Origin of the sequence: Bradyrhizobium sp. TM233, assembly GCF_036247965.1 — a bacterium.
Classification (GTDB): domain Bacteria; phylum Pseudomonadota; class Alphaproteobacteria; order Rhizobiales; family Xanthobacteraceae; genus Bradyrhizobium; species Bradyrhizobium ottawaense.
The window spans coordinates 454,272-511,686 of the sequence record NZ_BTIG01000007.1; the positions used below are offsets into that span (position 1 = coordinate 454,272).

The following is a 57,415-nucleotide window of genomic DNA, read 5'->3' on the forward strand; positions in this document are numbered from 1 at the left end:
GCCGCCAAGGCTGGCATCGCGCGCGAGAAAATCGTGCTCGATCCCGGCATCGGCTTCGGTAAGACCGCCGAGCAGAGCATGACCGCGCTGGCGCGCTTACGCGAATTCGAGATGTTCGGCCTGCCGATCCTCGTCGGTGCCTCGCGCAAACGCTTCATCGCCTCGGTGTCCCCGTCGGAGCCGAAGGAGCGGCTCGCCGGCTCGATCGCCGCGCATCTGATCGCCGCGCAGCGCGGCGCCAAGATCATCCGGACCCATGACGTCGCCGAGACCCTGCAGGCGCTGCGGGTAGCGAACGCAATCGAGGGCAAGCAATGACCGATACGATCTTCGTCACCGGCCTGTCGATCCATGCCCGCCACGGCGTGATGGATCACGAGACCGAAGTCGGCCAGCGCTTCGTCATCGATCTCGAACTCTATACCGACCTGTCGGAGCCCTCGCGCAGCGACCGGCTCGCCGATACCGTGTCCTACGCCGACGTCGTGGCGACGACGACGGCGGCGTTCAAGAACACCAATTACAAGCTGCTGGAGCGCGCGGCCGGCGCGGTTGCCGACGCCATCCTGTCGCACTTCCCGCGCATCCGCGCCGTGAAGATCACCGTGCACAAGCCGCACGCGCCGATCGCCGCGATCTTCGACGACGTCGGCATCATGCTGACGCGCTCGCGGCACCCCTGATGGCAAGCGTGCTGATCGCACTCGGCGGCAATGTCGGCGATGTCCGCGCGACGTTCGCCAAGGCGATCGCCCATATCTGCGGCATGGCACAAGGCGCGTTGATCGCGCGGTCCTCGGACTATGCGACGCCGCCCTGGGGCGACGAAGAGCAGGCTCCCTTCATCAATGCCTGCATCGAGATCGAGACCGACCTCGATCCGCATGCGCTCTTGTTCGTGCTGCAAAAGGTCGAGCAGAAGTTCGGCCGCACGCGGGACAAGGAGCGGCGCTGGGGCCCGCGCACGCTCGATCTCGACATGATCGCTTATGACGATGTCAGCTTGCAGAAGCCCGACCTGACCTTGCCGCATCCGCGCCTGTTCGAGCGCGCTTTCGTGCTGGTGCCGCTGGCCGAAATCGCGCCCGACCGCGTCATCTCGGGCATTCCAGTGCGCGACGGGCTCGCCAGCGTCTCGACGCAAGGCATTGAGCGGCTTCCGGATACCGGTTAACCAAAAACAACCGTTTGCAGGGACGGCCCGCCGTGGCAATTTCGCCTGCGAATAACGATACGATTGGGAGCCCTTGGCCGCATGACCTCCGTGACTGACGATCTGCCGCTGGCGGCCGATTTTCCCAAGGCGACCGTCGAGGATTGGCGCAAGCTGGTCGACGGCGTGCTGAAGGGCGCGCCGTTCGAGAAGCTGGTCGGCAAGACCTATGACGGACTCAAGATCGAACCGCTCTATCCGCGCGCCAAGGGCGTTGCGCCCGTGATGGGACGGCCGGCGGCGGCGCCGTGGCAGATCATCCAGCGGATCGACCATCCCGACGCGGCGCTCGCGAATGCGCAGGCGCTGCAGGACCTGGAGAACGGCGCGACCGGTCTAGCGCTGGTGTTCGCCGGCGCCAATGGTGCTCGCGGTTTCGGCCTGGAACCGTCGGCCGAGGCCGTCGCAAAGGTGTTGAAGGACATCCATCTCGATGCCGGCATCGGCCTCGAGCTCGAGATCGGTCCGCAATCGCGGATGGCCGCGATCCACGTCGCGGAATATGTGAAGAGCAATGGCCTCGATCCCGCCGCCTGCAACATTCGCTTCGGCCTCGATCCGCTCGCGGCCGGCGCGGTGTGGGGCCACAGTCCCTATACTTGGGACGAGATCGCCCCTGCGATCACCGGCGCCATCAAGGGCCTCACCGCACTCGGCTTCAAGGGACCGTTCGCGTCCGCCGACGGACGCGTGATCCACGATGCCGGCGGCTCCGAGGTGCAGGAGCTCGCCTTCGTGCTCGCCTGCGGCGTCGCTTATCTGCGCGCGATCGAAGAGGCCGGCATTCCGCTCGAGCAGGCGCAGGGCATGGTCTATGCGCGACTCGCTGCTGACGCCGACCAGTTCCTGACCATGGCGAAATTCCGCGCGCTGCGGCTGTTGTGGGCGCGCATCGAAACCGCGTGCGGGCTGACGCCGAAGCCGCTGTTCATTGCCGCCGATACGGCCTGGCGCATGCTGACACAGCGCGACCCCTACGTGAACATGCTGCGCGCGACCATCGCGACATTCGCAGCCGGGCTCGCCGGCGCCAACGCGATCACCGTGCTGCCGCATACGCTGGCGCTCGGGCTGCCCGATCCGTTCGCACGCCGCGTCGCACGCAACACGCAAGCCCTGCTGCTGGAAGAGAGCAACCTCGCCAAGGTCTCCGATCCCGCCGCGGGCGCAGGCGGCATCGAGACGCTGACCGCGCAGCTTTGCGAGGCCGCCTGGACCTTGTTCCATGAGAGCGAGACAGCCGGCGGCGCCTTTGCCGCGCTTCAGCAAGGCGTGTTCCAGAGCAAGGTCGCGGCCGCGCGAAAAGCGCGCGACGCCAACATCGCAAAACGGCGCGACGTGCTGACCGGCGCCAGCGAGTTTCCGAACCTGCACGAGAGCGAAGCCACGGTGCTGAAGGCAACGCCGGTTGCGCTCGCGCCTTACGGGGAACAGAAATACAAGTTCGATCCGCTGCCGCCGATCCGGCTGGCGGAACCGTTCGAGGCGCTGCGCGACAAGTCGGATGCAGCACTCAAGTCGCGTGGTGCGCGGCCAAAAGTGTTCCTGGCCAATCTCGGCACGGCCGCCGATTTCACGGCGCGCGCGACCTTCGCCAAGAGCTTCTTCGAGGCCGGCGGCATCCAGGCTGTCGACAGCGAGGGCTTCGCCGATCCGGCCAAGCTCGCCGCCGCCTTCAAGACTTCGGGCGCCGAGCTTGCCTGTCTTTGTTCCAGCGACAAGGTCTATGCGGAACACGCCGAAGCTGCAGCCAAGGCCCTGCAAACGGCCGGCGGGCGACATATCTATCTGGCGGGTCGTCCGACTGAGGCCGAGGCGGCGCTGCGGGCCGCCGGCGTCACGGGTTTTGTCTTCGCCGCAGGCGATGCGCTTGCGACATTGCAAGACGCCTATCGACGGATGGAACAGAAATGACCGAACCAGGCAAACCAGTTCTCAGCGGCGGCTGCCAATGCGGGGCCGTGCGCTTTGGCGTCACGACCGCGCCAACCAGGATTTCGATCTGCCACTGCCGCATGTGCCAGAAGGCGGCCGGCGCGCCGTTCGCCTCCTTTGCCGACATCAACAAGACGGACTTTGCCTGGACCAGGGGGCAGCCGTCGTTCTTCCGCTCCTCCACCATCGCCGAACGCGGCTTTTGCGCCGGCTGCGGCACGCCGCTGAGCTTCGGCCGCATCGGCGGCGACCGGATCGAGATCATGACCGGCGCGTTCGACCGTCCTGACCAGATCATTCCGACGCGACAGTTCGGCACCGAATCCCGCCTCGGCTGGGTGGTCGGCATCGCCAACCTCCCGAGCCAGACCACGCAGCAGAATTACGGACCGGAGAAGATGGCGACCATCGTCAGCCATCAGCATCCGGATCACGATTGAGCGCCTATGATATGGTTGAAGCCATGAGCCGCATTCCCAATTTCGCAAACGTCGCCTTCGAGCGCGCCCCTACCGCCGCGCCGTCAGGCAGTGCCGAGCCGTGGCTGACGCCTGAGGGCATTCTGGTGAAGCCCGCTTATGGCGAGGCCGATCTTGCCGGCCTCGATTTCCTCGAGACCTATCCGGGCATCGCGCCGTTCCTGCGCGGCCCCTACCCGACTATGTATGTCAACCAGCCCTGGACAGTCAGGCAATATGCCGGCTTCTCCACGGCGGAGGATTCCAACGCGTTCTACCGCCGCAACCTGGCGGCCGGACAGAAGGGCCTCTCGGTCGCCTTCGATCTCGCCACCCATCGCGGCTATGACAGCGACCATCCGCGCGTCGGCGGCGATGTCGGCATGGCCGGTGTCGCCATCGATTCCATCTACGACATGCGCACGCTGTTCGCGGGTATTCCGCTCGACCAGATGAGCGTGTCCATGACCATGAACGGCGCGGTGCTGCCGATCCTCGCGCTCTATGTCGCCGCGGCCGAGGAACAGGGCGTGCCGCCGGAAAAGCTGTCGGGCACCATTCAGAACGACATTCTGAAAGAGTTCATGGTGCGCAACACCTACATCTACCCGCCCGCGCCCTCGATGCGGATCATCTCCGACATCTTCGCCTACACCTCGCAGAAGATGCCGAAATACAATTCGATCTCGATCTCCGGCTATCACATGCAGGAGGCCGGTGCGACGCAGGACCTCGAGCTCGCCTATACGCTGGCCGACGGCGTCGAATATCTTCGCGCCGGCCTTGCCGCCGGCCTCGACGTCGACCGCTTCGCGCCGCGGCTGTCGTTCTTCTGGGCGATCGGCATGAACTTCTTCATGGAGGTCGCGAAGCTGCGCGCCGCGCGCCTGCTCTGGGCGAAGCTTCTGAAGCCGTTTAATCCGAAGGACCCGCGCTCGCTGTCGCTGCGCACGCATTCCCAGACCTCGGGCTGGTCGCTGACCGCGCAGGACGTCTTCAACAATGTGATGCGCACCACCGTCGAGGCGATGGCGGCGACGCAGGGCCACACCCAGTCGCTGCATACCAACGCGCTCGACGAGGCCTTGGCGCTGCCGACCGACTTCTCGGCGCGCATCGCCCGCAACACCCAGCTGTTCCTGCAGCAGGAGAGCGGCACCACCCGCATCATCGATCCCTGGGGCGGCTCGTATTACGTCGAGCGTCTCACGCGCGACCTCGCTGCGAAGGCCTGGGGCCACATCCAGGAGGTCGAGGAGCTCGGCGGCATGGCCAAGGCGATCGAGGCGGGCCTGCCGAAGCTGCGCATCGAGGAGGCCTCGGCCAAGACGCAGGCGCGGATCGATGCCGGCAAGCAGGCGGTGATCGGCGTCAACAAGTACAAGCCGACCGACGAGGAAAGAATCGACATCCTCAAGGTCGACAACACCAATGTCCGACGCCTGCAGATCGACAAGCTGACGCGGCTGAAGAACGAGCGCAGCCAGAAGGACGTCGATGCCGCGCTCGCGGCGATCACGCGTTCGGCCGGAGAAGGCAACGGCAATCTGCTCGCGCTCGCGATCGACGCGGCGCGCGCCAAGGCGACGGTCGGCGAAATTTCGGACGCGATGGAGAAGGTGTTCGGCCGGCACCGCGCCGAGATCAAGTCCATCACCGGCGTCTACAAGCGGGAGGCGTCCAGCATGGGCAACCAGGTCGAGAAGGTTCAGGCGTTGATCGACGCCTTCGAGGAGGCCGAAGGCCGCCGCCCGCGCATCCTGGTCGCCAAGATCGGCCAGGACGGCCACGATCGCGGCCAGAAGGTGATTGCGTCGGCCTTCGCTGATATCGGCTTCGACGTCGACATCGGGCCGCTGTTCGCGACCGCGGATGAGGCGGCGCGCCAGGCGGTCGAGAACGACGTCCACATCCTCGGCGTCTCCTCGCTCGCCGCCGCCCACCTCACCGCCGTGCCGGAGCTGAAGGCCGCGCTGAAGAAGCAGGGCCGCGACGACATCATGATCATCGTCGGCGGCGTGGTGCCGCCGCAGGATTACGACGCGCTCTATGCCGCCGGCGCCGAGGCGATCTTCCCGCCGGGCACCGTGATTGCGGATGCGGCCGAGGAGCTGATCCGCAAGCTCAACGCCCGGCTCGGGCATAGCGAGGCGGCGGAGTAGATGATAGACTGGCTGCCGACCGGCCAGGTGTGTTCATGACGCGTGACGAAATCATCGCGGCGATCCGCAAGAACGCGGATTCCATCAGAGATAAGGGCGTGTCGAAGCTTGCCATCTTCGGCTCGCACGCCGGCGAAGACTACAGCGTCGACAGCGACATCGACATTCTGCTCGAGATCGAACCGGATACCTCTTTTTCACTGCTCAAGCTGATCGATGTCGAACATATCATCGAAGATGCGACCGGCTTGCAAACGCAGGCAACCGTTCGCCGTTCGACGTCTCCCCGCTTTGTGCCGCATAGCGCAGACGACATTGTCGAAATATTCTGACGCTCACGCAGGAGCACTATCCTTGAAATTCATCGCCGGTTTGAGCGCCGTCCTGGCGCTGAGCGCAACATGCGTGTTGTCCGCCCACGCCGCCGACTCCAAACCCGACGCCGCCATCAACACCAAGAGCATCGAGGCCCGCGTCTTCCTCGACGACAAGATCAAGGCGGATGCGGCGCTGGCGGCGGATTGCCTCGCGGAGGGCAAAAAATGGCTCGACAAGAACGCCGCGGAGGCCGCCGCCTCGCGCAAGGCGGACCCGCAGTTCTTCAAGGAAGGCGGCTGGGAGTTCGAGCGCAAATACGAGATCCGCTCGGTGGTCGCCGACCGCTACATCAGCGTCCTCCGCAACGACTACATCAACACCCATGGCGCCCATCCCAATTCGAACGTGGATACGATCCTGTGGGACAAGGCCGACAACAAGCGCATCTCGATCCGCCCGTTCTTCACCGAGACCGCCGACAATGGACCGGCCATGAAGGCGATGGTGAAGGCCGTGATCGCCTCGCTCCGAACCGAGAAGAAAAAGCGCGACGCCAGCGAGACCGCGACCGACGAATGGTTCAAGGGCGTCGCGCCGAACCTGCTCAAGATCGGCGCGGTGACGCTGGCGCCGTCAACTGAAACGGACAAGAGCTCCGGCCTCACCTTCCACTATCCGCCCTACGCCGTCGGTCCCTACGCCGAGGGCGAGTATGTCGCCTTCGTGCCGTGGGAAACACTGAAGCCTTACCTGACCGCGGAAGGCATGCGCATCTTCGGCGGCGCGCGGCCGAAGGGCGATGCGGACGGGCCGTAGGCGATCGCTAACCGGCCCGAGCCAGCGTTCGCGCCAGCGAATCCGTCCAATCGGGAATCCAGGACGCGAACAGGGCCTGCCAGCGATCGGCATCCGCAGGTTCGGTCTCGAGCGCGACCGACCATTCGATGAGGGTACGATCGCCCTCGGTGATCGGGCGCAGATGCATGGTGCCTTGATAGCGCGTCGGCGCCGGCGCCTGGCTTCCGTCATCTTGCGGGTACGGCAGCGCTTCGAGACCGGCATAGGTCAGGGTGTGCTGCCGGTCCGAGTGATCGACCAGGCGCTGGCGGATCCAGTTTCCGAGATAGCAGAAGCGTCTGACGGCGCCGACTTCATCGCCGCGCTTGTCGTCTTCGATCACGCTCTCGCTCACGCCGTCGATATAAGCGGGATAGTTGTTGAAATCGCGGATCAGCGACCAGACGTCGTCCAGCGGGCGGTCCAGCACGGCGCTGTAATAGGCTTGGGTCATCGATGGCTTGCCTTTGGCTTTGGTTACGCGCAGAGGTTGGCGAATTGCGCCGACAAAACCCACCCGATTTCCGAATGCCCATCCGATGGGCATGCTGTTTTCACACAACATGTCGATCTCCTTGGTAGCGCTACCTTGCGGCGGCGCTGCAAAGCCGACTACAATGTCGCCATTGACAAGAGCGCCCGGCATCACGGGCGCCGCTGGGAGGCATTCAATGTCCAAGATTTCGCGCCGCACCTTTGCGGCTTCGACCGCCGCAGTCGCGGCATCCGCCGCTTTCGGCTTCAAGCCCGCGCTCGCACAGGCCTATCCGGCCCGGCCGGTCACCGTGATCGTGCCGTGGGGTGCCGGCGGTGGAACCGATGCGACCGCGCGCATTGTCGCAGCGCTTCTGGAAAAGGATCTCGGCCAGCCCTTCAACGTGGTCAACCGCACCGGCGGCTCCGGCGTGGTCGGCCATAGCGCGATCGCGACCGCACAGCCCGACGGCTACACCATCGGCATGCTCACCGTCGAAATCTCGATGATGCACTGGCAGGGCCTGACCGAGCTGACGCCGAAGAGCTACACGCCGCTTGCGCTGATGAACGAGGATCCCCCGGGCATCCAGGTCTCCTCCTCCTCGCCCTACAAGACGGTCAAGGAGCTCGCCGAGGCGATCAAGGCGGCGCCCCCCGGCAAGTTCAAGGCCTCCGGCACCGGCCAGGGCGGCATCTGGCATCTGGCGCTGGTCGGCTGGATGCAGGCGATGGGCCTGCCCGCCAACCAGGTCGCCTGGGTCCCGTCGAACGGCGCGGCGCCCGCGATGCAGGATCTCGCCGCCGGCGGTCTCGACCTCACCACCTGCTCGGTGCCGGAGGCACGCGCCATCATCGAAGCCGGCAAGGCCAAGAGCCTCGCCATCATGGCCCCCGCGCGCAACCCGATCTTCAAGGACGTGCCGACGCTGAAGGAGGCGATGGGCATCGACTATGCGACCGGCGCCTGGCGCGGCATCGGCGCCCCGAAGAACCTGCCGCCGGAGATCGCAACCAAGCTCACCGCGGCGCTGAAGAAGGTTTACGAGTCCGCCGAGTTCAAGGACTTCATGAGCAATCGCGGCTTCGGCACGGTGTGGGGCGATGCCGGCCAGTTCGCAGGCTTCATGGACAAGGGCGACGCCCAGATGGGCGAAGCGATGAAGGCCGCCGGCCTCAGCAAGGCGTGATCTTTCACCTCTCCCCGCGCTTGTCCGCCGAAGCTTCAGCGAAGGCGGATGCGGGGAGAGGGAGCGCTTCTTTCATAGGACTCCTGCCATGCGTCTTCCCGACTCCGTCACGGGATCGTTTCTCGTCGTGCTTGGTGCTGCGGCCGCCTATGGCGGCTGGATCTTGCCGCCGGTGCCGGGCCAGCCGGTCGGCCCCAACGTGTTTCCACTGGTGATCGGCAGCGGCCTTGCGCTGTGCGGGCTCGCGATCGTGTTCGGGATCGGCCACTCCTTCGAGGAGGAGGAAGAGCTGATCCCGCTGGAGGACGGCCAGGCAGCGGCCGCTCTACCGCCGCAAGGAAAACTCGAAGGCAAGCTCTACGGCCTGCGCGCCTTGCTGCCGCCGGCGCTGCTGCTGTTCTACGTCGCCGCCGCCGACCGGCTCGGCTTCATCATCACTGCCGCAATCATGGTCTACGTGACGTCGACCGCGCTCGGTGCGAAGTGGAAGCTGGCGCTGCCGCTCGCGGCGCTGTCGCCGTTCGCCATCCACCTCATCTTCGGCAAGCTGCTGCGCGTGCCGCTGCCTGCCGGCCTGCTGCCGACGCCCTGGTAATCCCCCATGCTCAAGACCCTGATTGAAGCATTCGCGCTGATCTCCACCTGGGAGGTCATCATCGCAATGTTCGCAGCCTCCGTGTACGGGCTCGTGATCGGCTCGCTGCCCGGCCTGTCGGCGACGATGGCGACCGCCCTGCTCGTCCCCGTCACCTTCTACCTGTCGCCGATCGCGGCGATCGCAACCATCGTCGCGGCGTCCTCGATGGCGATCTTCTCCGGCGACATTCCGGGCGCATTGCTGCGCATTCCCGGCACGCCCGCCTCCGCGGCCTATGCCGACGAGGCCTATGCCATGACGCGCAAGGGCCAGGCCGAGCTCGCACTCGGGGCCGGCGTGTGGTTCTCCGCCGTCGGCGGCATCGCCGGCGTGCTGTCGCTGATGATTTTGGCGCCGCCGCTTGCCGAGATCGCGCTGTCGTTCTCGACCTTCGAATATTTCTGGCTGGCGCTGCTCGGCCTGATGTGTGCCACCTTGGTGGCGCGCTCCTCCCCGGTGAAGGCGATCGCCGGCATGTTCCTCGGCCTGCTGGTGTCCTGCATCGGCATCGAGAATCCCGGCGGCGTGCCGCGCTTCACCTTCGGCCTCACCGATCTCTTCGGCGGCATCGAGCCGATCCCGGCGCTGGTCGGCGTGTTCGCGGTGGCGCAGGTGATGCGCGCGATGCTGACGCCCGAGCCGCCGCCGCTGCCACGCAGAAAATTCGGAAGCATCATGGCCGGCCAGTGGAGGCTGACCAAGAAGTATCACTGGCAGATGACGCGCGGAAACATCGTCGGCATCATCATCGGCGTGCTACCCGGCGCCGGCGCCGACATGGCCGCCTGGGTCTCCTACGCGATGTCGAAGCGCTTCTCCAAGGAGCCGGAAAAATTCGGCACCGGCCACGTCGAAGGCCTGGTCGAGGCCGGCGCCAGCAACAATGCCAGCATCGCTTCGGGCTGGGTGCCCTCGCTGCTGTTCGGCATCCCCGGCGACACCATCGCCGCGATCGCGATCGGCGTGCTCTACATGAAGGGCCTCAATCCGGGCCCGACGCTGTTCACCGAGAAAGCGTCGAGCATGTACGCGATCTATCTGATGTTCATCATCGCGAACATCATGATGATTCCGCTCGGCATCGCCATGATCCGGATCGCGGCCTACATCCTGCTGGCGCCGCGCTCGGCGATCATGCCGGTCATCATGCTGTGCTGCGCGGTCGGCTCGTTCGCGATCGGCAACAACATGTTCGGCGTCGTCACCGTCGCCGCCTTTGGCGTGATCGGCTACGTGATGGAGGCGAACGGCTACCCCGTCGCCGCCATGGTGCTCGGCATCGTCATGGGCACCATGGTCGAACAGGCCTTCGTGACGTCGCTGATCAAGTCCGACGGCAGTATCCTGCCGTTCTTCGAGCGCCCGGTCGCGGCCATCCTTGCCGCGATGGCGATCGGCGCCCTGCTCTGGCCGGTGATGGTCTGGGTCTGGCGCAAGGTGAAACCGGCGCAGACGGCGGTGGCGACAAGCAGGTGATTCCGGGCGAGCGGCCCTCGCCTGCCTCGCCTCGGCGTTGTAAAGCAGGGCATGACTGAGAAGAAGGCCTCGCTAGACATCAAATTCCTCGCCCGCGACTTGCGCGCCGGCAGCCGCGCGGCCCTGGCGCGCGCCATCACGCTGGTGGAGAGCCGGCGCGGCGACCACCAGGCGCTGGCGCGCGAGCTGGTGCAGATGCTGCTGCCCCACACCGGCAAGGCGTTCCGCGTCGGCATCACGGGATCGCCCGGCGTCGGCAAGTCCACCACCATCGATGTGCTCGGGACGCACCTGATCGAACAGGGCCACAAGATCGCGGTGCTCGCGGTCGATCCGTCCTCGGCGCGCAGCGGGGGTTCGATCCTCGGCGACAAGACGCGGATGGCGCGGCTGTCGGCCTCGGACCATGCCTTCATCCGCCCCTCGCCGTCCTCGGGCACGCTCGGCGGCGTCGCGGCGAAAACGCGCGAGGCGATGCTGTTATGCGAGGCCGCCGGCTTCGACGTCGTGCTGGTCGAGACCGTCGGCATCGGCCAATCCGAGACCGCGGTCTGCGACATGACGGATTTCTTCCTCGCACTGATGCTGCCGGGCGGCGGCGACGAACTGCAAGGCATCAAGAAGGGCCTGGTCGAGCTCGCCGACATGATCGCGATCAACAAGGCCGACGGCGACAATCTCAAGCGCGCCAACATCACCGCCGCCGACTATCGCGGCGCGCTGCATATTTTGGCGCCGAGATCCGAACATTGGCATCCACCTGTCATCACCTATTCCGCGTTGGCAGGCACCGGCATCGCCGAGCTCTGGCAGAAGGTTCTGGATCACCGCAAGGCGATGAACGCATCCGGCGATTTCGCCGTGCGGCGGCGCGAGCAGCAGGTGAAATGGATGTGGTCGATGCTGGAGCAGCGCATGCTGGCGCGGCTGCGCAGCGAAGCCTCGGTGCGGAGCAAGGTCCGGAAGATCGAGACTGAAGTCGCCGAAGGCCATCTCACGCCGGCGCTCGCCGCCGAGCAGATCCTGGAGTTGCTGCAATGAGCGATAAGCTCCGCGTTCTCCTCACCGGCTTCGGGCCATTTCCTGGCGCGCCCTATAATCCGACCCAGCCGCTGGTCGCGCGGCTCGCGCAACTACGCCGTCCGGCGCTCGACGATATCGCGATCTCCAGCCATATCTTTCCGGTCACCTATGCCGCGGTCGACCGGCAATTGCCGGAGGTGCTCGCAAAGGTGAAGCCGGATGCACTGTTGATGTTCGGCCTCGCCGCACGCACGCCCTACCTGCGGATCGAGACCCGGGCGCGCAACGCCGTCACCATGCTCTGGCCCGACGCCGCCAACACCCGATCGAGCAAGCGCGGCATCGCCGGCCATGCGGATGCGATGATGTTCGGCCCACACACGGCAAGGCTGCTGCGTGCCGCCCGCCTCACCGGCATCGACGCGCGTGCCTCGCGCGACGCCGGCGCGTATCTCTGCAACTACTTAAGCTGGCGCGCGATCGAGAACGTGAAGGCGGGCGGGCCGCAGCTCGCGGCGTTCATCCACATTCCCCTGCTCGCGCGCGGCGGCGCCGTGCGGCGCAAGGGCGCGCCGCGGATCACGCTGGACGAGCTGGTGGATGCGGGGGAAGCGATGCTGATGGAGATGGTGGGGCTGGCACGGAAGGGGCGGAACGCAGAGGTCTCGTAGGGTGGGCAAAGGCGCTCTTGCGCCGTGCCCACCATCTCGTTCCATTTGCCGTCAAATCGTGGGCACGCTTCCGCCTTCGCTCTGCGAGCTACGGCGGACAAGTCGCTTTGCCCCCTACGGCACCGTCTCTGCGTAAACATTTAACCCTACCGCGAACAATCCTCACGACCCCGGTCGCCCTGCGCTACCTAATCGGCGCGGATGCCCTCCCGCCTCCGCCGGAGGATGCGTCATGGACCTCAATCGCCGTCATCTCATCGGAGCTTCGACCGCAGGCATCGCGGGCGCGCTGGCCATGCCGGCCGACGCCGCGCGCGCGGCGCCGCTGACATCCCTGCTCGGCCGCGACGCCACGCAATACGGCGTGCGGCCCGGCAGCAGCGAAGATCAGACCCGCGCGCTGCAGCGCGCGATCGATGAGGCCGCGCGGGTGCAGATGCCGCTGGCGCTTCCACCCGGAGTCTACCGCAGCGGGATGCTGCGGCTGCCGAACGGCGCACAGCTGATCGGCGTGCGCGGGGCAACGAAATTCGTCTTCACCGGCGGCGCCTCGGCGATCCAGAGCGACGGTGCGGACTCCATCGGCCTCACCGGCATCACCTTCGACGGTGGCAGCATCCCGCTGCCGGCGCGGCGCGGGCTGATCCACGTTCTCGGCGGACGCGACGTCCGCATCGCCGATTGCGAGATCACGAGCTGCGGCGGCAGCGGCATCTGGCTCGAGCAGGTCTCCGGCGACGTCTCGGGCAACATCTTCACCGACATCGCGGTGACGGCGGTGGTCTCGTTCGACGCCAAGGGCCTCAGCGTCTCCCGCAATACGATTCTCGGCACCAACGACAATGGCATCGAGATCCTGCGTAGCGCGATCGGCGACGACGGCACGCTGGTCGCCGACAACCGCATCGAGAACATCAAGGCCGGCCCCGGCGGCTCCGGTCAGTACGGCAACGCCATCAATGCCTTCCGCGCCGGCAACGTGATCGTGCGCGGCAACCGCATCAAGAACTGCGACTACTCCGCGGTGCGCGGCAACTCGGCCTCGAACATCCACATATCAGGCAACAGCGTCAGCGACGTGCGCGAGGTCGCGCTCTATTCGGAGTTTTCGTTCGAGGCCGCGGTGATCGCGAACAATACGGTGGATGGCGCGGCCGTCGGCGTCTCCGTCTGCAATTTCAACGAAGGCGGCCGCATCGCGGTGGTCCAGGGCAACATCATCCGCAATCTCATCCCGAAACGGCCGATCGGCACCGCGCCGGACGACGACGCCGGCGTCGGCATCTACATCGAGGCTGACACCTCGGTGACCGGAAACGTGATCGAGAACGCGCCGTCCTACGGCATCGTCGCCGGCTGGGGCAAATATCTGCGCGACGTCGCAATCACAGGCAACGTGATCCGCAAGGCGCTGGCGGGCGTCGGCGTCTCCGTCGTGCCGGGCGCAGGCATCGCGCTCGTCAACAACAACACGATCTCCGAGACCCCGCGCGGCGCCGTGGTCGGCCTCGATCACGCGCGTGCCGTAACCTCGGATCTGTCAGCCGACGGCGCGCAGCGATTTGCGCAGGTGATGGTCGGCGGGAATGCAGTGCGGCGGTAGGTGTGGCTGGCAGAGGGGCCGTTCATCCTTCGAGGCTCCCCATGGGACGCGTCGCGTCCTATGCCTCGCGCCTCAGGATGACGGGGTGAGAGAGGTGCGATTGCTTCCCCTAGCCACGCTCCGAAGTGCTAGAACGCATTCCTGAGCAGCGGGTACTTGGCTTCCAGGCCGTCGAGGCTGAAGGTGAATTCGACGACGCGCTCGGGGGCTGCGACGATTTCGGCGGCCGGCGGGGCGAACTGCGGCAGGAGCGATGCCATCGCGGCAGGCGCGGTCCTCGGCGGCTTCGCGGCAGACACAGCCAGCGGCGGCCTCACTTCCGGCGGGGTGAATGGCGCCGTTGCGGCAGGCGCGAGAGGTGACCTCACGGCAGGTGCGGTCAGCGATGCCCGCGCAGCGGGAGCCTTGAGCGGCGGCATCTCGGCTGGCGCGATGAACGACGCCATCTTAGCGGACGCTACGGGCGCGGCGAGCGGCGCGATCGGGGCTTCGGTGATCTCAGCCAGAACGTCCGGCTTCGGATCGAGCCTGACCGGTACGGCGGCCTCGGGGGCGATGTGGACGGCCTTTGGCTGCAGGGTCTTGGGCTGCACGATCTGCGGCTGTTGCTCGCGCGGAAACACCCGGGGCATGGTCGCCGGCGACCAGCCGAATGCCGGGGTCACGCTTGCAGCGGCCTCGGCGACATCCGCACCGGTCGCAAGCGCGCGCCAGGTCTGGACGGCGCGCTTGGCTTCCTGGATGTTTTCCAGGAATGCGATCTCGGAGTGATAACGGCGCCAGCGGCCGGTCTCGAACATTTCGGAGAGATGTTGCAGCCGCTGCTCGGCGAGAGCGCACCAGCGCGCCGCGACGTCGCGGCCCGCAACCACGGCACGAGCAGACGCGTAATCGGACGCGCAGTTAGACTCTTGGCGATGTGTCATGAACCAGCCCGTCAGGGGAAAACACGGACGCGGGGGGACGCAACGCACACGAATCAATTTAGACGCGACATGAATATTTTGTGGAAAAGTTTTGACTTGTCCAGCAACGACACGGCATTCGTCGTCAATCACCGTAGTCGTGCGGAGATTTGCTGCGTTTTCGAGTCAAGCTTCGCACAAGCATAGCGGACTTGCGGCGTGCTGCCCGATCGCGGCCGGGCACGCCGCCGCGATCTTTCAACCGCAAGCTGAACGCGCATGAAGCTTCGAAAAATCGGACGCCCAGAGCTTCGGGTCTGATTCAATCAGAACCGAAGCTCCGCTTCTCGTTTTGACGCGTTATCTTCCCGCGAACCGGAATCCACTTCGCTCGAAAGCGCTCTGAAAAGAAAAGACCCGTCCGGGGGGACAACCGGACGGGTCGAGCCATATGGGCGCTTGGGGTGGATGGGCGCTCGCGCCTGATATGACTGATGGGGAGGGATGACCGCTCCCACATAATTTGGTCGTGGCAGCTGGCTGAACGTTCAATGCGGGGTTCGCTTTTTTGAGCTTCGGCCCGCGCGCATCTTTGTCGCAGCCGCTATCGCGTCGCCGGCCTATCCGCCTGAGAAACCGTGGATTTATCGTCCGCGCTCGACAGCGAGGGTTGTTCGATCGCGCGGGTGCCAGGCTCGTCGCGACGCTTCCCGGCATCTTCACGTTTTGTTGTACCGGACGCAGCCGCGACCGGCGTCGCGCCGTCGGCGGGAATAGCCATGACCGCGGCAAACGCATCGGCCTGGCCGTCGCCGAAAAGCTCGTCACGTCCGGGGGAGCCGAGGTCACGCGCGGTCTTCGCCAGCGTCATGCGTAGCGCTTCCGGCTTCAAGGTGTAATTGCGTTCGAGCAGCAACGCCGCGACGCCCGAGACATAGGCGGCCGAGAACGAGGTTCCCGACGTCATCTGGTATTTGCCGTCCGGCGCCGGCAGGAAGATGTCGACCCCGGGCGCTGCGACGGCGATGTAATTGCCGCGGTTGGACGCGGTGAACAGCCTGTCCTGCTGGTCGGTCGCGCTGACCGCGATCACGTTGGGATTGGCGGCCGGATAGAGCGGCGGCGACTTCGCACCGGCATTGCCGGCGGCCGCGATCAGGACGAGGCCGCGCGCGGCAGTCGCCGCGATGGCGCGCTCGATCACCGCGTCCTTTGGACCGGCAAAGCTCATATTGACGATCTGCGCGCCGTGCTCGGCGGCGTAGTTCAACGACCGCAGAATGATGTAGGACGAGCTCTCGGCGCCGCCGTTGGCGCCACCGAAGGCGCGGATCGCGATGATGCGCGCCTCGGGCGCGCTGCCCATCAGCCGGTCATGTGCCACGATGGCGCCGGCGATGCCGGTGCCATGGACGTGCGGCCCCTCCGCGCTGCCGAGCGCATCGAAATTGTCGGCGACGGAATTGGCGAGCTCGGGATGCTTGGTGTCGATGCCGGAATCGATCACGGCGACCGTGACGTTGGCGCCGTGCGCCAGCGTATGCGCCTGCGGCAGGCGGAGCTTCGTCAGTACATATTGCGCAGGATCGCCTTCGCTGGGCGGCGTCGATTTCTGGTCCTGCAGCACGTAGCGGAAGTTCGGCTGGACCGAGCGCACGCTGCCGTCGGCCGCGAATTCGCGGCGCACTGTCTCGTACGGCCGGCCATCCGTGATGCGGAACAGACCGAACGTAGCCCCGATCAGCGGGAAGCTCTCCGACGAGATCCGCGTCAAGCCGTGCCGGCGGGCGAGCGCGTCGGCATCACCGGGCGACAATGCGCCGTCGATCTCCGCCACGAATTCGTTGGCAAAGCTGCGCAGATTGGCGGCGGCCGGCGTGGCGTTGCCGCGGCCCTTGCCGGCGCTCTTCTTGGCGGGTTTGCCCGAGCCACCGCCGCCGGCATTCGGCTGCGCCAGGCATTCGCCGTCGGCATCGCGATAGGGCGCGGTGCAGGCCGGATACAGGTTCGGCGAGTAGCGCGCATAGGGCAGCACCGTCGTCGTCGGCCGCAGGCGCGACGTCGTGGTGTGGGGAATGGTCGCCATCGTCCGCGGGCCGCGGTCGACGGACACCGCCCTGGCCGAGATGGTCGGAGCGATGCGCGGGGCGATGCTGGGAGAGATGGTCGGCGTTCGCGTGGGCACGCTGATCGTCGGCGTGCGCATGATCGCCTGCGCCTGCGCAACCTCGACGCCGAGGCAGGCGGCGATCAGAAGCGCGGCGCCGACCGATGAAGTGTAGGCCCCGGCGCGCACCCTGCTCTCGGACTTGCCTGTCATCGGGTCAGCGGCGCGCTTAGGGCGCCGCGACGGCGAGGTTGACGAACTTCTCGCGCTGCATCTTGCCGAGCAGCGAGGCGAGCTCGTCCTGGCTCATCGCCTTGTCGAACTGGAGGCGGAACATGCCGCCCTTGGCATCGCCGATGATCGAGGCCTGGTAGCTGTCGAGCAGCGCGGTGATGTCGCCGACGCGGGCCTCGGGCGTGAAGCGCACCAGCGCGCGCGCCGGCGGAACAGTCGTGCCGAGTTCGCGTGTGATCGGACCGCTGGTCGAGAGCGAAGCGGTCTGGAAGGTCGCGGGCTGGTTCTTCATCAGCACGGCGCCGATGATTCCGGCCTGCAGCATCAGCGCGATGGCGCCGAGGCTCGCCGACCACGCCAGCGTGCGCGGCGACAGGCTCGCGAAGAAGGTCGAGATGCGCGCCGACAGCGGCAGCGAGCCGCTCGCCCGCGCCGGCTCGGCGTCGATCGCGGCGAACAGCTTCTGCAGCGCGCGCGCCGACGGAGCCCCCAAGCTCTCGTTCAGATGGATGGTCTCTTCGTACTCGCCGCGGATTGCGGCATATTGCCTGGCAAGCTCGGGATCGCGCGCCAGCGCTTCCTCGACCCGGCGCGCATCGCGCGCGTTCAGCGTGCCGGCCGCGTGCCAGGGCAGCAGCAGTTCAATCTCACTGGGCTCTTGCTCCAGCATCTTCTTGCTCAAAGCCATCATGGCCAGCCTCGCTCAACGCCGGCTGCCTTCAGCAGTTCGGCCAGTTTCTTGCGCGCATAGAACAAGCGCGTCTTCACGGTGTTCTCCGGTATCCCGACGATTTCGGCCACCTCTTCCACGGACTTCTCGTGGTAGTAGACGAGATCGACGATTTCCCGATGGTCCGGCGAGAGGCCCGTCAGACACTCCCGCAACGCTTCACTGGTATCCTTCTTCTGCACCACCGTTTCCGGATTGTCGGACGTATCCTCGATCGCGTTGGCTGCGTCTTCGTCCAGTTCAAAATCCTTCCTGCGCCGGAGCGCAGACAGGGCCTTGAAACGGGTGATTGCCAGCAGCCAGGTAGAAACGGCGGATCGGCCCTCGAACTTGCCGGCTTGACGCCAGACGTCGAGAAACACCTCGCTGATGAGGTCTTCCGCCGCCTGCTCGTCCCGCACGAGCCTGAGCCCGAACCTGTAGACCCTGACATGGTGCCGCCCGTACAGCACCTGCATGGCGAGCCGGTCACCTTGGGCGATCCTGGCGATCAGGACCTCGTCCGAAGCCGCCTGTGTCACGCTCAACGCCCGTCTCGCAAAGTTGGTCGGGTCGGCGCGGCGGACGGTTCGATAGGGGGGGCAAAATTGTTCAGGCTACCGCAGTCGTACGGACGCCTGTGTGACCTACCCCACATACGCGGATTTTTCTTGTCCCACCCGCGGCCGGCGGCCGCCTTCATCCAGATCGGTAACATAATACTGCGATACTTCCCTGCGGAATGCCTGTCCGGCACAGGCGGCCCGGCGTCGTCCGGTTCCATAGCAGCCCTGCACGACATATGTCTCGCCAAGCCCGACTTAGGCTCGATCGCATCGCAAAGGATGCCTGATCACCGGCAAAATTTCTCCCGCCGGCCTACCACCTTGTTCCGCGCTGCACGGTTCGGATTCGATTTCAAAGGATACCAAACCTAAAGGCTTGCCACGTAGATTTTTACGCTGACATCACCATTGGCGGGACCATGAGCACGGCCGCGACGTCCTTTCCCGAGAGGAATGCCGCTGAGGTCGCGGATCTCGTGCTCACGCCCGAGGCGGCGGCTTCCGAAGTGCTGGCGCGCCGGGCCCGGCAGCGCCGCCAGATGTATATCGGCCAGGTGGCGAGCTATTCGCTGGGCGCCTCGGTCTTGCTGCTCTACGCCTATGGCGGCGCGGTCTCCATGGCCGTTCCATCGCTGTTCTGGTTCGGCGGCCTCCTGATCATCGGCACGTTCACCGTGCTCTCGGAAGCCGGCTTCGGCGACCGGTTCGAGGATCATTACCTCACCGTCTTCCAAATCTCGGCGCATATGGCGCTGCAGCTGCTGTTCCTGCTCGCAGTGCCGACGGTCGGGGTCGCGTTCATCGCCGTGCTGTTTCTGATCTTCGCGTTTGGCACGCTGCGGATGACCTCGAGCCAGGCGATGGTGACCTGGGGCCTTGCCACCTGCGGGCTCGCCCTGGTCTTCCTGGGCTCGGACCTGCCGATCGGATTGCCGGTCACGACCCGCCTGGAGCGAACCGCCTCGATGCTCTGCTTCGTGCTGGTGATCGGCCAGTGCGCCTTTCTCGGCCTGTTCGGCGCCACCCTGCGCAAGATCCTGTACCGGCGCAGCATCGAGCTGAAGGCCGCCTATCAGCGCATCGAGGAGCTGGCCGAGCTCGACGAACTCACCGGCTCCTACAACCGCCGCTGCATCATGCGGCTGCTCGACGCCGAGATCGAAAAGTCGCGGCAGACATCGATGCCTTGCGCGATCGCACTGATCGATCTCGACTGGTTCAAGCGCATCAACGACGCCCACGGCCATCCCGTCGGCGACGAGGTGCTGCGCACTTTCGCGATCACCATGTTCGCCAACATCCGCCCGGCCGACTGCTTCGGCCGCTACGGCGGCGAGGAATTCCTGCTGCTGCTGCCCGACACGTCGGACGACGCCGCACAGCGCATGCTCGAACGCTTGCGCAGCATCGTCGCCGATCTCGACTGGAGCGCATTCTCCCTGACTATGCGCGTGACCATTTCCGCGGGCGTGGTGACGCTGCGCGACGTCGATACTGCCGACACGTTTCTCGCGCGCGCCGACCGCGCGCTCTATTCCGCCAAGGCGCAAGGGCGCAACCGCATTGCAACGAGCTGACCAATCCATTCTTTCCCGCTGCGACAGAAGCCGCCGCCGGACCGAGCGCTCCAGGACAGGGCCATGAGATCCAGATCCGCAAGAACATCCGAGAATCTGCTCGAGGAACTGCAGGCTGCGCTCTCGCACGGCAACGTCGCGCGCCGGGTCGAGACGCTGCGCCGCGTCACCGATCTGTTCGTGGGCAACGCGGTGGACTATTCCGATGACCACATCCGCGTGTTCGACGACGTGTTCCAGTGCCTGATCGAGCAGATCGAGACGTCGGCCAGGGCGCTGCTCGCCGACCGCCTCGCACCGATCGCGGCCGCGCCGCCGAAGATCATGCGCACGCTCGCGCTCGACGAGGTCATCGAAGTCTCCGGCCCCGTGCTGTCGAAATCGGAACGGCTCGACGAGACGACCTTGATCGAGATCGCGCGCACGAGGGGCCAGGCGCATCTCAAGGCGATCTCGCTGCGGCGGGTCCTGTCGGAAGCGCTGACCGACGTGCTGGTGACGCGCGGCAACGAGGACGTGGTGCAGTCGACCGTCGGCAATCCGGGCGCGCGGCTCTCCGAGGGAAGCCTCACCGATCTCGTCACCCGCGCCGAGCGCGACGACGACCTCGCCACCTGCATCGGCCAGCGGCCGGACCTGCCGCGCCATCACTATTTGAAGCTGGTTGCGAAGGCGTCCTTGAGCGTGCGCAGGAAGCTCGAGGCCGCGCATCCGGAGCTCGTGGACGAGGTGTCGAGCGTGGTGCAGGAAGTGGCCCAGAGGGTCCGCGCTGCCGCCATGACGAAGCAGACCGAGATGGCGCGCGCGCTGGTGAAGTCGCTGCACGAGGACGGCCGCCTCAACGAATTCCAGGTCACCAGTTTCGCCGAGCAGGGCAAGTTCGACGAAACCAATGCGGGGCTCGCGGCGCTCGCCGGCGTCGCGGTCGAGACCGCCGAGACCATGATGATCGAAAGCCGCACCGAGGGTGTGATGATCCTCGCCAAGGTCGCGGGCATGTCCTGGCCGAGCGTGCGCGCCATCATCGCGATGCGCGAGAAGCTCTCCGGCGGCTCGCAGACCGACATGTTGACGCTGCGCGACGTTTACGAGGCGCTGCGCTCATCGACCGCGCAGCAGGTGCTGCGCTTCCACCGCATGCAGCTAGGCACGACGCCGGCGGCGTAAGGCCCGGCGCGTCAGTATCTCAGGACCCTCGCCCCGACCGCCGCGCCGATCGCCGTCACCAGCGCGGTCGCGAGCGTGTACCAGGTCGCGACGAACAGGGGTGAATCGTCGGTGCAGTGCGAGGCGTAGAGCGTCGCGGCAAGGCCGGCCGACACCAGGCCGGCGAGCGCGCCGGTAAGCGCCGGCCGCGACGGCGCGCCATGGCGCAGGCCGAACAGCGCCCCCGCAAGCAGCGGCAGCGACATCGCCGGAATTGCGACCAGGCACACTCTTGAGTTCTTGCCCATCAAGCGCATCGTCATCGGCATGGCCGGCGCCATCATCGCCTCACTGCCGATCGCGACCGCGAGCAGCCCGACGGGAAGCAGCAGCAGCCAGCCCCAGCCACGCAGCAGGGCCTCGGGACGCGACAGATGCAGGCTGACGATGATGGCGGGAATCGCGAGCGACAGCGTCACCGCGAATTTCATGTCGAAGAACGGGTTGCGCATCGCGCTCATCACGTCGTGACGCACGCCGAGGAACGTCGCGAAGATCAGGATCGACAAGGGCGCGGCCACCAGCAGCGCCATGGTCAGCACGGCGCCGACGCGCGGCGCGCGATGGGCGTTGTCGGCTGCGAGCGAGCGGATGAGTTGATCGGTGTCCATGACTAGTGGTCCCGCAGTTTGGTCGTCAGCGCCGCAAGTCCGCGATGCAGCGCGACGCGCACCGCGCCCTCGCTCATCGAAAACTTGGCCGCCGTATCCTTGATCGAGGCGCTCTCGACCGCGATCGACTGCAGCACGTCGCGCTGGCGCTGCGGCAGGGTGTTGAGCTGGGCTGCGACCTCGCCCGCGGAGGCCGTTTCCTCGGGCGCCTCGCCCGGCAGGGTTTCGGCGAAATCGTCGATGTTGACGAAGACGCGCCGGCCGCGCCGGCGCAGCGCGTCGATCAGCTTGTTGCGGCCGATGGCAAACAGCCAGGGCGCGAAGGGGGCTTCGCTGTCCCAAGTGTGCCGCTTCAGATGCACCGCCAACAGAATCTCCTGCACGATATCCTCTGCCTGGTCGGGAGGCTGGCCTGCCCGTGCCAGGCCTCGCCTCGCGGCAGCGCGCAGCACCGGCGTGACCGCCCTCAACAGGCGATGATACGCCGCATCATCGCCAGCCATGGCCGACCGCATCAGGCCGGTCCATTCGTCCTCACGTCCGCGCACGCGCGCCCCTCACCATGCAATTCGGCCGTCCGTTCAATTTGTTACGCGGGTCGGCCCCGATCACGAATTCGTGATAAGCACCTGGCTCGCGAGCGATACGGCCGTCAACGTCTGCGACGGCTCATAACACCGATCGGCGCGTCCCGCACCCGGCGGCTGGCTCCACGGGGGCCGGTCTGCCCCGGTTTTGCCAGGTGTAGCCCGAAGATTCCCATTTTCTGCCCCGCTGTCGTCACGTCCCGGGGTCTCTGTTCGTTTCCGGGACGGGCGGAATTGGGGAGATCATCACCATGATGAAAGCCAGCGGGCGCGCGGCCCTGATTGTTCTGGCCGGCCTTTTGTTGCTGTTCGGCGGCCTTGCACAGGCGGCCCCTAGCTCAGCCGCGAGCAAATCGGACAGTGCGGGCAAGCAGGCCGACGCGGCCAAGCCGAGCAAGCACCGGCGCCACGAGTCACGCCGCACCACCACCAGCGGCAAGACAGCACAGAAATCCGACAACGAGGCCGACAAGACCGCCGCTCCGGCCAAGGCCGACAACAAGGCCGACGAGGCGAAGGCCGACAACAGGGCCGACAACGACGTGCCGGCCTCGAGCCAGATGCCGCCGGCGGTCGCCAACGCCAATGCGCAGCTCGCCGCCGCCGATACACCAACTGCGGCTGCGGCCTCGGCGATGACGGACCGCGCCAACACCAATGTCCAGGCAGCGGCCGATAATACCAACGCGGCGACCGCCGAGAGCCAGGTCGTCGCACCCGATCAGCTCAACGACATCGACCGCGCCGCGCAACAGGACAACCCGCCGGCGCAGAAGGCAGTGATTGCCGCAACCCAGGCGCAGCCCCGGCCGGCACCGGTGATGGCAAGCAGCCAGCAGAGCTCGGCCTGGGACCAGAGCTCCCTGATCGGCAAGATCTTCATCGGCGTCGGCACGCTGCTGACGCTGGCGTCCGCCGCGCGGATGTTCATGGCGTGATCGCTAGCCTGATCCTGGCCTGAATTCCGGGCTCGAAAGACCGCCGCCGGAACGCGCATCTCGCTGCGTGTTCCGGCGGCCTTTAGCCCCTTGAAGCCCACCGCGCCAGCGGGCACATTGCCCGCCCAATCAAAAGCGTGGGTGGAGCATGAGCACGTTCGAACACATCATCGTCGAAAGCAAAGGCGCGGTCGGCATCATCAAGCTGAACCGGCCGAAGCTGCTCAACGCGCTCTCCTTCGGCGTCTTCCGCGAGATTGCCGCCGCCGTCGACGATCTCGAGGCCGATGACGCTATCGGCTGCATCGTCGTGACCGGCAGCGAGAAGGCCTTTGCCGCCGGCGCCGACATCAAGGAGATGCAGCCGAAGGGCTTCATCGACATGTTCTCCGAGGATTTCGCCGCGATCGGCGGCGACCGTATCGCGCGTTGCCGCAAGCCGACGGTTGCGGCGGTTGCCGGTTATGCGCTCGGCGGCGGCTGCGAGCTCGCCATGATGTGCGATTTCATCATCGCCGCCGACACCGCAAAGTTCGGCCAGCCCGAGATCACGCTTGGCACCATTCCCGGCATCGGCGGTACCCAGCGCCTGACGCGCGCGATCGGCAAGTCCAAGGCGATGGACCTGTGCCTCACCGGCCGCATGATGGATGCGGCGGAAGCCGAGCGAAGCGGGCTCGTCAGCCGCATCGTGCCCGCTGACAAGCTGATGGACGAAGTGATGGCGGCGGCCGAGAAGATCGCTTCGATGTCGCGCCCTGCGGCCGCGATGGCCAAGGAAGCGGTGAACCGCGCCTTCGAGACCACGCTCGCGGAGGGCATGAGCGTCGAGCGCAACCTGTTCCACTCGACCTTCGCGCTGGAGGACCGCTCCGAGGGCATGGCGGCGTTCATCGAGAAGCGCAAGCCGGTGAACAAGAACCGGTAACGTCAGCGGACGGGTCAGGCTGGTGTAAGGCTCGGCCGCGTTCCCGCAGAACTCCTGTGACGCACCTGCAACAAGCACGGAATACATGGGGGTTTCCCCCGCGGCAGTTTGCCTGCGGGACCTCGGCTGGCTAAACAGTTAAGAGGCCACCGTCGGCGGGGGCGGACAGCCGAGGTTAAGCGGGATTACATGATTGGGCGTACCGCCAGAGCTGGTCGCGTGATGACGCGGCATCGATCGGGCGTGGGTCCTGTGCTTGCGACATGGACCACGCTGGCGCTGTGCTGCGCCCTGCCCTCCGCCGCCTGGGCCGAAGCCCTGCCGGAGGCGCTCGCCAAGGCCTACCAGACCAATCCTCAGCTCAATGCCGAACGTGCGCGACAACGCGCCACGGACGAGAACGTGCCGCAGGCCCTCGCCGGTTACCGGCCGCAGATCGTGGCGAGCCTCAGCGCCGGCCTGCAATCGGTTCGCAATCTGCTGCCCGACAACACCATCCAGACCGGCAATTTGAAACCATGGATCATCGGCGTCACCGTGACGCAGACCCTGTTCAACGGCTTCCGCACCGCCAACAACGTGCGGGCCGCCGAGCTCCAGGTGCAGTCGGGCCGCGAGGCGCTGCGCAATGTCGGCCAGGGCGTGCTGCTCGACGCGGTCACCGCCTACACCAACGTGCTCGCCAACCAGTCGCTGGTCGAGGCGCAGCGTTCCAACGTCGCCTTCCTGCGCGAGACGCTCTCGGTCACCCAGCGCCGCCTCAACGCCGGCGACGTCACGCCAACCGACAGCGCGCAGGCCGAAGCGCGCCTCAACCGTGGCCTGGCCGATCTCAACGCCGCCGAGGTCGCGCTTGCCATCAGCCAGGCGACCTATGCGCAAGTGATCGGCAATGCGCCGTCGCAGCTTCGGGCCGCCGAGGCCGTCGATCGCTATCTGCCGAAGAGCCGCGAAGACGCGATGACGATGGCAATCCGCCAGCACCCGGCGGTGATGGCCGCCAGCTTCGACGTCGATGTCGCCTCTACCAATATCCGCGTTGCCGAAGGCGCATTGCTGCCGAGCGCCACCATCCAGGGCAGCGCCAGCCGCAGCCGCAACAATGACCCGACGCTCGGCACCTTCGCCGAGGACCAGGCCTCGATCGTCGCCAATGTCACCGCGCCGATCTACGACGGCGGCCAGGCCGCCGCGCAGACCCGGCAGGCCAAGGAGATCACGGCGCAGAGCCGGCTCGTGCTCGACCAAGTCCGCAACCAGGCGCGCACGGCGGCGGTGAGCGCATGGGTCGCCAATGAAGGCGCCAAGATCACCGTGTCAGCCTCGGAGTCCGAAGTGAAGGCCGCGACCGTCGCGCTCCAGGGCGTGCAGCGCGAGGCCGCCGGCGGACAACGCACCACGGTCGACGTCTTGAACTCGCAGGCCGATCTGATCCAGGCCAAGGCCCGCCTGATCGGCGCCAACCGCGACCGCGTCATCGCCTCCTACACCCTGCTCAGCGCCATCGGCCATCTCGACGTCAAGACGCTCAGCCTGAACACGCCGGATTATCTGCCCGAAGTGCACTACCACCAGGTCCGCGATGCCTGGCACGGCCTGCGCACGCCGTCGGGGCAGTAGTTTCAAATCATCTGGACGGGGCCGATGAAAAGCCGCCGCATCCATCTGACGGGCGCTTCCGGCTCCGGCGTCACGACGCTCGGCCGGACGCTCGCGGGGCGGCTTGCGCTGCCGCATCACGACACCGACGACTACTTCTGGCTGCCGACCGTGCCGCCCTACCAGACGACACGCCCTGCCGCAGATCGTCTGCGCCTGATGCGCGAGATGTTTCTGCCGCGTCTCGATTGGGTGCTGAGCGGAACCGTCACCGGCTGGGGCGACGAGCTCGTCGCGTATTTCGATCTCGTCGTCTTCGTGGTCACGCCGCGCGAACTACGGATGAAGCGTCTGCGGGACCGCGAGGCCGCGCATTTCGGTGCTGACGCCGTCGCGCCGGGCGGCTGGCGTCATGAGGAGACCGAAGCCTTCGTCGAATGGGCTTCCCATTACGAAGCCGGTGACCGCGACGGCCGCAGCCTCGCAAAGCAGGAAGCCTGGCTCGCGGGCCTGCCCTGCCCGACCGTGCGCGTTGACGGCTCACGCCCGCTTGCGGACCTCGTTGAGCAGCTATGCAGCGACGTGCAGCGGCTGCCGGGCTGATGTGATACTGTCCCGTCATCTTCAAATAACGAAGCAGGGAGAGAAACCATGCTCAGCCGACGCGGCGTCCTCTTCGCCTCCCTTGCCGCCGGAGCAGCCATGACCAACAAAGCCCACGCACGTGCCTCGCAGCCCGCGACGCCGGTCAATTTCGACGTCCCGCTGCACGCCTGCGACTGCCACACCCATATCCATGGCGATGTCGAACAATTTCCGTTCTTCGCGGGACGCGTCTATACGCCGGAGCCGGCGAGCCCGGAAGAAATGGCCGCGCTGCACAAGGCGCTGCATATCGAGCGCGTGGTGATCGTCACCCCGAGCGTCTACGGCACCGACAATTCCTCCACCCTGTTCGGCATGAAGGCGCGCGGGGGGACCGCGCGCGGAGTGGCCGTGATCGACGACAAGACCACCGAGGCGCAGCTCGATACGATGCAGCAGGAAGGCTTCCGCGGCATCCGCATCAATCTGGCGACCGGCGGCATGAGCGATCCCAATGTCGGCCGCGCCCGCTTCACCGCGGCGGTCGAGCGCATGAAGGCGCGCGGCTGGCACGTGCAGCTCTATACGACGCTGCCGATGATTTCCGCGATCAAGGACCTCGTGCTGGCCGCGCCCGTGTCCGCCGTGTTCGATCATTTCGGCGGGCTCGAGGCCGCGCTGGGGCTGGAGCAGCCGGGATTTGCGGATCTGGTCGCGCTCGTCAAATCCGGCAAGGCCTATGTGAAGATCTCCGGCGCCTATCGCTCGTCGAAGCTCGCGCCCGACTATCAGGACATGGTGCCCTATGCGCGGGCGCTGATCGCGGCGAATCCGGACCGCATCGTCTGGGGCACCGACTGGCCGCATCCGGATTCGAGCCGTGTCGAGGGCCGCAAGCCCACCGACATCGCGCCGCTCTATCAGATCGACGACGGCCGCCTGCTCAACCAGCTTCCGGTGTGGGCACCGGATGCCGATGTCCGCAAGAAGATCCTGGTCGACAACCCGGCACGACTCTACGGATTTTGACGGTCAGCGCGCGCGGCGCGAGAAGAATGAGATCAGGACCGGCAAGGTGACGAGGATCACGACCGGCGCCAGCATCATGCCGGTGACGACGACGACCGCGAGCGGCTTCTGCACCTGCGAGCCGATGCCTTCCGACAGCGCCGCCGGCAGCAGGCCGACGCCGGCGACGACGCAGGTCATCAGCACCGGCCGGAGCTGAAGCTCACCCGTGCGCACCACCGCGCTCATGCGGTCCATGCCCTCTTCGATGAGCTGGTTGAACTGCGACAGGATGATGATGCCGTCCATCACGGCGATGCCGAACAGCGCGATGAAGCCGATCGCCGCGGAGACGCTGAATGCCGTGCCTGAAATCAACAGCCCCAGCACGCCGCCGAAGATCGCCATCGGGATCACGCTCATCGCGAGCAGCGTATCGGTCATCGAGCCGAAATTGAACCAGAGCAGCACACCGATCAGCGCCAGCGAGATCGGCACCACGATCGACAGCCGCCGGATTGCGTCCTGGAGGTTGCCGAACTCGCCGACCCATTCCATGCGCGAGCCCGGCGGCAGCTGCACCCGTTCGGCGATCTTCTGCTGGGCGTCGCTGATCGCGCTGCCGAGGTCGCGCTCGCGCACCGAGAACTTGATCGGCAGATAGCGTTCCTGCTGCTCGCGATAGATGTAGGCCGCGCCCGAGACGAGGCTGATGGTGGCGACCTCGCTGAGGGGGATCTGCGTGACGGTGCCGTTCGGCCCGGGTGCGCCGATGCGCAAATTCTGGATCGCCTCGGCACTCCTGCGGTATTCCGGCGCGAGGCGGACGATGATCGGGAAGTGACGATCGGAGCCGGACTCGTAGAGATCGCCCGCGGTGTCGCCGCCGATCGCGACCTTGATCGTGGCGTTGATGTCGCCCGGCGCAAGGCCGTAGCGCGCGGCCTTGGCGCGGTCGATGTCGATCTGGACGGTCGGCTGGCCGAGCGAGGTGAACACCGCAAGGTCGGTGACGCCCTGCACCGTGGCCAGCACCGACTTGATCTTGTTGGCGGTGTCGGTGAGCGCCTGAAGGTCGCTGCCGAACAGCTTGATCGAGTTCTCGCCCTTCACGCCGGAGACGGCTTCGGAGACGTTGTCCTGGAGATATTGCGAGAAGTTGAACTCGACGCCGGGGAAGCGATCGTCGAGCTGCTTGAGCAGTTGCGCGGTCAGCTCTTCCTTGTCGCGGGTACCGGGCCACTGACTGATCGGTTTGAGCGGCGCGAAGAACTCGGCATTGAAGAAGCCGGCGGCGTCGGTGCCGTCGTCGGGACGGCCGTGCTGAGACACGACGGACTCGACTTCGGGCCGGGCGCGGATCACCTTGCGCATCTCGTTGACGTAGCTGTTGCCTTCCTGGAGCGAGATGGTCGGCGGCAGCGTGGCGCGAATCCAGAGATTGCCCTCTTCCAGCTTCGGCAGGAATTCGAGGCCGAGCATCCGGCTGAGTGCCACCGTCATCAGCACGAGGCCGACCGCACCGCCGAGCACGATGTTGCGGTTGGCGACCGCCCACTGCAGCAACGGCGAGTACAACCGGTGCAGGATCCGCATCACCCTGGTCTCGGTTTCCTCGACATGCGCGGGCAGGATGATCGCGGACAGCGCCGGCGTGACGGTGAAGGTCGCAAGCAGCCCGCCGGCCAGCGCATAGGCATAGGTACGGGCCATCGGCCCGAAGATGTTGCCTTCGACGCCCGAGAGCGTGAACAGCGGCAGGAAGGCCGCGATGATGATCGCCGCGGCAAAGAAGATCGAGCGCGAGACGTCGGCGGCCGCGCTGAGGATCGCGTGGCTCTTCATGCCGAACAGCGTCTCGTTGGACATGTGCTCGGATTCCGACATCGGCGTCGTCTGGGTCAGACGGCGGAAGATCGCCTCCACCATGATGACGGTGGCATCGACGATCAGGCCGAAATCGATCGCGCCAACCGATAGCAGATTGGCCGATTCCCCCCGCAGCACCAGGATGATGACGGCGAAGAACAGCGCGAACGGAATGGTGGCGCCGACGATCAGTGCGCTGCGCAGATCGCCGAGGAAGATCCACTGCAACAGCACGATCAAGAGAATGCCGACCACCATGTTGTGCAGAACCGTATGGGTGGTGAGCTCGATCAGGTCGCCGCGGTCGTAGATGCGTTCGATGCGCACGCCGGGCGGCAGGATGCTGGAATTGTTGATGGTCTGAACGAGCTGGTGGACCCGCTTGATGGTTGGCGAGCTCTGCTCGCCGCGGCGCATCAGGACGATGCCCTGCACGATGTCGTCGGACTCGTCGAGGCCGGCAATGCCGAGGCGCGGCCTCTGGCCGACGGTGACGGTGGCGACGTCCTTGACCAGCACCGGATTGCCGCCGGTCTGCGCCACCATGGTATTGGCGAGATCGTCGATCGACCGGATCAGGCCGACGCCGCGCACGACGGCCGATTGCTGGCCGATATTGACGGTGTTGCCGCCGACATTGACGTTGGAATTGCCGACCGCCTGGAGCAATTGCGGCAGCGTCAGACCGTTGGCGACCAGCTTGTTGAAGTCGACCTGGAGCTCATAGGTCTTGCTCTTGCCGCCCCACCCGGTGACGTCGATGACCCCCGGCACGGCGCGGAAGCGGCGCTGCAGGATCCAGTCCTGGATGGTCTTGAGATCCAGCACGCTGTAGTTTGGCGGACCCACGAGACGGTAGCGGAAGATCTCGCCGATCGGGCTGAGCGGCGAGATCTGCGGCTGCACGTTGCCGGGCAGTGGCGCGAGTTGCGCCAGGCGGTTCAGCACCTGCTGCAACGCCTCGTCATAGGTGTAGGCGAAGGAGAACTGGAGTTTGACGTCGGAGAGGCCGTAGAGCGAGATGGTGCGAATGGTCGTCAGATTCTTCAGACCTGCGACCTGGGTCTCGATCGGGATCGTGATGTAGCGCTCGATCTCCTCCGCCGACAGCCCCGGACTCTGCGTCACGATGTCGACCATCGGCGGGGTCGGATCGGGATAGGCCTCGATGTTGAGCTGGTTGAACGCGATGACGCCGCCGATCAGCACGGCGACGAACATCCCGACCATCAGGAAGCGCCGGTTGACGGCAAGGGCGACGAGACGATCCATCAGGTCTTCAATTTGTCTTCAGTTTTTTGGGTCGTCGATCAGCTGCCGGACGCCGCGCGGTCGATGAACAGGCTGCCCTTGGTGACGATCTGCTCGCCGGGGTTCAGATTGCGGGTGACCTCGACGAGGTTGCCGTTGATGAGGCCGATCTTGATCTCGCGCAGCTCGACCGACTTGTCCTCGCGTGCGACCCAGAGGCGGACCTTGTCGGCCTCATAGATCAACGCCTGCTTCGGCACCGCGGGCGCGGCGCGGTCGCCGGCCGAATAGATCGTGACGTTAGCGAACATCTCGGGCTTGAGCAGCCCGTCCTTGTTGTCGATGGTGGCGCGGACCAGCAGGCGGCGGGTGTTGGGGTCGATCGCAGCAGCGACGTAATTGATCTTGGCGGTCAAGGGGCGGCCCGGCAGCGCCATCACGTTGACGGTGATGTCCTGGCCGATGCAGACCGCGGCGGCGTCGCTCTCGCGCACGAAGGCGGTGAGCCAGACCGTGGAGAGATCGCCGACCACGAAGACCGGATCGCTGGCGCCGGAATTGACGTACTGGCCGGGGCCGATCTTGCGCTGCACGACCGTGCCGGCGATCGGCGAATAGATCGTGACTTCCGGATTGATGGCGCCCTTGTCCTGGAACGCCTTGATGGTCTCGTCGGTGAAGCCGAGGATGCGCAGCTTGTTGCGCGCAGCTTCCAGCGCGGTCCCCGAGGAGCGCACGTCGTTCCGCGCCTGAACCTGGGTCGCTTCGGCCTGCTGATAATCCTTCAGCGGAATGGCGTGGCCCTCGTAGAGGTCCTTGGCGCGCTTGAACTGGATGTCGGAGAGCTCGAGCGCCGACTTCGCCTTGTTTTGCGAAGTCATCGCCGCGATGAAATCGTTCTGGGCCTGCACGGTGTCGGCGGCCTCGATCGTGAACAGCGGTTGGCCCTGCTTCAGCATCTCACCCGGCTTGGCCAGCAGCTTGGTGACGCGGCCCGCATAGGGCGAGAACACCGGCGTCGAGCGGTCCTCGTCGACGGCGACCTTGCCTTCGGTGACATATTCGGCGCGGAAGGCCTTGGCCTTGACCGGCTCGATCGTCAGCGTCGCCCATTCGGACGGCGTCGGCGTGAAGTTCTGCGCATTCCTGCGCGACTGGCTGGAGATCTCGGAGTGCTTCTTTTCCTTGGATCCGGAAGAGAAGAAGCCGTAGGCACCGGCGCCGACACCGGCAAGAGCTAGTAGAACTACGGATGTGATCACCCGTTGTTTTGTAAACACCTGCAATCGCTTGGTATTTTCAACTACCATGGAGCCCGGTCGTGTCTGCGACGATCTCGGCAGATGCCTGCCTTATCGGTTGCGCTAATAGTGCTGAATTGGGATTTCAAACAACCTAAAAAACGCCGGGCGCCTTTCGGTTTGCGTTAAAATTTTACGACATGTCAGCTTCACGTCAGCTTCGCGCCGGCCACTGTGCCGGGTGACTGCCGAGCGGCATCGCCGGACGGCTCCATTGCGCCGGCGTCTTCGACAGCATCGCCGAATGGCGCACCGCCTTCAACATGCCGAAGCCAGATGGCATGCTCTCGATGAACGCAGCATGTACGGCGTCGCCCGTAAGATCCGGGGTGTTCAGTCCGCGATCGAGGCGGCCGAGATTCCAGAGCCAGCGCCCGGTCTGCGCCAGCGATACACGCACGTGCCAGCTGCCGCCGTCGCGGGCCTGACGCGCCTTGGCCATCATCGCGCCGAACGCCATCAGATAGCCGGTGGCGTGATCGAGCATCTGCGCCGGCAATTCCTTGGGGTCATCGAGACCGGCAGCGCGTCCCTCGGCGTGATTGAATCCGGTCGTGGTCTGCACGAGGGAATCGAAGCCGCGCCGCTCGGCCCACGGGCCGGTGTGGCCATAGGCCGACAGCGTCACATAGACGATGCCCGGGTTGATCTGCGCTGCATCCTCGGGCGCGAAGCCGAGGGCGGCGAGCGCGCGCGGGCGATAGCCCTGCGAGAAGATGTCGGCGTCCCGCAACAGTTCGCGCAATTGCGCCCTGCCCGTCTCGCTCTTCAGTTCGATGAAGGTGGTGAGCTTGCCGCGGCCGGTGTCGATGGTGAGCCAGGGAATGGCGGGCAGCTCCGGCCCTGACACCAGCAGAACGTCCGCACCATGCGCAGCGAGCGTGCGGCCGGCGACGGGGCCCGCGATGACGCGGGAGAGATCGAGCACGCGAAGGCCTGACAACGGACGATCGCCCTTTGGCCACGGCTTTGGCGGAGCCTCGCCGATCTTCTCGATCGTAACCAGCGGCAACTCGGCGAGCGCGTGCGCCTGCGGCAGCGCCGACCATTCGTCATAGGAGCGCATGAGCGCAACGACGCCGCCCGCGGCGTAAGCCGCAGTCTCGAAATCCTCGCCCCTCCATTGCATCAGCGCGGCCTGCACCTTGTCGCGCTCGGGCGCGCAGCCGAGCACCTTGCAGACGGCGTCGCGGTGATGCGGGAAATTGGTGTGGCAGCGAACGAAGCGATTGTCGCCGGTCCTGTAAACGCCGGCGATGGCGTCCCAAGCCGGCGGCGGCGGCTTGTCGTCGACGCGCAGATAACGCTCGGAGCGGCATTCGGCGACGGCGTGGCGCATGTCGACGGAGACATCCTGCGTCTGCCCGCTGCGTAGCTTCCGTATTTCGGTCGCGGCCAGACCGGCTGCGGCAATCGTGACCTGGCCGGCGACGGCGACGCGAAACGAGGACGGGATTTGCGGCTCCTCGCCGGTCAGCCGCACGCGTTCGAGCGCGGCCGCATCACCACCGGCAGAGGTCCAGATATCCCTAAGAATGTCGGCGGGGCTTTGCATGACCCTTCTCTCCCTTTAGCCTTCAGCATCCCATTAGCACATAAGGAAATGCAATGGCCGCCATCGACCCTCTCACCGCAGGTGCCGTGTTCATCGCAACGGCGGCCACAGACGCGGTCTATGTCATGTTCACCTCGGCCGTGATCGCGCGCAAACGCATGTCAGCGGCGAACTGGAGCGCCGTCTGGTACATGCTCTCCTCCTACGCCGTGATCAGCTACACCGAGAACCCGTTCTATGTCGCTTTCGCGGCAATCGGATCATGGGCCGGCGCCTACGCCTCGCTGACCTTCCTGCACCGCCCGCCCGGCGGCCCGCCAGTCGGCGCCGCGCCGGAGTGAGGAGGCCCTTGACCATCTCGCACGGCGTCATCATCCGCGAAGGCGGATGATCCAGTATTCCAGAGACGCTGGTAATAGAACCGAGAGGTCGCGACGTACTGGATACCCCGCCTGCGCGGGGTATGACACCCGAGAACGAATTCGACATCCTCGCTCAAACAACTAAGCTCCATCCGACCAACAAAAAGGAAACCCAACAATGGATCTCGGTCTCAAAGGCAAGAACGCCATCGTGCTCGGCGGCACGCGCGGCATCGGGCGGGCGATCGCGGAGACGCTCGCCGGTGAAGGCACCAATGTCGCGGTGTGCGCGCGCAATGCAGATCAGGTTGCGGCCACCGTTGCCGAGCTGAAGGCGAAGGGCGTCAACGCCACCGGCGGCCCGGTCGACGTGACCGACGGCGCGGCGCTGAAATCCTGGATCGAGGGGGCCGCAAAAGAGCTCGGCGGCCTCGACTTGTTATTCTCCAATGCCGGCGCGATGGCGCAAGGCCACGATCCGGCATCGTGGGAGCAGAACTTCCGGCTCGACCTGCTTGGCGCTGTGCACGCGTTCGACGCCGCGCGGCCGTTGCTCGAAGCGAGCGGCGAGAGAAACGGCGACGCCGCCTTCGTCATCATCTCCTCGATCTCGGCGGCGCAGGCCGACACGGCCAGCTCCTACGGCCCGATCAAGGCGGCGCTGATCCACATGGCCAAGGGACTGGCGCGTCAATATGCGAAGAAGAAGATCCGCGTGAATGTGGTGTCGCCCGGCACCGTCTATTTCAAGGGCGGCGTCTGGGAGATGGTCGAGAAGAACATGCCCGAGCGTTGCAACGACGCGATGAAGCGCAATCCGACCGGCCGGATGGCCACGCCGCAAGAGATCGCGAGCGCCGCGGTGTTTCTGGCCAGCCCGGTGTCGGGATTCACGACGGGATCGAATCTCGTCGTGGACGGCGGGATCTCGAACCGGGTGAATTTCTAGACGCGCGCTCCTGCCAGTTCCGTCATCCTGAGGTGTGAGACTTGCGATGCGGATGCATCGCAAGTCGAGCCTCGAAGGATGAACGGCCAAGCTGGCAGCCGGGCCGTCGCCCTTCGAGGGCCGCTGAAGAAGCGGCCACCTCAGGGTGACGGTGATAAATAGACCGTTGCACTACACCTTCAATGAAAATCCCGCGATGGCGGCAGGATGCGGACGTTGCGGGGGTGGCGGATTTTTTGCGCCGGCATGTCCGCAAGCGCGCGGGGGTCTTCGTTGAGCGGCTCGATCACCGTGGCGCCAGATGGCACCGGATGCTTGCGGCTCAGCGCGTCGTTGGCGAGGCCGACAAGATCGTGCGAGCGGTCGATCATGCGCTGGGCGATGAGATGCGTCACCTTCTCGGGGCTGCTCTGGATATAGCCGTGAACCTCGATGAGGCGCGCACCCATCACCTCTTTGCGGTACTGCTCCATGATTTTTGGCCACACCACGACATTGGCGATGCCGGTTTCGTCCTCCAGCGTCATGAACACGACGCCGCTGGCACTGCCCGGCCGTTGCCGCACCAGCACCACGCCGGCGCAGCGGACACGGCGGCGCTCGTTCTCGTGACTGACATCCTTGCAGGGGACGACGCGCTCGCGCGAAAACATATCGCGCAGGAATTCCATCGGGTGCCCTTTCAGCGATAGCCGGATGGTCTGGTAGTCCGCGACCACCTGCTCGGCGCGCGGCATCACAGGCAGCGGCTGTGCTTGCTCGTCCGGCTGCTCGCGCGCGGTCGCCGCCTCGAACAGCGGCAGAGCGACGTCGTCGGGCAGCCGCCGCACCTGCCACAGCGCCTCGCGGCGGTCGAGCCCGAGCGAGCGGAACGCGTCGGCATCCGCCAGCAGGATCAGCGCGCGCTTGGGCAGGCCGGTGTCGCGGGCAAAATCTTCGAGCGAGGTGAAGGAACGTCGGTTCCGGGCATTGACGATGCGGTCCGCCCAGTCTTCCTGAGTGACGTATACTTTGCCTTGCCGCTTCGTCTGCTCCTTCTTGAGGGCCTCCTCATCGGGATCGAGCCAATGAAAGCCGTCGATCTGGCGGAAGCCGAGGCGCACCGCGCAGTATTTTCCGCTACCCTCCTCCAGCGTGTTTTGCGCAAAACTGTAGGACACGTCGATGTCGCGGACCTCGACGCCGTTCTTGCGGGCGTCGCTGACGATCTGTGCGGGCGCATAAAAGCCCATCGGCTGCGAGTTCAGGAGGCCGCAGCAGAAGGCATCCGGGTGATAGTGCTTCAGCCATGACGAGATGTAGACGAGCTGCGCAAAACTCGCGGCATGGCTCTCGGGGAAGCCGTAAGAGCCAAACCCCTTGATCTGCTCGAAGCAATTTCTTGCGAATTGAGGATCGTAGCCCCGGCGGATCATGTTGCCGGTCATCTTGTCTTCGAAATTGCCTATGGTCCCGACGTTGCGGAACGTTGCCATGGCGCGCCGTAATCCGTTGGCCTCTTCCGAAGTAAACCCTGCGGCCACGATCGCAATCCGCATGGCCTGCTCCTGGAACAGGGGCACACCCAATGTCTTGTGCAGCACCTTATAGAGTTCGTCCGGCTCTCCAAACTCAGGCGACGGAGCCGGATAATTTTCCTTCTCCTCACCATTCCGCCGCCGCAGATACGGATGCACCATGTCGCCCTGGATCGGCCCGGGGCGCACGATCGCGACTTCGATGACGAGGTCGTAGAAGGTCCGCGGCTTCAGGCGCGGCAGCATGTTCATCTGCGCGCGGCTCTCGACCTGGAACACGCCGAGCGATTCTCCTCGCTGCAGCATCTGATAAACTTCGTCGTCATCTTTCGACTTGATATCCGCAAGCTCGTAACGTTTCCCCTTGTGGTCTGCAATCAGATCAAAACATTTGCGGATGCAGGTCAGCATGCCCAGCGCCAGCACGTCGACCTTCATCATGTTGAGCGCGTCGACGTCGTCCTTGTCCCATTCAATAAAAGTGCGGTCGTCCATCGCGGCGTTGCCGATGGGGACATAGGTGTCGAGCCGGTCTTGCGTCAGCACATAGCCGCCGACATGCTGGGAGAGATGGCGCGGGAATTCGATCAGCTCGGCCGCAAGCTCGACCGCGAGGTTGATCATGGGATTGTTGGGATCGAGCCCGGCCTGCCTGACCTGCATGTCGTTGAGGCCCTTGCCCCAGCTGCCCCAGACGGTGTCGGCCAGCGCGGCGGTGACGTCCTCGGTCAGGCCCAGCGCCTTGCCGACGTCGCGGATAGCGCTGCGCGGGCGATAGTGGATGACGGTGGCGATGATCGCGGCGCGATGGCGGCCGTAGCGGCGATAGACATATTGCATCACCTCCTCGCGCCGCGAATGCTCGAAATCGACGTCGATGTCGGGCGGCTCCAGCCGCTCCTTGGAGATGAAGCGCTCGAACAACAGATCGACCTTGGTCGGGTCGACCGAGGTGATGCCGAGCACGTAGCACACGGCCGAGTTCGCCGCCGACCCACGCCCCTGGCACAGGATGTTCTGGCTGCGCGCGTAGTGCACGATGTCGTGCACGGTGAGGAAGTAATGCGCGTATTTCAGCTCGGCGATCAGCGCGAGCTCTTTCTTGAGCGTCGCGCGCAGCTTTGCGTCAATGTTCTCGATGCCACCAAAATATTTGTCGACGCCCGCCCAGGTCAAATCCTCCAGATGCCCTTGCGCGGTCTTGCCCGGCGGCACCGGCTCATCCGGATACTGGTATTTGAGCTGGTCGAGCGTAAATTCGATGCGATCGGCAAACCGCATGGTTTCCGCGATTGCCCCGGGGAAGTCGCGGAACAGCCGCGCCATTTCTCGCGGTGTTTTCAGAAACCGCTCGGCATTGGCTTCCAGCTTCTTTCCGACCGCCTCGATCGTGGTCTTTTCCCGAATGCAGGTCAGCACATCCTGAAGCGGACGGCGGCCGGGATCGTGATAGAGCACCTCGTTGGTCGCGAGCAGCGGCACTTTTGCTTTGGCTGCGAGATCATCCAGCTGTGCCAGCCGGCGCCGGTCGTCGCCACGATAGATCAGGCTCGCCGCCAGCCATACGCCCTCGGCGCGGCTTGCCCTGAGCTTTGAAAGCACATCCAGCGCCTGCGCCGGCTCGAAACGATACGGCAGCGTCAGGACCAGGAGCTGGCCTTCCGAGAATTCGAGGAGATCGGCGAAGGTGAGACGGCATTCGCCCTTCTCGATCCGCGTGATGTCGTCGCCGCGCTTGCCCCGGGTGAGGAGCTGACAGAGCCGGCCATAAGCGGCGCGGTCGCGCGGATAGACCAGAATGTCAGGCGTGCCGTCGATGAAAACGATACGCGCACCGATCAGCAGTTTCGGCTTGTGCAGCACCTTGTCATTGTCGAGCTCATTCCAGGCCCGCACCACGCCGGCGAGCGTGTTGTGGTCGGCGATGCCGATCGCGGGAATGCCGAGCCTGCTCGCCTGATGCACATAGGCGCGCGGATCCGAGCCGCCGCGCAGGAAGGAGAAATTGGTGGTGATGCCGATCTCGGCATAAGCGGGCGTGTTCATGCGAAGAGACCGTGGACATACCATTTCGCGGGAATGGACTCGCCCGCATCGTCAATCAGCTCGTCGTAGAGCCCGTCGCGAAAGATCCAGAACCGCAGGCCTTCGGCGTCCTCAATGCGGAAATAATCCCGCGTCAGTTGCCTGCCGTCCTGCCGCCACCATTCCATGGCGATGCGCTCGGGCCCTTCGACCCGCACCACCGCATGCTTCGCGCGCCGCCAGGTGAATTGATGCGGCGGACCGTCCGGCACGGTCGCGAACGGTACCGTGACCAGTTCCGGCTTGTCGAATAGCCTTAGGGGGCGCAGCGGCGGCTCGCTTTTGGTCCGCGCCGGCCATTCGGCCTGCAGGGCGGCGGCGAGATGATGCTGCGCCGGGGCGGCCAGCACGGCGCATTCGGGGATATGAGTATCCTCAGGCAGGTGCACGACGACGCGCTTTCCGCCGATGCGCGCGGCGATGCGGTCGATCAGGGCGGCAAGCTCGTCATTGTCGTGGACATGGGCGTCGAGATCGCGCTGCTCCTGCACCACGATCTCGGTGCGGCTCGCCGACAGGCGCACCATGTCGAAGCCGAAACCGGGATCGAGGGGATCGGCGAGCGCATCGAGGCGCTCGCGAAACAGCCGGTCGATCACGGCGCTTCGCGTCACCGGCCGCCCGGTCTCGACCATGATCGCGCGCACCACGCCGTCGGTGCGGAAAAACGCGGCTTCCAGCCGGCGGGCGCCCTTGCCCTGCTTCTCCATGGAGGCAATCAGCGTATCGGCGAGCCGCGACAACGTCATGGCGATCATGGTGTCGGTCGCGATCGGCTCGGCGAAACGCTTCTCGACGATGTAATCGGGCAACGGCTTGCGCGGATTGATCGGCGCATCGCCCTGCCCCAGCGCATGCGCGAGCAGCGTGGAGAACCGCGCTCCGAACCGCGCCGTGATCTCGCTCGGTGAGCGCGCGGCGACGTCGCCGATGGTCTTGAGGCCGGCGCGGCGCAGGCCGGTGGTGATGGCTTCGCCCGCACCGAGCGCGGACACCGGAAATTGGCTGATCGCCGCCGCCTCCCCGCCATCGGCAACGATGCTGCCCGAGGCCTGCCGCGTCAGCGTGCGCGCGCAGACCGAGGTGCCGGCGATCGCCGCGCCGACGGCAAAGCCCTGGCGGGCGAGCGCACGAACCAGCGTCGTTAGCAGCGCAGCTTCGCCGCCGAACAGATGCGCGCAGCCGGTGATGTCCAGGAACAGCCCGTGCGGCGGATCGAGCGCCACCAGCGGCGTGAAGCGGTCGCACCAGTCGGCGATGTCGCTGAGCGTCTTCGCATCGGCCACGACATCGGCGTCGAAGACTTTCAAGTCCGGGCACATCGCCCGCGCATTGGCCAGGGGCTGGCCTATGTACAGGCCGAGGCGCTCGGCGGCCTCGTCCAGCGCATGGATCACCAGCGCATTGTTCTCCTTGATGACGACGATGCTCGGCTCATTATTGGTTTTACCCAGCCCGGCGCTGCCAAAGAACCGCTGGATCCGGTCGATGGGCAGGCGTGGCAGCCACAGGCTGAGAATACGTCGACGGTTCACTGAACTGGCACTCATCACACTTCCATTCCATGATCCACCGGCCGCACGGGCCATGACGATTGCGTAACAACTCGGCATCGAAGCGCGGCGCGCCCCAGGCACTCCATGCCGGCCCCGGTGGTGAATGCGCGGCGCGCAGCATCCACCGTGTCTCCGCCGTCGAAGGCAGCGGCTGCGCCGCCATCCGCAGCATCAGGCCGGTGACGCCGGAGCCTTGCGCGGCCAGCGTCAGCTTGCGGCTCGCCACGAGATCGAACTGCCTGGTCTCGCCCCAGAGCTCGAGCACGACGGCGCCCAGCGCATCGCAGGCAAGCGCATCAGCCGAGGTGCGCAGCGCGCTCTCGACATCGGCGGCGCGCACCATCACCACGCGGCGCGGATCGAGGCCGAGCTCGGCGAGCCCGCTCATCGACAGCGCGCCTGCCTCTATCACTGAAAAATCCTGCCGCACCCACAGCAGCGGCCGCTGCGCCGAGACGCGCCCGGCAAGCCCCATGACGAAGCCGGTCGCGGCCGTCCCCTGAGACCCAGCGCAAAACACCTCGTGGATCGCCGCGCGCGCGAGCCCGCCCTTCAGCGCGTCGTCGGCTTCGCTGTGACCGAGCGCGACGCGATCGTGCGGATGCACGACCGCCGCCGTCTCGATGCGCTCGATCTGGCCGCGCAAGGTCGCAAGCGCGCTGATGCGTGCGCCGCTCATGTCGCCGCTCCTTCAGGGGTGATTGCCGATGGCTCTCAAAAAGAGAACCAGCGGCTGGCTCATTTGTTCATGATATGTTCTAATATAAAGCTAACGGCGCGCGGAGAGTCAATCGAATTGGCGCGCAACTGGATTCATGAGCTGAATCAAAGGGATTCCAAGATGGACGTACAACGCAAACTGGAAATCCTGGCGGACGCCGCCAAATACGACGCGTCCTGCGCCTCCAGCGGCACGGAGAAGCGGGATTCCAGCGACGGCAAGGGCATGGGCTCGACCGCGCCCGGGATGGGCATCTGCCATTCCTACGCGCCGGATGGACGCTGCATCTCACTGCTCAAGGTGCTGCTGACCAACGCCTGCAATTACGATTGCCTCTATTGCGTCAACCGCGCCTCCTCCAACGTGCCGCGCGCCCGCTTCACCGTCGACGAGGTGGTGAAGCTCACGCTCGACTTCTACCGGCGCAACTACATCGAGGGACTGTTTCTCTCCTCCGGCATCATCCGCAGCCCCGACTACACCATGGAGCAGGTGGTGAGCGTCGCGCGAAAGCTGCGCGAGGAGCATCACTTCCGCGGCTATATTCATCTCAAGACCATTCCCGAGGCCGACGATGCGCTGATCGCGGAAGCCGGCAAATACGCCGATCGTCTCTCCATCAACATCGAGATGCCCGAGGAGACGAGCCTGCAGCAATTCGCGCCGGAGAAGGACGTGCGCGCGATCCGCCGCACCATGGGCCGGCTGCGGCTGAAGCTGGACGAGGCCGAGGAAGGCCGCAGCGCGAAGACCAGGGCAAAGCCGCAGCGCTTCGCGCCGGCGGGCCAAAGCACGCAGATGATCGTCGGTGCTGATGCTGCCTCCGACCACACCATTCTCCACACCAGCGCCAATCTCTACGGCGCCTACCGCCTGCGGCGCGTCTATTACTCCGCCTTCAGCCCGATCCCAGATGCGAGCCGCTCTTTGCCTCTGGTGCAGCCGCCGCTGCTGCGCGAGCACCGGCTCTACCAGGCCGACTGGCTGATGCGATTCTACGGTTTCGACGTTGCGGAGATCGTCGACGACAGCGCGATGCTGCCGCTCGACATCGATCCGAAACTCGCCTGGGCGCTGCGCCATCGCGACCGCTTCCCGCTCGACGTCAACCGCGCCAGCCGCGAGGAGCTGCTGCGCGTGCCGGGCTTCGGCACCAAGGCGGTCGAGCGCATCATCGCAACGCGGCGCACCACCACGATCCGCCTCTCTGATCTGGCGCGGCTGCACGTACCCCGCAACAAGGCGCTGCCGTTCATCGTCCTCAGCGACCACCGCCCCTCACCGCATCGCCTCGATGCGGCCGGGCTGATCGAACGCTTCAAGCCGAAGGCAACGCAATTGGGGTTTGGCTTCTGATGCAGTACATCACCCTCGATCATGAAACCGATTTCGACGGCTGGCGCAAAGCCGCGCGCAGCCTCGTGCTTCATCATGTGCAGCCCACCGATGTCACCTGGACCGTGCAGGGCGGCGAGGCGGAGTTGTTCGCACCGTCCGCGCCGTCTCCGATCCTCGAGGTGAACGAGGGCACCTTCAACGTATCAGGCAAATTCGTCGAGCTCGCCCAGGCCGCAATCCTGCACCGCGATATCCAGCGCTTTGCGATCCTCTATCGCTTGCTCTGGCGGTTGAAGGACAATCACGACCTCATCGAGGTCGCAACCGACCCTGACGTCGCGCAAATCATTGCGATGGCCCGCGCTGTCCATCGCGACGAGCACAAGATGCACGCCTTCGTCCGCTTCCGCGAGGTCGGTAGGGAACGCGAGGCGCATTACGTCGCCTGGTTCGAGCCGGAGCATCACATCGTCGAGCTCGCCGCCCCATTCTTCGCAAAACGCTTTGCCGACATGCCATGGTCGATCCTGACGCCGGACCTCTGCGCGCATTGGGACGGCCACGCGCTCGCGTTCACGCCAGGCGTCAGCAAGAGCGAAGCACCGGGCGAAGACCGGCTGGAGGAAACCTGGCGGCGCTATTACGCCAGCATCTTCAATCCGGCCCGGCTCAAGGTGAAGGCGATGCAGGCCGAGATGCCGAAGAAATATTGGAGGAACCTGCCCGAGGCCTCGATCATTAAGCCCTTGATCGAGGACGCCGAACGCATGACCGGCGCCATGATCGCCAATGCCGCAACCGATCCGCACAAGCCTCAGAAGCGGCCGGAGGCTCCGATGAAACGCAAGCCAGCTGCCGACGATCTCGAAGCGCTCCGCGAGGAGGCCGCGCATTGCCGCGCCTGCCATCTCTACAAGGACGCGACCCAGACCGTGTTCGGCGAGGGCCCGAGATCCGCCAACATCATGCTGGTCGGCGAGCAGCCCGGCGACAAGGAAGACCTCGCCGGCCATCCCTTCGTCGGCCCCGCCGGCCAGATGCTGGACCGCGCGCTGGAGGAAGCCGGCGTCGACCGCAAGAAGGTCTATGTCACCAACGCGGTGAAGCACTTCAAATTCGTGCCGCGCGGAAAGATCCGCCTGCACCAGAAGCCGAATACGCCGGAGATCAAAGCGTGCCGGCAATGGTTCGAACGGGAAGTCTTGGCAATCCAGCCCGATCTGATCGTGGCGATGGGCGCCACCGCCGCGCAAAGCGTGTTCGGCAAGATCACTCCCATCGGCAAGACCCGCGGCCGGCTCATCGACCTTCCCGACGGACGCAAGGCTTTGGTGACGGTGCACCCATCCTATCTGCTGCGGCTGCCCGATCCGGAAGCCAAGGTGCTGGAATATCAGCGCTTTGTCGAAGATTTGAAGATCGCTGCCGGCTTGCAGAAGAAAGCCGCGCGGGCCGCCTAAATACTGGCAGGAAAACGCCTTTCAACCGCCGCTTGTCATCCAGCCTTCAAATCCATCGCGGACAATACCCTTACTTCAAAGTTAAGGGGCGTCCAGACATGACCGATGTTGCATTCGACGGCGCGGTAGCCGATCCCGCGCCGATCCAGCCGGCCTCGCGGCCAAATCTCGACAAGGGCTTCAATCCGCTGACGATGATCCTGTTCTTCGGCATCCTCGCCGCGGGCCTGCTTTTCGTCGCCTACAGCATCTATGTCGACGTCAACGCGACCGGCGCGCGCGTGACGAGCTACCTGCCCTACATGCTGTTGTTCGTCGCGCTCCTGATCGCGCTCGGCTTCGAATTCGTCAACGGCTTCCACGACACCGCCAACGCGGTGGCGACCGTGATCTACACCCATTCGCTGCCGGCCGAAGTCGCGGTGATGTGGTCGGGCTTTTTCAACTTCCTCGGCGTGCTCATGTCCTCCGGCGCGGTCGCCTTCGGCATCGTCTCGCTGCTGCCGGTGGAGCTGATCCTGCAGGTCGGCTCCAGCGCCGGCTTCGCGATGGTGTTCGCGCTGCTGATCGCCGCGATCCTTTGGAATCTCGGCACCTGGTTCTTCGGCCTGCCCGCCTCCTCCTCGCACACGCTGATCGGCTCGATCATCGGCGTCGGCGTCGCCAACGCCGTCATGCGCGGCCGTGACGGCACCTCGGGCGTGGACTGGACCAAGGCGACCGAGATCGGCTACGCGCTGCTGCTGTCGCCGCTGTTCGGCTTCATCTGCGCCGCGACGCTGCTGCTGCTGCTCAAGTTCATCGTGCGCAACCCGGCCCTGTATGCTGCGCCCGAAGGCAACAAGGCGCCGCCGCTCTGGATCCGCGGGCTGCTGATCGCGACCTGCACCGGCGTCAGCTTCGCGCACGGTTCGAACGACGGCCAGAAGGGCATGGGCCTGATCATGCTGATCCTGATCGGTACCGTGCCGACCGCCTACGCGCTCAACCGCGCACTGCCGGAATCCCAGGTCGCCCAATTCCAGAAGGTCTCCGATGCCGCCTCCAAGGTGATCGCAGCCAAGGGCGCCGGCCACAGCATCATCGGCGATCCCCGTCCTGCGGTGACCCAGTACATCACCTCGCACCACATCAGCGAAGGCACCTACCCCTCGCTGTCGGTGCTGGTGAAGGATGTCGGCGACCAGGTCGCGAAATACGGCTCGCTCAACAAGGTGCCGGCGGAAGTGGTCGGCAACACCCGTAACGACATGTACCTGACCTCGGAGGCGATCCGCTTCCTGATGAAGGACAAGGAAAACGACCTCAACAAGGAAGAGGTCGCGACCTTGAATGCCTACAAGGGCGGGCTCGACAGCGCCACGAAGTTCATCCCGACCTGGGTGAAGGTCGCGGTTGCCATCGCGCTCGGCCTCGGCACCATGATCGGCTGGAAGCGTATCGTGATCACGGTCGGTGAGAAGATCGGCAAGAGCCATTTGACCTACGCACAAGGCGCCTCGGCCGAGCTGGTGGCCGCCGCTACGATCGGCGCCGCCGACGTGTTCGGCCTGCCGGTTTCGACCACGCATGTGCTGTCGTCGGGCGTCGCCGGCACCATGGCCGCGAACGGCTCGGGCCTGCAAATGGCGACCATCCGCAACCTGTTGATGGCCTGGGTGCTGACGCTGCCCTGCGCGATCATGCTGTCGGCCACGCTCTACGTGATCTTCTCGCGGATGTTCTGAGCCATCATTCCCTCAAAGACAAAGGGCCCGTGCGATGCACGGGCCCTTTTCATTTGTGCTTCTGGCTTGGCCTCACGACGCTGCGAGCGATTCCTCGACCAGCTTTACCCAGTACGACGTGCCGAACACGATCGCCTCGTCGTTGAAATTATAGGCGGGGTGATGCAGGCCGGCGCTGTCGCCGTTGCCGCAGAAGATGAAGGCGCCGGGGCGCGCTTCCAGCATGTAGGCGAAATCCTCGCCGCCCATCAGCGGCGGCATTTCGTGCACATTGGCATCGCCAGCAACCTGCTTTGCAATGCGGCGCGCAACCTCGGTCTCCGCGGCGTGGTTGTTCACGACGGGGTAATTGCGGTGATAGCGCAGGTCGATCTTCGCGCCGGTGATCTGAGCGACTCCGGCCACCACCTCGTGCACGCGCTTCTCGACCAGTTTGCGCACCTCGGGCGAGAGCGTGCGGATGGTGCCCTTCAGCGTCGCCGTCTGCGGAATGACGTTGCGGGCGTTGCCGGCGTGGAATTCGCAGATCGAGATCACGGCCGATTCCAGGGGGTCGACGCTGCGCGCGACGATCGACTGCAGCGCGGTGATCACCTGCGCGCCGACCAGCACGGAATCGACGCATTTGTGCGGACGCGCGGCGTGGCCGCCGAGGCCCTCGATCATGATGTCGACCTCGTCGGTCGCCGCCATGATCGGACCCGGCCGGATCGCGAACGAGCCGATCGGGATGCCCGGGCCGTTGTGCATGCCGTAGACCTGCTCGATGCCGAAGCGCTCCATCAGGCCGTCCTTGACCATGGCCGCGCCGCCGGCGCCGCCCTCCTCGGCGGGCTGGAAGATCACGATCGCATCGCCGGCGAAATTACGGGTTTCGGCGAGGTAGCGGGCGGCCCCGAGCAGCATCGCGGTGTGTCCGTCATGGCCGCAGGCGTGCATCTTGCCCGGAGTCTTGGAGGCGTATGGCAGGTTGGTCTGCTCCTCGACGGGCAGCGCATCCATGTCGGCGCGCAGGCCGATCACCTTGAGTCCCTCGCCAGCCGGCTTGCTGCCCTTGATCACGCCGACCACGCCGGTCTGGCCGAGCCCGGTGACGACCTCATCGCAGCCGAACTCGCGCAGCCGGTCCGCCACGAATGCTGCAGTGCGATGAACGTCGTACAGCAACTCAGGATGCTCGTGGATGTCCCGGCGCCAGGCCTGAATATCGGGTTGGAGGTCGGCGACGCGGTTCACGATGGGCATGGAGGGTCTCGAGCTTTGTTGAAAATGCAGGACTGTCTACCATGCAAGCGCCAGTCCACCCAACTGCCGCGGGCCGAGGCCTAGCCCTGTCCTCTCGTCATGGCCGGGCTTGGCGCCAGCTTGTCTTGGCCATCCACGTCTGACTATTAGGATAGAAAGTGCGTGGATGCCCGGGACAAGCCCGGGCATGACGCCGGTTGGGTGGAAGCAGAATGCCGAGACGGCTCGAAGGTGAATTTGACTACATTGTCGTCGGGGCAGGTACGGCGGGCTGCATCGTCGCCAACCGCCTGTCGGCGGATTCCGGCAATCGCGTGCTCGTCCTCGAAGCCGGCGGCGACGACAACTGGATCTGGTTCCACATCCCGGTCGGCTATCTCTTCGCGATCGGCAATCCGCGCTCGGACTGGATGTTCAAGACCGAGGCCGAGCCCGGCCTGAACGGCCGTTCGCTCGCCTATCCCCGCGGCAAGGTCATCGGCGGCTGCTCGGCGATCAACGCCATGATCTCGATGCGCGGCCAGGCCGCCGACTATGATCACTGGCGCCAGCTGGGCATGACCGGCTGGGGCTATGACGATGTGCTGCCGCTGTTTCGGCGGATCGAGGATCACTTCCTGGGGGCGAGTGAGCATCACGGCGCCGGGGGCGGCTGGCGCATCGAGGCGCCGCGGCTGTCATGGGACGTTCTCGATGCCGTCGGCGATGCCGCCGAGGAGATGGGCATCAAGCGCATCCCCGATTTCAACACCGGCGACAACGAAGGCACCAGCTATTTCCACGTCAACCAGAAGCGCGGCCGGCGCTGGTCGTCGGCACGCGGCTTCCTCAAGCCGGCGCTGAACCGCCCGAACCTGCGCCTCGAGAAGCATGTACTGGTCGACCGCGTCATCATCGAGCAGGGCCGCGCCGTCGGCGTGCGCTTCATCCAGAACGGCGAGATGATCGAAGCGCGTGCGAGACGCGAAGTGATCCTGTCGGCCGGCTCGATCGGCTCGGTGCAGGTGCTGCACCGTTCCGGCATTGGGCCTGCCGACTGGCTGTCGCCGCTCGGCATCGACATCGTCATGGACAAGCCCGGTGTGGGGCGCAATCTGCAGGACCATCTGCAGCAGCGCGCGATCTACAAGGTCGAGGGCGTGCGCACGCTGAACGAGACCTATTACAATCTGTTCCGCCGCGGCCTGATGGGGCTCGACTACGCCTTCCGCCGCCGCGGTCCCCTGACCATGGCGCCGTCGCAGCTCGGCATCTTCACGCGCTCGGATGCGACGCGCGCACGCGCCAACATCCAGTTCCATGTGCAGCCGCTGTCGCTCGACAAGTTCGGCGATCCCCTGCACCGCTTCCCCGCCATTACGGTCAGCGCCTGCAATCTCCAGCCGACCTCGCGCGGCACCGTGCGGCTGCGTTCGGCGAGCCCGGACGAGAAGCCGATCATCGCGCCGAATTACCTCTCGACCGATGACGACCGCCAGGTCGGCGCCGATGCCATCCGCACCACGCGACGCCTGATGCAGCAGAAGGCGCTCGCCAAATACCGTCCGAGCGAATATCTGCCCGGCCCCACCGTCGGTGACGACGACGCCTCGCTCGCAAAGGCTGCCGGCGACATCGGCACGACGATCTTCCATCCCGTCGGCACCGCCAAGATGGGCGCGGTGAGCGATCCGATGGCGGTGGTGGACGAGCGGCTGCGCTTCTACGGGCTCGAAGGCTTGCGTGTCATCGACGCATCAATCATGCCGACGATCACGTCGGGCAACACCAATACGCCGACCGCGATGATCGCCGAGAAGGGCGCGGCGATGATTTTGGAGGATGCGAAGTAGCATCCTGTCGCCATGATCAATCCTCACCGCTTTTCAATCGGCCCCGCCGACGCAGCGATCGCCATGTTGCAATGGGGCGAAAGCGGCAAGCCGCCTGCCCTCCTCGTTCATGGCACCGGCTTCGTCGCCGACGTCTGGGACGAGGTCGCGCGCGAGCTTGCATCGACCCATACGGTCTATGCGCTCGACCGCCGCGGCCACGGCGCCAGCCACAAGCCCAGCGCCTATCATTTCCTGGACTATGCGGAGGATGTTTGCCGGGTGGTCGATGCGATCGGCCTGCGAGACGTCTACGGCATCGGCCACAGTGCGGGCGCGACCGATCTCCTGCTCGCGGCAAAGCTCTTGCCCGGACATTTCACGCGGCTGTTCGTGATGGAGCCGACGGTGATGGACCCGCGTGCCGCGCGTACCGGGCGATTGAACGACGAATCCGTCGCCCGTGTCCAAGGCACCTTGCGCCGGCGCGCTGAGTTCGAGAGTGCCGACGCCGTGTTCGCGCGCTACCGCGCCGCGCCGTCCTTTGCGGATTGGACCGAGACCTCACTGCAGGCGTATGTGCGCCATGGCTTCACGACGCTTGACGATGGCCGGGTGCGGCTTTGCTGCACGCCGGAGATCGAGTCGGCGATCCTGCGTCCGATCTACGAAGCGATGGAGCAGGTTTACGTCGGCGATGCCCGCGGCAATCCGTTTGCAGGGCTCGCCGAGATCGACTGTCCCGTGCGCGTCACGACCGCCGCGAAGTCAGGCCCGATCTATTGGGAGATGGCGGCGCGCGCGGTGTCGCTGATCCCGAAGGTCAGCACGATGGTGTTCGAGGACGCCGGGCATTGTGTCGCGCAGGAAGTGCCGGCAGCCGTGGCGGAGGCCGTGAGGGAGTTCGCAAAGTAGTCTCGTGCCCCGGACGCGGCGCAGCACGAAGTGGTGCGCAGCAGAGCCGGGGCCCATCTCACCGCGCGCCGCGCAGCCTTCTGGGTCCCGGCTCTGCAACGCATCACCAAGAGGTGCTGCGTTGCGTCCGGGACACGAGACCGCGCCACCTCACGAAATCGTCATCACCTCCCGCGAATAAGTCCCCTCCTCCCCCAATCACCTCTCCGAAGCCCAATTCCGGGCGAAGCGGAGATACGCGATGAGCGGACACGATCATGGCGGCGACGGCGTCAGCCGCCGCAAGGTGTTGGAATGCATGACCTGGGCCGGCACCGGGGTGCTCTGGACGGTCACCGGCGGCGTGCCGCGCTCGCTCGGCATCATCGATTCCGCGCAGGCCGCGACTGCGGCGACGCCTGGCATGAGCTTCCTCCAGATCAGCGACAGCCATGTCGGCTTCGACAAGCCGGCCAATCCCAATGCGCTCGGCACGCTGGAGGAGGCCGTGGGCAAGATCAACGCGATGCCGACCAAACCGTCCTTCATGATCCACACAGGCGACATCACGCATTTGTCCAAGGCCGCCGAGTTCGACAATGCCGAGCGCATCATCTCGCAGAGCAAGCTCGACGTGCACTACGTGCCGGGCGAACATGACTTCCTCGACGAGGAGGTGAAATTTTATCGCGAGCGTTACGGACGCGGCACCAAGGGCCAGGGCTGGTACTCGTTCGATGCCGGCGGCGTGCACTTCATCGGCCTCGTCAACGTCGTCGACCTCAAGGCTGGCGGCCTTGGCAATCTCGGCGCCGAGCAGCTCGCCTGGCTCCAGGACGATCTGCGCGGCAAGTCGAAATCGACGCCGATCGTACTGTTCGCGCACATCCCGCTCTGGACCGTCTATCCGGAATGGGGCTGGGGCACCGAAGACGGCGGCCGCGCGCTGGAGCAGGTGAAAGGCTTCGGTTCGGTTACTGTGCTGAACGGCCACATCCACCAGGTGATGCAGAAGGTCGAGGGTAACGTCACCTTCCACACCGCGCGCTCGACCGCCTTTCCGCAGCCAGCGCCGGGAGCTGCCCCCTCGCCCGGACCGATGAAGGTTGAGGACACAAAACTGCGGTCGATGCTCGGCGTTGCCAGCATCAACTTCAAGCAGAACGAGCAGCGGCTCGCGATCATCGACACGCCGCTCCAGAGCTAGGGTGGAAGCTGACAATGAAGACACTCAACCGCCGCGACTTCGGTGTCGACCTCGGTCTCGCTTTGGCCGCGGCCATCCTGCTGCCCGCAACAAGTGCGCGTGCCGACGACATGGACATTCATATCGACAATTTCGTGTTCCAGCCGGCCGAGCTCAAGATCAAGACCGGCACCACCGTGACCTGGACCAACCGGGACGACATTCCGCACACCATCGTGTCGGCCGGCAAGTTCAGGTCCAAGACCCTGGACACCGACGACAAGTTCTCGTTCACCTTCACCAACGCGGGCGACTACAAATATTTTTGTTCGCTGCACCCGCACATGACGGGGATGATCAAGGTTGAGTAACGTCTCCAACCAAGGCATCAACGTCTTGCCCGGCCGGTGGTCCCACGCCGGCCGGGCTCCTGCGTCTCCGGCGACATCAGGCGAAACGGCAAAGCGAGCGGCGATGCCACCGACAAGCGACGATCCAGACAAGGCCCGGCGTTTTCGCGAAGCGGCGCTGCCCCATCTCGACGACGTCTACACGCTCGCGCGCTATCTGCTGCGCGACGCCTCCGACGCGGAAGATGCGGTGCAGGAGTGCTATCTGCGCGCGCTGAAGCACTTCGACAGCTATCGCGGGCCGGCGATGAAGCCATGGCTGTTCGCGATCCTGCGCAATGTCTGCAACGCAGAATACGCCCGTCGTGCGCACAGGCCCAGCGCGTTCGAGGATACGCCCGGCGCCGCCGAGCAGACGCCGATCTGGCAGGAAAGCGAGGCGAGCCCGGAGACCGAAGTGCTGCGCAGCCGCGATGCCGGCGCCATCCGCAAGCTGATCGAGGCGCTCGCCGAACCGTTCAAGGAAACCTTCGTGCTGCGCGAGATCAACAACCTGTCCTATCGTGAAATCGCAGAAGCCGTCGGCGCGCCCATCGGCACCGTGATGTCCCGCCTCGCTCGCGCCCGTGCCCTGCTGCGCGCGGCCTGGACGGCGGAAGAGGAGCAAGCGAAATGACCTGCGACGAAGCAAGGATCATGCTTCACGCGCTGCTGGACGGCGAGCTCGACGCCGGCCATGCGCGCGAGGTCGAAGCCCATATCGCGGGCTGCCCCGGGTGCGCTGCGGAATTGGCCGCACAGCGCGAAATGCAGCGCGTGCTTGCCGACACCAATTTGCGCTACGTCGCGCCCGCCAGCCTGCGCAACAAGATCGAGGCCTCGCTGCCGAAGCCGCAGCCCCAGCCGAGCCGCCGCTCCGTGCTGCGCGGCTTTGCGATGGGCTCGGCGGTCTCCGCGCTCGCGGCAACCGGAATTGTCGCCATCGTGCTGCGCCAGGACGACCAGCAGCGCATCCTCTCGGAGGTCGTCTCCGCGCATCTGCGCTCGCTGCAGGCCGGCCACCTCACCGACGTGGTCTCGACCGACCAGCACACCGTCAAGCCGTGGTTCAACGGCAAGCTCGACGTCGCCCCGCCCGTGATCGACCTCACCGCGCAGGGTTTTACGCTGGTCGGAGGCCGGCTCGACTATATCGACGCCCGCGCCATCGGCGCCGTCGTCTACAAGCGTCGCCAGCACGTCATCAACCTGTTCGTGGCACAGACATCGAGCACCGAGCACCAGCCGCCGAAGACCCAGACCATGCAGGGCTTCAACTGCCGCCGCTGGGGCAATCGCGGCCTGAACTTCTGGGCCGTCAGCGACGTCGGCGCCGACGAGCTCGCCGAGTTCGTCGACAAGTTCGAGGCGGCGATGAAGTCGAACGTGGAGGGGTAGCTGCATTTGCTCGTGAGGCGGCATCACAACTTTTGATTGCGACACCAGAGGAGCGCTGCTAATTCAGCGCTATGATGCGCTCTCTCTTTCTTGCCGCAGCCCTCGTCTGGACAATCGCCGCTCCCGGGCCGGCAGCAGCCCGCGACGGGCTCGCCACCACGATGCGAGCCGTCCTCTACGAGGAGGACCTGAGCAATCCCAAGGGCAATCGTGCAGAGGGACAGATCACTTGGCGGATAGAACCGACCACCGATCCCTCCGCTCCATCAGGCGACGTCACGATACGCGGCACCGTCGAGATACCGTCGCGAAACCTGCGAATGACGCTCTCGATCCGACGAAATTTCGACCCCGCCTTGCCCGCCACCCATACGGTCCAGATCGAAGTCGGGCCGGATTTCTCGGCTGGCAAGATCAAACAGGTTATGGGCCTTCTGATGAAGGCCAACGAGCAGGCCAAGGGTGCGCCCCTTGCAGCGTTGTCGGTAAAGGTCGACGACACGCATTTCCTGATCGGCCTGTCGGCCGTGCCGCAGGACGCTTCCAACAATTCGCTTCTGGTCCGAAGCAGAGCCTGGATGGACATCCCGGTCGTCTATGCAACGCAACGCCGCGCCATTCTCGCGGTCGAAAAGAACGGCGACGTCTTACCGATGTTCAATACGGTCTTTGCTCACTGAGCCGATGACGCGCAGCCCCCGGATCGAGCGCAGCGCAATCGAGACCGGTCTCGCCTGCTTTGAGAATCCCGGATTCTGCTTCGCTTCATCCGGGCTAGGGCATGGCCTTACGCCGACCGTCGCACCGCGTTGTCCACCAGCGTCTTGCCGAGCGACCAGATCGCGCCGGGGACCTTGTGGCTGCCGGCGATGACGTCGTCGAACGCCTTTTCGATCCAGCTGCAGTCTTCCTCGGTGATGGTGAGAGGCGGCAGCAGCTTGATGGTGTGGCTGCCGTGACCGGCGACTTGGGTCAGGATCTTGTGATCCTTGAACAGCGGCACGGTGATGAGCTGGCAGAACAGGCCCTTGTTGGCGGCCTCCAGCACGTTCCAGGAGGCGCGCAGCCGCAGCGATTTCGGCGGGCCGAACTCGACGCCGATCATCAGACCCTTGCCGCGCACTTCCTTCATCAGCTCATAGCCGGGCACCATGCGCGTCAGTGCGAGGCGCAGCTCGGCGCCGCGCTTGGCCGCAGACTCGATCAGCTTCTCGGACTCCATCACGTCCAGCGTAGCGATGCCCGCGGCCATCGCGAGGTCGTTCTTGGAGAAGGTGGAGCCGTGCACCACCGCGCGGTCCATCTGATTGAAGATCTTGTCGAAGATGGCCTTGCGCGTCAGCACCGCGCCGACAGGCACGTGACCGCCCGACAGCGACTTCGACAGCAGCACCATGTCGGGCTCGACGTTCCAGTGCTCGACCGCGAGGAAACGGCCGGTGCGGCCCATGCCGGTCTGGATTTCGTCGGCGACGAACAGCGTGCCGTATTTCTTGCAGAGCGCGGCCGCGCCCGGCAGGAACTCGTCGGTGGGCATGTTGACGCCCTTGCCCTGGATCGGCTCGACGACGAAGGCTGCGACCTCGCGCGAGGCCAGCGCCTTTTCCAGCGCGGCCAGATCGTTGAACGGGATCGAGGTGCAGCCCGGCAGCAGCGGCTCGAAGCCGGTGCGGAAGTTCGAATCACCCGTCAGCGACAGCGCGCCATAGGTCAGGCCGTGATAGCCGTGGGCGCAGTAGACGATGCCCGGGCGGCCGGTAGCGCCGCGCGCGAACTTGATCGCGGCTTCGACGCATTCGGCGCCGGAATTGGCGAAGAACGCCTTGTCCAGATAAGGGACATATTTCAGCAGCCGCTCCGCGAGCACGCCGGCGAGCACGGAGACGTCGAACTGGACGAGATTGGGCAAATCGGCATCGAGCACGCTCTTGAGCGCGTCGCGCATGACCGGATGATTGCGCCCGATCGCAAACACGCCAAAGCCGGACAGCAGGTCGAGATAGCGCGCGCCGTCGCGATCGTAGAGATACTGCCCTTGCCCCCTCTGGAAGCCGACATCGTAGCCGATGGTCTTCAGAACCCGGACGAACTGCTCGTTCAGATACCGATTATGCAGGGTGCTGCGCTGGGCCTGACGGTCCGCGAAAAGCTGAGACATGTCTGGATTTGGGCTGTGCATCCGTTACATACTTCGGTTGAGGGCCGTCTCGTCAACTGAAAAGGGACCGCTACTGAAAACGGTCTGTGCGGCCTTTTGCCCTTTTTCGGACCATCTTCGCAAGCACAGCTTTAGCCCATGTTGCACTGCCAAGGAACTATCATGCGTTTAGCCCTTTACACCGGACTAATACTGGCTGGCGGTTTCACCTGCCTGACCCCGGCGCTCGCCGCCGATCCCACCGGCGACTGGCGGGTTGCCGATGGCGTCGCCAACATTCGCGTCGCCCAATGCAATGGCAGCATGTGGGGCGCCGTTTCCTGGGAAAAGCAGCCCGGCGGCCGCGACGAGAACAATCCGGATGCCTCGAAAAAGACCAGGCCGACGCTGGGCATGGCGACGCTGATCGACATGAAGAAGAAGCCCGGCGCCGATCAGTGGGAAGGGCAGGTCTACAACGCCAAGGACGGCCAGCTCTATAGCGCGACCATCACGCCGGCCGGTGCCGACCAGCTCGAAATCAAGGGCTGCGTGATGGGCTTCCTCTGCGGCGGCGAGACCTGGACGCGAGTCGGACCGCCGATCCCCTCGAGCACCGCCAATGCCATGGCCAAGGGCGCGCCCAAGTCCACCGGCGCGGCGCCGAAGGCCCAGGGCACGATGGGCGCTGCAGCGGCGCCTGCTCCGGTGGCGGGGGCCCCGAAGAGCGCCGCCGCCCCCGCAAAGCCGGGTCAGAAAGCGGCCGCCGACCCGGTCGGCGACATCTGCCTACTCCCTGAGATTGCGGGGTTTGCCCATTAGGGCCGGCTGGAACAGCAGCACCGCGGCAAGCGTCGTCACCAGCGAGAGTGCCAGCAGCTTGCCCATGCTGGACGTGCCGGGATGGCTCGACAGCCACAGGCTGCCGAACGCGGTCGCCGTCGTCAGCGCGCTGAAAAAGATCGCGCGTGTCAGGCTGGTCTGGAGCAGGTTTGTCCTGCCCGAGCGCCAGGCCACGACATAGTAGATCTTGAAGGCGACGCCGACGCCGAGCAGCAGCGGAAACGCGACGATGTTGGCGAAGTTGAGCGGCAGGCCGATCAACACGCAGATCTCGAGCGTCACCGCGCCGGCAACCAGGAGCGGCACCAGCGTCATCAGCACGTCGACGAAGCGGCGCAGCGTGATCCACAGCAAGAGGCCGATCACCAGCAGCGCGTAGATGCCGGCGTGGATGAACGCCCGCACCACGGTGTCGCCGGATTTCAGGATCGAGACCGGCCCGCCGATCGCGGTCGGCTCGGCGACGAGCACCGCCGCCGCAAATTTGCGCAGCGTGTCATTGTCGTTGGGATCGCCCTTGGGCAGCGCCTCGACGCGGATGATGCCGTCCTTGCTCTTCCAGGCGCTGACGAGATCCGATGGCAGTGAGCTCAGGGTGACGGGCCCGGCCTGCATCGCGTTCCTGAGCTGGTCGAACACGATCTTCATCGGCGTGACGAACACGTCCTGCGCCTTGTTGCGCGTGGCCTCGTCGCCATTGGCGAGCTTTTCGAGCGAGTCCGCCAGACGGCGCGAGGCGATCGCGCCCGGCCCCTTCGCATCGCCCGCGGTCCGGCGCAGATTGTCGACCGAGGATTTCAGCGCCTCGACGTTTTCCTTGTCGGTCGGTGCCGCATCGATCTGGTCGGGATTGAGTGCGGGGTTCAGCACCTTGGCGCCCTGCGCGATCAGCTTCAGCTTCGGCGGCTGGTCCTGGGGCACGAAGCTATCGAGCGACATCACCCGCAGCACCTCAGGCACCTTCTCCAGCTTCGCCTCGACCTGCCTTGCCTGCTCCTCGGACGTGGTCATCACGTTGATGGCATTGGCGCCGGTGTTGGGGTCCTTGCGCAGGTCGAGGAAGGTCGCGATCGATTCGGCCTTCGGGTTGCGCAGGTTCATCGGGTTGAAGTCGAACTTCATGAAGTAGAGCAGCGGCAGGCCGGCGAGCGCCAGCAGCAGCGTGCCGCCCACGACGAGCACACGGTGCTTCTCCAGAAAGTGATCGAGCGGCGCCAGGAAGGCGTAGCCGACCGGCTCCTTCTCGCCGGGCGGGTTCAGCAGCTTCAGCATGGCCGGCAGAACGGTGATCGAGGAGAGGAACGCCACCAGCATGCCGACGCCGGCGATCTGGCCGAGCTCCGCGATGCCCTTGTAGTCGGTCGGCATGAAGCAAAGGAAGCCGGCCGCGGTCGCCATCGCCGCGAGCGACAGCGGCACCGCCGAGCGCTTCGCCGCCAGCACCAGCGCGCCCGAAAGGTCGTTGTGCTTGAAGCGCTCCGAGCGGTAGCGGACGCTGTACTGGATGCCGAAATCGACGCCGAGGCCGACGAAGAGCACCGCGAACGCGATCGACAGCAGGTTGAACGATCCGACCATCATCAGGCCGGCCGCGGTCGTCAGCGCGAGGCCGACGAAGAGATTGACGAACACCGCGAAGATGATCTTTGCCGAATGCAGCGCCAGCCACAGGATGAGCAGCACGACCAGAACCGTGCCGACGCCGTTGACGACGGCGCCTTCCTGAACCGTGGCGTATTCCTCGTTGGCGATCGGGATTGGGCCGGTCAGCCGCACCCGCGCCTGGTATTTGGTCGGAAAATCGAGATCGGCCGCGGCCTTGCGGATCGCGTCGGTGGCATCCTTGCCGGGCTCCAGCGCGTTGTAGTCGAGGATCGGCTTGAACTCGATGAAGGCGCGCTTGTCCGAATCCTTCAGCGGCTCGTCGCTGACGAGCTCGCGCCAGGAGAAGCTCGCATTGCCCTTGTTGAGCACGGTCTCGACCGTCTGGGCGATCAGGTTGAACGGACGCGCCGTGTTGTCGAGCTTGACCTGGCCACGCTTGACGCCCGCAAGTCCCGTCTCCAGCGCGCCGGTCAGGCCGCGGATCGAGGGATCGCCAGCCATGATCTCGATCAGGGGCGCTGCAGATTCGAACTGGCTGGTGATCTTGCCGACCTCTTCGGTCGGCAGGAACAGCAGTCCGTTCTTTTCGAAGAACTCGCCGCTGCCGAGTTGCTGCAGGGACTGGAAGTTGGTCTTGTCGTCCTTCAGCCGGGCATAGA

Annotated in this window: 50 protein-coding genes (2 of these 50 only partly in view); 34 read left to right on the plus strand and 16 right to left on the minus strand. The window is 65.5% G+C overall.

Features of this window, described 5'->3' with window-relative positions:
- The 8 genes from folP to AABA86_RS16800 form a co-directional block, all read left to right on the plus strand.
- A protein-coding gene (folP, locus tag AABA86_RS16765; RefSeq protein ID WP_338307574.1) for a dihydropteroate synthase crosses the window boundary here: on the plus strand, positions 1-318 show its 3' end. It extends 543 nt beyond the left edge of the window; 318 of the gene's 861 nt are visible here — the last part of the coding sequence; the start codon falls outside the window, past its left edge; its stop codon occupies positions 316-318.
- Positions 315-683, plus strand: coding sequence for a dihydroneopterin aldolase (folB, locus tag AABA86_RS16770; protein WP_027533885.1), 369 nt, complete (start codon positions 315-317; stop codon positions 681-683). Before folP ends, folB begins: the two co-directional genes overlap by 4 nt.
- On the plus strand, positions 683-1,174 hold the full coding sequence (gene folK, locus AABA86_RS16775) for a 2-amino-4-hydroxy-6-hydroxymethyldihydropteridine diphosphokinase (protein WP_212251422.1): 492 nt from the start codon (positions 683-685) through the stop codon (positions 1,172-1,174). Before folB ends, folK begins: the two co-directional genes overlap by 1 nt.
- A gap of 81 nt (positions 1,175-1,255) precedes the next feature.
- The gene (locus AABA86_RS16780; protein ID WP_338307575.1) at positions 1,256-3,127 is read left to right on the plus strand and encodes a methylmalonyl-CoA mutase family protein; all 1,872 of its coding nucleotides are present in this window, start codon (positions 1,256-1,258) and stop codon (positions 3,125-3,127) included.
- Entirely contained in the window at positions 3,124-3,588 is a 465-nt protein-coding gene (locus AABA86_RS16785; RefSeq protein WP_338307576.1) for a GFA family protein, read from the plus strand. Before AABA86_RS16780 ends, AABA86_RS16785 begins: the two co-directional genes overlap by 4 nt.
- 23 nt (positions 3,589-3,611) lie before the next feature.
- A complete protein-coding gene (gene scpA, locus AABA86_RS16790) occupies positions 3,612-5,768 on the plus strand; it encodes a methylmalonyl-CoA mutase (protein ID WP_338307577.1) in 2,157 nt (718 codons plus the stop codon).
- Between the two features lie 35 nt (positions 5,769-5,803).
- Entirely contained in the window at positions 5,804-6,100 is a 297-nt protein-coding gene (locus AABA86_RS16795; protein WP_338307578.1) for a nucleotidyltransferase family protein, read from the plus strand.
- Between the two features lie 22 nt (positions 6,101-6,122).
- Complete coding sequence (locus AABA86_RS16800; protein WP_445083467.1) at positions 6,123-6,902, plus strand: RsiV family protein; 780 nt, start codon at positions 6,123-6,125, stop codon at positions 6,900-6,902.
- Between the two features lie 7 nt (positions 6,903-6,909).
- Here the strand turns inward: AABA86_RS16800 and AABA86_RS16805 are convergent, their stop codons facing one another.
- Complete coding sequence (locus AABA86_RS16805; protein WP_338307579.1) at positions 6,910-7,569, minus strand: SRPBCC family protein; 660 nt, start codon at positions 7,567-7,569, stop codon at positions 6,910-6,912.
- Positions 7,570-7,594: 25 nt separating this feature from the next.
- Here AABA86_RS16805 and AABA86_RS16810 point away from each other — a divergent pair, with 25 nt between their 5' ends.
- The 6 genes from AABA86_RS16810 (at position 7,595) to AABA86_RS16835 (ending at position 13,997) form a co-directional block, all read left to right on the plus strand.
- Positions 7,595-8,587, plus strand: a complete 993-nt coding sequence (locus tag AABA86_RS16810; protein WP_212251411.1) for a tripartite tricarboxylate transporter substrate binding protein — start codon at positions 7,595-7,597, stop codon at positions 8,585-8,587.
- Positions 8,588-8,675: 88 nt separating this feature from the next.
- Entirely contained in the window at positions 8,676-9,182 is a 507-nt protein-coding gene (locus tag AABA86_RS16815) for a tripartite tricarboxylate transporter TctB family protein (protein WP_212251409.1), read from the plus strand.
- Between the two features lie 6 nt (positions 9,183-9,188).
- Complete coding sequence (locus AABA86_RS16820; RefSeq protein WP_338307580.1) at positions 9,189-10,700, plus strand: tripartite tricarboxylate transporter permease; 1,512 nt, start codon at positions 9,189-9,191, stop codon at positions 10,698-10,700.
- Between the two features lie 51 nt (positions 10,701-10,751).
- Complete coding sequence (gene meaB, locus AABA86_RS16825) at positions 10,752-11,741, plus strand: methylmalonyl Co-A mutase-associated GTPase MeaB (protein ID WP_338307581.1); 990 nt, start codon at positions 10,752-10,754, stop codon at positions 11,739-11,741.
- Positions 11,738-12,394, plus strand: coding sequence for a pyroglutamyl-peptidase I (locus AABA86_RS16830; protein ID WP_338307582.1), 657 nt, complete (start codon positions 11,738-11,740; stop codon positions 12,392-12,394). The genes meaB and AABA86_RS16830 overlap by 4 nt, the downstream gene beginning before the upstream one ends.
- A gap of 232 nt (positions 12,395-12,626) precedes the next feature.
- Positions 12,627-13,997, plus strand: a complete 1,371-nt coding sequence (locus AABA86_RS16835; protein ID WP_338307583.1) for a TIGR03808 family TAT-translocated repetitive protein — start codon at positions 12,627-12,629, stop codon at positions 13,995-13,997.
- 128 nt (positions 13,998-14,125) lie between these two features.
- On the opposite strand, the gene AABA86_RS16840 is transcribed toward AABA86_RS16835, so the two are convergent.
- The 4 genes from AABA86_RS16840 to AABA86_RS16855 form a co-directional block, all read right to left on the minus strand.
- Positions 14,126-14,869: a TIGR03809 family protein gene (locus AABA86_RS16840; protein ID WP_212251520.1), complete on the minus strand. Its 744-nt coding sequence runs from the start codon at positions 14,867-14,869 to the stop codon at positions 14,126-14,128.
- Positions 14,870-15,506: 637 nt separating this feature from the next.
- The gene (locus AABA86_RS16845; RefSeq protein WP_338307584.1) at positions 15,507-17,222 is read right to left on the minus strand and encodes a S8 family serine peptidase; all 1,716 of its coding nucleotides are present in this window, start codon (positions 17,220-17,222) and stop codon (positions 15,507-15,509) included.
- 16 nt (positions 17,223-17,238) lie between these two features.
- On the minus strand, positions 17,239-17,934 hold the full coding sequence (locus AABA86_RS16850) for a hypothetical protein (RefSeq protein WP_338307585.1): 696 nt from the start codon (positions 17,932-17,934) through the stop codon (positions 17,239-17,241).
- The gene (locus tag AABA86_RS16855; RefSeq protein WP_018315733.1) at positions 17,931-18,500 is read right to left on the minus strand and encodes a sigma-70 family RNA polymerase sigma factor; all 570 of its coding nucleotides are present in this window, start codon (positions 18,498-18,500) and stop codon (positions 17,931-17,933) included. Before AABA86_RS16855 ends, AABA86_RS16850 begins: the two co-directional genes overlap by 4 nt.
- 437 nt (positions 18,501-18,937) lie before the next feature.
- Here AABA86_RS16855 and AABA86_RS16860 point away from each other — a divergent pair, with 437 nt between their 5' ends.
- Positions 18,938-20,095, plus strand: a complete 1,158-nt coding sequence (locus AABA86_RS16860) for a GGDEF domain-containing protein (protein WP_212251397.1) — start codon at positions 18,938-18,940, stop codon at positions 20,093-20,095.
- A 63-nt stretch (positions 20,096-20,158) separates the two neighbouring features.
- The gene (locus AABA86_RS16865) at positions 20,159-21,262 is read left to right on the plus strand and encodes a DUF2336 domain-containing protein (RefSeq protein WP_338307586.1); all 1,104 of its coding nucleotides are present in this window, start codon (positions 20,159-20,161) and stop codon (positions 21,260-21,262) included.
- 11 nt (positions 21,263-21,273) lie between these two features.
- Here the strand turns inward: AABA86_RS16865 and AABA86_RS16870 are convergent, their stop codons facing one another.
- Together AABA86_RS16870 and AABA86_RS16875 are read right to left on the minus strand one after the other, a co-directional pair.
- Positions 21,274-21,912: a DUF1109 domain-containing protein gene (locus AABA86_RS16870; protein ID WP_338307587.1), complete on the minus strand. Its 639-nt coding sequence runs from the start codon at positions 21,910-21,912 to the stop codon at positions 21,274-21,276.
- Positions 21,913-21,914: 2 nt separating this feature from the next.
- Entirely contained in the window at positions 21,915-22,460 is a 546-nt protein-coding gene (locus AABA86_RS16875) for a sigma-70 family RNA polymerase sigma factor (RefSeq protein ID WP_212251394.1), read from the minus strand.
- A 290-nt stretch (positions 22,461-22,750) separates the two neighbouring features.
- Here AABA86_RS16875 and AABA86_RS16880 point away from each other — a divergent pair, with 290 nt between their 5' ends.
- The 5 genes from AABA86_RS16880 to AABA86_RS16900 all read left to right on the plus strand — a co-directional run bounded on the left by AABA86_RS16880 (position 22,751) and on the right by AABA86_RS16900 (position 27,578).
- Positions 22,751-23,437 carry a hypothetical protein gene (locus AABA86_RS16880; protein ID WP_212251393.1) on the plus strand — a complete coding sequence of 229 codons (687 nt, stop codon included), beginning with the start codon at positions 22,751-22,753 and terminating at the stop codon, positions 23,435-23,437.
- A 148-nt stretch (positions 23,438-23,585) separates the two neighbouring features.
- Positions 23,586-24,365, plus strand: coding sequence for an enoyl-CoA hydratase (locus tag AABA86_RS16885; protein WP_212251392.1), 780 nt, complete (start codon positions 23,586-23,588; stop codon positions 24,363-24,365).
- Positions 24,366-24,587: 222 nt separating this feature from the next.
- Entirely contained in the window at positions 24,588-25,985 is a 1,398-nt protein-coding gene (locus tag AABA86_RS16890; RefSeq protein WP_212251391.1) for a TolC family outer membrane protein, read from the plus strand.
- 24 nt (positions 25,986-26,009) lie between these two features.
- Positions 26,010-26,567, plus strand: a complete 558-nt coding sequence (locus AABA86_RS16895) for a hypothetical protein (RefSeq protein WP_212251390.1) — start codon at positions 26,010-26,012, stop codon at positions 26,565-26,567.
- 48 nt (positions 26,568-26,615) lie between these two features.
- Positions 26,616-27,578 (plus strand): amidohydrolase family protein, encoded by a 963-nt coding sequence (locus tag AABA86_RS16900; protein ID WP_212251389.1) that lies wholly within the window; start codon positions 26,616-26,618, stop codon positions 27,576-27,578.
- Positions 27,579-27,581: 3 nt separating this feature from the next.
- Here the strand turns inward: AABA86_RS16900 and AABA86_RS16905 are convergent, their stop codons facing one another.
- The 3 genes from AABA86_RS16905 to AABA86_RS16915 all read right to left on the minus strand — a co-directional run bounded on the left by AABA86_RS16905 (position 27,582) and on the right by AABA86_RS16915 (position 33,533).
- Entirely contained in the window at positions 27,582-30,698 is a 3,117-nt protein-coding gene (locus tag AABA86_RS16905) for an efflux RND transporter permease subunit (RefSeq protein ID WP_338307588.1), read from the minus strand.
- Positions 30,699-30,736: 38 nt separating this feature from the next.
- Positions 30,737-31,987 carry an efflux RND transporter periplasmic adaptor subunit gene (locus tag AABA86_RS16910; RefSeq protein WP_338307589.1) on the minus strand — a complete coding sequence of 417 codons (1,251 nt, stop codon included), beginning with the start codon at positions 31,985-31,987 and terminating at the stop codon, positions 30,737-30,739.
- 145 nt (positions 31,988-32,132) lie between these two features.
- A complete protein-coding gene (locus AABA86_RS16915; RefSeq protein WP_338307590.1) occupies positions 32,133-33,533 on the minus strand; it encodes a CoA transferase in 1,401 nt (466 codons plus the stop codon).
- A 53-nt stretch (positions 33,534-33,586) separates the two neighbouring features.
- Between AABA86_RS16915 and AABA86_RS16920 the strand changes: the two genes are divergently transcribed.
- Together AABA86_RS16920 and AABA86_RS16925 are read left to right on the plus strand one after the other, a co-directional pair.
- On the plus strand, positions 33,587-33,874 hold the full coding sequence (locus AABA86_RS16920) for a hypothetical protein (protein WP_212251384.1): 288 nt from the start codon (positions 33,587-33,589) through the stop codon (positions 33,872-33,874).
- A gap of 199 nt (positions 33,875-34,073) precedes the next feature.
- Positions 34,074-34,844, plus strand: coding sequence for an SDR family NAD(P)-dependent oxidoreductase (locus AABA86_RS16925; protein WP_338307591.1), 771 nt, complete (start codon positions 34,074-34,076; stop codon positions 34,842-34,844).
- Positions 34,845-35,023: 179 nt separating this feature from the next.
- On the opposite strand, the gene AABA86_RS16930 is transcribed toward AABA86_RS16925, so the two are convergent.
- Genes AABA86_RS16930 through AABA86_RS16940 form a run of 3 tightly spaced genes read right to left on the minus strand, consistent with a single transcriptional unit; the run spans position 35,024 to position 40,681 of the window.
- Positions 35,024-38,407, minus strand: coding sequence for an error-prone DNA polymerase (locus AABA86_RS16930; protein ID WP_338307592.1), 3,384 nt, complete (start codon positions 38,405-38,407; stop codon positions 35,024-35,026).
- Entirely contained in the window at positions 38,404-39,996 is a 1,593-nt protein-coding gene (locus tag AABA86_RS16935; protein ID WP_338307593.1) for a Y-family DNA polymerase, read from the minus strand. Before AABA86_RS16935 ends, AABA86_RS16930 begins: the two co-directional genes overlap by 4 nt.
- Positions 39,893-40,681, minus strand: a complete 789-nt coding sequence (locus AABA86_RS16940) for an ImuA family protein (protein WP_338307594.1) — start codon at positions 40,679-40,681, stop codon at positions 39,893-39,895. The genes AABA86_RS16935 and AABA86_RS16940 overlap by 104 nt, the downstream gene beginning before the upstream one ends.
- A gap of 162 nt (positions 40,682-40,843) precedes the next feature.
- On the opposite strand from AABA86_RS16940, the gene AABA86_RS16945 reads away from it, so the two are divergent.
- From AABA86_RS16945 to AABA86_RS16955, 3 genes are all read left to right on the plus strand, one after another.
- Positions 40,844-42,079: a putative DNA modification/repair radical SAM protein gene (locus AABA86_RS16945; protein ID WP_338307595.1), complete on the plus strand. Its 1,236-nt coding sequence runs from the start codon at positions 40,844-40,846 to the stop codon at positions 42,077-42,079.
- Complete coding sequence (locus AABA86_RS16950) at positions 42,079-43,521, plus strand: UdgX family uracil-DNA binding protein (RefSeq protein ID WP_338307596.1); 1,443 nt, start codon at positions 42,079-42,081, stop codon at positions 43,519-43,521. The genes AABA86_RS16945 and AABA86_RS16950 overlap by 1 nt, the downstream gene beginning before the upstream one ends.
- Before the next feature lie 98 nt (positions 43,522-43,619).
- The gene (locus tag AABA86_RS16955) at positions 43,620-45,248 is read left to right on the plus strand and encodes an inorganic phosphate transporter (RefSeq protein WP_338307597.1); all 1,629 of its coding nucleotides are present in this window, start codon (positions 43,620-43,622) and stop codon (positions 45,246-45,248) included.
- A gap of 72 nt (positions 45,249-45,320) precedes the next feature.
- On the opposite strand, the gene AABA86_RS16960 is transcribed toward AABA86_RS16955, so the two are convergent.
- Positions 45,321-46,493, minus strand: a complete 1,173-nt coding sequence (locus AABA86_RS16960) for a M20 aminoacylase family protein (protein WP_338307598.1) — start codon at positions 46,491-46,493, stop codon at positions 45,321-45,323.
- Positions 46,494-46,705: 212 nt separating this feature from the next.
- On the opposite strand from AABA86_RS16960, the gene AABA86_RS16965 reads away from it, so the two are divergent.
- The 7 genes from AABA86_RS16965 (at position 46,706) to AABA86_RS16995 (ending at position 52,851) form a co-directional block, all read left to right on the plus strand.
- On the plus strand, positions 46,706-48,325 hold the full coding sequence (locus AABA86_RS16965; protein ID WP_212251371.1) for a GMC family oxidoreductase: 1,620 nt from the start codon (positions 46,706-46,708) through the stop codon (positions 48,323-48,325).
- A gap of 12 nt (positions 48,326-48,337) precedes the next feature.
- Positions 48,338-49,219 (plus strand): alpha/beta fold hydrolase, encoded by an 882-nt coding sequence (locus tag AABA86_RS16970; RefSeq protein WP_338307599.1) that lies wholly within the window; start codon positions 48,338-48,340, stop codon positions 49,217-49,219.
- Positions 49,220-49,460: 241 nt separating this feature from the next.
- Complete coding sequence (locus AABA86_RS16975) at positions 49,461-50,405, plus strand: metallophosphoesterase family protein (RefSeq protein WP_338307600.1); 945 nt, start codon at positions 49,461-49,463, stop codon at positions 50,403-50,405.
- A 14-nt stretch (positions 50,406-50,419) separates the two neighbouring features.
- Positions 50,420-50,755 carry a cupredoxin domain-containing protein gene (locus AABA86_RS16980; protein WP_212251364.1) on the plus strand — a complete coding sequence of 112 codons (336 nt, stop codon included), beginning with the start codon at positions 50,420-50,422 and terminating at the stop codon, positions 50,753-50,755.
- A gap of 103 nt (positions 50,756-50,858) precedes the next feature.
- Complete coding sequence (locus AABA86_RS16985) at positions 50,859-51,410, plus strand: sigma-70 family RNA polymerase sigma factor (RefSeq protein WP_028143205.1); 552 nt, start codon at positions 50,859-50,861, stop codon at positions 51,408-51,410.
- A complete protein-coding gene (locus AABA86_RS16990) occupies positions 51,407-52,171 on the plus strand; it encodes an anti-sigma factor family protein (RefSeq protein WP_338307601.1) in 765 nt (254 codons plus the stop codon). The genes AABA86_RS16985 and AABA86_RS16990 overlap by 4 nt, the downstream gene beginning before the upstream one ends.
- Before the next feature lie 71 nt (positions 52,172-52,242).
- Positions 52,243-52,851, plus strand: a complete 609-nt coding sequence (locus AABA86_RS16995) for a hypothetical protein (RefSeq protein WP_338307602.1) — start codon at positions 52,243-52,245, stop codon at positions 52,849-52,851.
- A 107-nt stretch (positions 52,852-52,958) separates the two neighbouring features.
- Here the strand turns inward: AABA86_RS16995 and hpnO are convergent, their stop codons facing one another.
- Positions 52,959-54,350 (minus strand): aminobacteriohopanetriol synthase HpnO, encoded by a 1,392-nt coding sequence (gene hpnO / locus AABA86_RS17000; protein ID WP_212251358.1) that lies wholly within the window; start codon positions 54,348-54,350, stop codon positions 52,959-52,961.
- 141 nt (positions 54,351-54,491) lie between these two features.
- Between hpnO and AABA86_RS17005 the strand changes: the two genes are divergently transcribed.
- Complete coding sequence (locus AABA86_RS17005) at positions 54,492-55,130, plus strand: DUF2147 domain-containing protein (protein WP_212251357.1); 639 nt, start codon at positions 54,492-54,494, stop codon at positions 55,128-55,130.
- Here AABA86_RS17005 and AABA86_RS17010 read toward each other — a convergent pair.
- Positions 55,098-57,415, minus strand: partial view of an MMPL family transporter gene (locus tag AABA86_RS17010; RefSeq protein ID WP_338307603.1) — the 3' portion only. The gene runs 271 nt beyond the window's last position; 2,318 of the gene's 2,589 nt are visible here — the last part of the coding sequence; its start codon lies beyond the right edge, outside the window; it ends in the stop codon at positions 55,098-55,100. The genes AABA86_RS17005 and AABA86_RS17010 overlap by 33 nt on opposite strands.

Excerpts from the sequence above, each read along its gene's own strand:
- AABA86_RS16980 (WP_212251364.1), top strand. The coding sequence starts at position 50,420 with ATGAAGACACTCAACCGCCGCGACTTCGGTGTCGACCTCGGTCTCGCT.
- AABA86_RS16810 (WP_212251411.1), top strand. The coding sequence starts at position 7,595 with ATGTCCAAGATTTCGCGCCGCACCTTTGCGGCTTCGACCGCCGCAGTC.
- AABA86_RS16935 (WP_338307593.1), bottom strand. The coding sequence starts at position 39,996 with ATGAGTGCCAGTTCAGTGAACCGTCGACGTATTCTCAGCCTGTGGCTG.
- AABA86_RS16805 (WP_338307579.1), bottom strand. The coding sequence starts at position 7,569 with ATGCCGGGCGCTCTTGTCAATGGCGACATTGTAGTCGGCTTTGCAGCG.
- AABA86_RS16950 (WP_338307596.1), top strand. The coding sequence starts at position 42,079 with ATGCAGTACATCACCCTCGATCATGAAACCGATTTCGACGGCTGGCGC.
- AABA86_RS16865 (WP_338307586.1), top strand. The coding sequence starts at position 20,159 with ATGAGATCCAGATCCGCAAGAACATCCGAGAATCTGCTCGAGGAACTG.
- scpA (WP_338307577.1), top strand. The coding sequence starts at position 3,612 with ATGAGCCGCATTCCCAATTTCGCAAACGTCGCCTTCGAGCGCGCCCCT.
- AABA86_RS16910 (WP_338307589.1), bottom strand. The coding sequence starts at position 31,987 with ATGGTAGTTGAAAATACCAAGCGATTGCAGGTGTTTACAAAACAACGG.
- AABA86_RS16955 (WP_338307597.1), top strand. The coding sequence starts at position 43,620 with ATGACCGATGTTGCATTCGACGGCGCGGTAGCCGATCCCGCGCCGATC.
- AABA86_RS16845 (WP_338307584.1), bottom strand. The coding sequence starts at position 17,222 with ATGACAGGCAAGTCCGAGAGCAGGGTGCGCGCCGGGGCCTACACTTCA.
- AABA86_RS16940 (WP_338307594.1), bottom strand. The coding sequence starts at position 40,681 with ATGAGCGGCGCACGCATCAGCGCGCTTGCGACCTTGCGCGGCCAGATC.
- AABA86_RS16930 (WP_338307592.1), bottom strand. The coding sequence starts at position 38,407 with ATGAACACGCCCGCTTATGCCGAGATCGGCATCACCACCAATTTCTCC.
- AABA86_RS16830 (WP_338307582.1), top strand. The coding sequence starts at position 11,738 with ATGAGCGATAAGCTCCGCGTTCTCCTCACCGGCTTCGGGCCATTTCCT.
- AABA86_RS16880 (WP_212251393.1), top strand. The coding sequence starts at position 22,751 with ATGATGAAAGCCAGCGGGCGCGCGGCCCTGATTGTTCTGGCCGGCCTT.
- AABA86_RS16915 (WP_338307590.1), bottom strand. The coding sequence starts at position 33,533 with ATGCAAAGCCCCGCCGACATTCTTAGGGATATCTGGACCTCTGCCGGT.
- AABA86_RS16920 (WP_212251384.1), top strand. The coding sequence starts at position 33,587 with ATGGCCGCCATCGACCCTCTCACCGCAGGTGCCGTGTTCATCGCAACG.
- AABA86_RS16895 (WP_212251390.1), top strand. The coding sequence starts at position 26,010 with ATGAAAAGCCGCCGCATCCATCTGACGGGCGCTTCCGGCTCCGGCGTC.
- AABA86_RS16945 (WP_338307595.1), top strand. The coding sequence starts at position 40,844 with ATGGACGTACAACGCAAACTGGAAATCCTGGCGGACGCCGCCAAATAC.
- AABA86_RS17005 (WP_212251357.1), top strand. The coding sequence starts at position 54,492 with ATGCGTTTAGCCCTTTACACCGGACTAATACTGGCTGGCGGTTTCACC.
- AABA86_RS16965 (WP_212251371.1), top strand. The coding sequence starts at position 46,706 with ATGCCGAGACGGCTCGAAGGTGAATTTGACTACATTGTCGTCGGGGCA.
- AABA86_RS16795 (WP_338307578.1), top strand. The coding sequence starts at position 5,804 with ATGACGCGTGACGAAATCATCGCGGCGATCCGCAAGAACGCGGATTCC.
- AABA86_RS16995 (WP_338307602.1), top strand. The coding sequence starts at position 52,243 with ATGATGCGCTCTCTCTTTCTTGCCGCAGCCCTCGTCTGGACAATCGCC.
- AABA86_RS16925 (WP_338307591.1), top strand. The coding sequence starts at position 34,074 with ATGGATCTCGGTCTCAAAGGCAAGAACGCCATCGTGCTCGGCGGCACG.
- AABA86_RS16960 (WP_338307598.1), bottom strand. The coding sequence starts at position 46,493 with ATGCCCATCGTGAACCGCGTCGCCGACCTCCAACCCGATATTCAGGCC.
- AABA86_RS16890 (WP_212251391.1), top strand. The coding sequence starts at position 24,588 with ATGACGCGGCATCGATCGGGCGTGGGTCCTGTGCTTGCGACATGGACC.
- AABA86_RS16835 (WP_338307583.1), top strand. The coding sequence starts at position 12,627 with ATGGACCTCAATCGCCGTCATCTCATCGGAGCTTCGACCGCAGGCATC.
- AABA86_RS16905 (WP_338307588.1), bottom strand. The coding sequence starts at position 30,698 with ATGGATCGTCTCGTCGCCCTTGCCGTCAACCGGCGCTTCCTGATGGTC.
- AABA86_RS16820 (WP_338307580.1), top strand. The coding sequence starts at position 9,189 with ATGCTCAAGACCCTGATTGAAGCATTCGCGCTGATCTCCACCTGGGAG.
- AABA86_RS16975 (WP_338307600.1), top strand. The coding sequence starts at position 49,461 with ATGAGCGGACACGATCATGGCGGCGACGGCGTCAGCCGCCGCAAGGTG.
- AABA86_RS16990 (WP_338307601.1), top strand. The coding sequence starts at position 51,407 with ATGACCTGCGACGAAGCAAGGATCATGCTTCACGCGCTGCTGGACGGC.
- AABA86_RS16850 (WP_338307585.1), bottom strand. The coding sequence starts at position 17,934 with ATGATGGCTTTGAGCAAGAAGATGCTGGAGCAAGAGCCCAGTGAGATT.
- AABA86_RS16900 (WP_212251389.1), top strand. The coding sequence starts at position 26,616 with ATGCTCAGCCGACGCGGCGTCCTCTTCGCCTCCCTTGCCGCCGGAGCA.
- AABA86_RS16985 (WP_028143205.1), top strand. The coding sequence starts at position 50,859 with ATGCCACCGACAAGCGACGATCCAGACAAGGCCCGGCGTTTTCGCGAA.
- meaB (WP_338307581.1), top strand. The coding sequence starts at position 10,752 with ATGACTGAGAAGAAGGCCTCGCTAGACATCAAATTCCTCGCCCGCGAC.
- hpnO (WP_212251358.1), bottom strand. The coding sequence starts at position 54,350 with ATGCACAGCCCAAATCCAGACATGTCTCAGCTTTTCGCGGACCGTCAG.
- AABA86_RS16780 (WP_338307575.1), top strand. The coding sequence starts at position 1,256 with ATGACCTCCGTGACTGACGATCTGCCGCTGGCGGCCGATTTTCCCAAG.
- AABA86_RS16785 (WP_338307576.1), top strand. The coding sequence starts at position 3,124 with ATGACCGAACCAGGCAAACCAGTTCTCAGCGGCGGCTGCCAATGCGGG.
- AABA86_RS16885 (WP_212251392.1), top strand. The coding sequence starts at position 23,586 with ATGAGCACGTTCGAACACATCATCGTCGAAAGCAAAGGCGCGGTCGGC.
- AABA86_RS16815 (WP_212251409.1), top strand. The coding sequence starts at position 8,676 with ATGCGTCTTCCCGACTCCGTCACGGGATCGTTTCTCGTCGTGCTTGGT.
- AABA86_RS16870 (WP_338307587.1), bottom strand. The coding sequence starts at position 21,912 with ATGGACACCGATCAACTCATCCGCTCGCTCGCAGCCGACAACGCCCAT.
- folK (WP_212251422.1), top strand. The coding sequence starts at position 683 with ATGGCAAGCGTGCTGATCGCACTCGGCGGCAATGTCGGCGATGTCCGC.
- folB (WP_027533885.1), top strand. The coding sequence starts at position 315 with ATGACCGATACGATCTTCGTCACCGGCCTGTCGATCCATGCCCGCCAC.
- AABA86_RS16970 (WP_338307599.1), top strand. The coding sequence starts at position 48,338 with ATGATCAATCCTCACCGCTTTTCAATCGGCCCCGCCGACGCAGCGATC.
- AABA86_RS16860 (WP_212251397.1), top strand. The coding sequence starts at position 18,938 with ATGAGCACGGCCGCGACGTCCTTTCCCGAGAGGAATGCCGCTGAGGTC.